At 49.9% G+C, this 57,671-nt stretch carries 54 protein-coding genes (2 of these 54 cut by a window edge); 17 read left to right on the top strand and 37 right to left on the bottom strand.

Features of this window, described 5'->3' with window-relative positions; genetic code table 11:
* On the top strand, positions 1–2,506 hold the 3' portion of the coding sequence (gene porW, locus DRJ53_RS16935; RefSeq protein WP_114236854.1) for a type IX secretion system periplasmic lipoprotein PorW/SprE. 629 nt of this gene lie to the left of the window's left edge; 2,506 of the gene's 3,135 nt are visible here — the last part of the coding sequence; its start codon lies beyond the left edge, outside the window; its stop codon occupies positions 2,504–2,506.
* A gap of 177 nt (positions 2,507–2,683) precedes the next feature.
* Entirely contained in the window at positions 2,684–5,176 is a 2,493-nt protein-coding gene (locus DRJ53_RS16940) for a penicillin-binding protein 1A (RefSeq protein ID WP_114236855.1), read from the top strand.
* An 83-nt stretch (positions 5,177–5,259) separates the two neighbouring features.
* On the opposite strand, the gene DRJ53_RS16945 is transcribed toward DRJ53_RS16940, so the two are convergent.
* From DRJ53_RS16945 to ribD, 3 genes are all read right to left on the bottom strand, one after another.
* Positions 5,260–5,862, bottom strand: a complete 603-nt coding sequence (locus tag DRJ53_RS16945) for a YigZ family protein (RefSeq protein WP_114236856.1) — start codon at positions 5,860–5,862, stop codon at positions 5,260–5,262.
* A 116-nt stretch (positions 5,863–5,978) separates the two neighbouring features.
* A complete protein-coding gene (locus tag DRJ53_RS16950) occupies positions 5,979–6,863 on the bottom strand; it encodes an EamA/RhaT family transporter (RefSeq protein WP_114236857.1) in 885 nt (294 codons plus the stop codon).
* Positions 6,864–6,930: 67 nt separating this feature from the next.
* Positions 6,931–8,013: a bifunctional diaminohydroxyphosphoribosylaminopyrimidine deaminase/5-amino-6-(5-phosphoribosylamino)uracil reductase RibD gene (gene ribD, locus DRJ53_RS16955; RefSeq protein ID WP_241558590.1), complete on the bottom strand. Its 1,083-nt coding sequence runs from the start codon at positions 8,011–8,013 to the stop codon at positions 6,931–6,933.
* A gap of 106 nt (positions 8,014–8,119) precedes the next feature.
* On the opposite strand from ribD, the gene prmC reads away from it, so the two are divergent.
* From prmC to DRJ53_RS16970, 3 genes are all read left to right on the top strand, one after another.
* Positions 8,120–9,019: a peptide chain release factor N(5)-glutamine methyltransferase gene (prmC, locus tag DRJ53_RS16960; protein ID WP_162303907.1), complete on the top strand. Its 900-nt coding sequence runs from the start codon at positions 8,120–8,122 to the stop codon at positions 9,017–9,019.
* A gap of 209 nt (positions 9,020–9,228) precedes the next feature.
* The gene (locus DRJ53_RS16965; RefSeq protein ID WP_114236860.1) at positions 9,229–9,795 is read left to right on the top strand and encodes a PepSY-associated TM helix domain-containing protein; all 567 of its coding nucleotides are present in this window, start codon (positions 9,229–9,231) and stop codon (positions 9,793–9,795) included.
* Positions 9,796–9,844: 49 nt separating this feature from the next.
* Positions 9,845–10,210, top strand: coding sequence for a VOC family protein (locus tag DRJ53_RS16970; protein WP_114236861.1), 366 nt, complete (start codon positions 9,845–9,847; stop codon positions 10,208–10,210).
* Between the two features lie 226 nt (positions 10,211–10,436).
* Here DRJ53_RS16970 and DRJ53_RS16975 read toward each other — a convergent pair whose 3' ends face one another.
* The 5 genes from DRJ53_RS16975 to DRJ53_RS16995 all read right to left on the bottom strand — a co-directional run bounded on the left by DRJ53_RS16975 (position 10,437) and on the right by DRJ53_RS16995 (position 15,531).
* Complete coding sequence (locus DRJ53_RS16975) at positions 10,437–10,844, bottom strand: ExbD/TolR family protein (protein ID WP_114236924.1); 408 nt, start codon at positions 10,842–10,844, stop codon at positions 10,437–10,439.
* A 145-nt stretch (positions 10,845–10,989) separates the two neighbouring features.
* Positions 10,990–11,688, bottom strand: a complete 699-nt coding sequence (locus DRJ53_RS16980) for a MotA/TolQ/ExbB proton channel family protein (RefSeq protein WP_114236862.1) — start codon at positions 11,686–11,688, stop codon at positions 10,990–10,992.
* Between the two features lie 220 nt (positions 11,689–11,908).
* A complete protein-coding gene (locus DRJ53_RS16985; RefSeq protein WP_114236863.1) occupies positions 11,909–12,844 on the bottom strand; it encodes an SPFH domain-containing protein in 936 nt (311 codons plus the stop codon).
* Positions 12,845–13,030: 186 nt separating this feature from the next.
* Complete coding sequence (gene pepT, locus DRJ53_RS16990) at positions 13,031–14,281, bottom strand: peptidase T (RefSeq protein ID WP_114236864.1); 1,251 nt, start codon at positions 14,279–14,281, stop codon at positions 13,031–13,033.
* 128 nt (positions 14,282–14,409) lie between these two features.
* The gene (locus DRJ53_RS16995; RefSeq protein WP_114236865.1) at positions 14,410–15,531 is read right to left on the bottom strand and encodes an acyltransferase family protein; all 1,122 of its coding nucleotides are present in this window, start codon (positions 15,529–15,531) and stop codon (positions 14,410–14,412) included.
* Between the two features lie 282 nt (positions 15,532–15,813).
* On the opposite strand from DRJ53_RS16995, the gene DRJ53_RS17000 reads away from it, so the two are divergent.
* A complete protein-coding gene (locus DRJ53_RS17000; protein WP_114236866.1) occupies positions 15,814–16,416 on the top strand; it encodes a hypothetical protein in 603 nt (200 codons plus the stop codon).
* Positions 16,417–16,503: 87 nt separating this feature from the next.
* Here DRJ53_RS17000 and DRJ53_RS17005 read toward each other — a convergent pair whose 3' ends face one another.
* Positions 16,504–16,956: an FKBP-type peptidyl-prolyl cis-trans isomerase gene (locus tag DRJ53_RS17005; RefSeq protein WP_114236867.1), complete on the bottom strand. Its 453-nt coding sequence runs from the start codon at positions 16,954–16,956 to the stop codon at positions 16,504–16,506.
* 243 nt (positions 16,957–17,199) lie between these two features.
* On the opposite strand from DRJ53_RS17005, the gene DRJ53_RS17010 reads away from it, so the two are divergent.
* Both DRJ53_RS17010 and fmt read left to right on the top strand, forming a co-directional pair.
* A complete protein-coding gene (locus tag DRJ53_RS17010) occupies positions 17,200–18,522 on the top strand; it encodes an exo-beta-N-acetylmuramidase NamZ family protein (RefSeq protein WP_114236868.1) in 1,323 nt (440 codons plus the stop codon).
* Between the two features lie 63 nt (positions 18,523–18,585).
* A complete protein-coding gene (fmt, locus tag DRJ53_RS17015) occupies positions 18,586–19,581 on the top strand; it encodes a methionyl-tRNA formyltransferase (RefSeq protein ID WP_241558591.1) in 996 nt (331 codons plus the stop codon).
* A gap of 107 nt (positions 19,582–19,688) precedes the next feature.
* Here the strand turns inward: fmt and DRJ53_RS17020 are convergent, their stop codons facing one another.
* From DRJ53_RS17020 to DRJ53_RS17060, 9 genes are all read right to left on the bottom strand, one after another.
* Positions 19,689–20,675: a LysM peptidoglycan-binding domain-containing protein gene (locus tag DRJ53_RS17020; RefSeq protein ID WP_162303908.1), complete on the bottom strand. Its 987-nt coding sequence runs from the start codon at positions 20,673–20,675 to the stop codon at positions 19,689–19,691.
* A gap of 162 nt (positions 20,676–20,837) precedes the next feature.
* The gene (locus tag DRJ53_RS17025; RefSeq protein WP_241558592.1) at positions 20,838–22,214 is read right to left on the bottom strand and encodes a methyltransferase RsmF C-terminal domain-like protein; all 1,377 of its coding nucleotides are present in this window, start codon (positions 22,212–22,214) and stop codon (positions 20,838–20,840) included.
* Positions 22,215–22,450: 236 nt separating this feature from the next.
* Positions 22,451–24,001, bottom strand: a complete 1,551-nt coding sequence (locus tag DRJ53_RS17030) for an NAD(P)(+) transhydrogenase (Re/Si-specific) subunit beta (protein WP_114236870.1) — start codon at positions 23,999–24,001, stop codon at positions 22,451–22,453.
* 60 nt (positions 24,002–24,061) lie between these two features.
* Entirely contained in the window at positions 24,062–24,379 is a 318-nt protein-coding gene (locus DRJ53_RS17035) for an NAD(P) transhydrogenase subunit alpha part 2 (RefSeq protein ID WP_114236871.1), read from the bottom strand.
* Between the two features lie 12 nt (positions 24,380–24,391).
* Positions 24,392–25,513, bottom strand: a complete 1,122-nt coding sequence (locus DRJ53_RS17040; protein ID WP_114236872.1) for an NAD(P) transhydrogenase subunit alpha — start codon at positions 25,511–25,513, stop codon at positions 24,392–24,394.
* A gap of 50 nt (positions 25,514–25,563) precedes the next feature.
* Positions 25,564–26,361, bottom strand: coding sequence for an O-methyltransferase (locus DRJ53_RS17045; protein ID WP_206609814.1), 798 nt, complete (start codon positions 26,359–26,361; stop codon positions 25,564–25,566).
* Positions 26,362–26,460: 99 nt separating this feature from the next.
* A complete protein-coding gene (locus DRJ53_RS17050) occupies positions 26,461–26,970 on the bottom strand; it encodes a dihydrofolate reductase (RefSeq protein WP_114236873.1) in 510 nt (169 codons plus the stop codon).
* Positions 26,971–27,089: 119 nt separating this feature from the next.
* Positions 27,090–27,899, bottom strand: a complete 810-nt coding sequence (locus DRJ53_RS17055; protein WP_114236874.1) for a thymidylate synthase — start codon at positions 27,897–27,899, stop codon at positions 27,090–27,092.
* Between the two features lie 799 nt (positions 27,900–28,698).
* Positions 28,699–29,934 carry a proline dehydrogenase family protein gene (locus DRJ53_RS17060; protein ID WP_114236875.1) on the bottom strand — a complete coding sequence of 412 codons (1,236 nt, stop codon included), beginning with the start codon at positions 29,932–29,934 and terminating at the stop codon, positions 28,699–28,701.
* 185 nt (positions 29,935–30,119) lie between these two features.
* Here DRJ53_RS17060 and DRJ53_RS17065 point away from each other — a divergent pair, with 185 nt between their 5' ends.
* Entirely contained in the window at positions 30,120–30,659 is a 540-nt protein-coding gene (locus tag DRJ53_RS17065; protein ID WP_241558594.1) for an acyl-CoA thioesterase, read from the top strand.
* A 74-nt stretch (positions 30,660–30,733) separates the two neighbouring features.
* Complete coding sequence (locus DRJ53_RS17070; protein WP_114236876.1) at positions 30,734–31,021, top strand: DUF1330 domain-containing protein; 288 nt, start codon at positions 30,734–30,736, stop codon at positions 31,019–31,021.
* A 525-nt stretch (positions 31,022–31,546) separates the two neighbouring features.
* On the opposite strand, the gene DRJ53_RS17075 is transcribed toward DRJ53_RS17070, so the two are convergent.
* The 3 genes from DRJ53_RS17075 to DRJ53_RS17085 form a co-directional block, all read right to left on the bottom strand.
* Positions 31,547–32,332 carry a lysophospholipid acyltransferase family protein gene (locus DRJ53_RS17075; protein WP_114236877.1) on the bottom strand — a complete coding sequence of 262 codons (786 nt, stop codon included), beginning with the start codon at positions 32,330–32,332 and terminating at the stop codon, positions 31,547–31,549.
* A 216-nt stretch (positions 32,333–32,548) separates the two neighbouring features.
* Complete coding sequence (gene rpsA, locus DRJ53_RS17080) at positions 32,549–34,519, bottom strand: 30S ribosomal protein S1 (protein ID WP_114236878.1); 1,971 nt, start codon at positions 34,517–34,519, stop codon at positions 32,549–32,551.
* A gap of 710 nt (positions 34,520–35,229) precedes the next feature.
* A complete protein-coding gene (locus DRJ53_RS17085; protein ID WP_123893667.1) occupies positions 35,230–35,958 on the bottom strand; it encodes a toxin-antitoxin system YwqK family antitoxin in 729 nt (242 codons plus the stop codon).
* Positions 35,959–36,073: 115 nt separating this feature from the next.
* On the opposite strand from DRJ53_RS17085, the gene DRJ53_RS17090 reads away from it, so the two are divergent.
* Both DRJ53_RS17090 and DRJ53_RS17095 read left to right on the top strand, forming a co-directional pair.
* Positions 36,074–38,581 carry a WD40/YVTN/BNR-like repeat-containing protein gene (locus DRJ53_RS17090; protein WP_114236880.1) on the top strand — a complete coding sequence of 836 codons (2,508 nt, stop codon included), beginning with the start codon at positions 36,074–36,076 and terminating at the stop codon, positions 38,579–38,581.
* Positions 38,582–38,905: 324 nt separating this feature from the next.
* Positions 38,906–41,083, top strand: coding sequence for an FUSC family membrane protein (locus tag DRJ53_RS17095; protein ID WP_162303909.1), 2,178 nt, complete (start codon positions 38,906–38,908; stop codon positions 41,081–41,083).
* Between the two features lie 81 nt (positions 41,084–41,164).
* Here the strand turns inward: DRJ53_RS17095 and aroQ are convergent, their stop codons facing one another.
* Together aroQ and DRJ53_RS17105 are read right to left on the bottom strand one after the other, a co-directional pair.
* Positions 41,165–41,587 carry a type II 3-dehydroquinate dehydratase gene (gene aroQ, locus DRJ53_RS17100; RefSeq protein ID WP_114236929.1) on the bottom strand — a complete coding sequence of 141 codons (423 nt, stop codon included), beginning with the start codon at positions 41,585–41,587 and terminating at the stop codon, positions 41,165–41,167.
* A gap of 95 nt (positions 41,588–41,682) precedes the next feature.
* Positions 41,683–42,216, bottom strand: a complete 534-nt coding sequence (locus tag DRJ53_RS17105; protein WP_114236882.1) for a GNAT family N-acetyltransferase — start codon at positions 42,214–42,216, stop codon at positions 41,683–41,685.
* A gap of 151 nt (positions 42,217–42,367) precedes the next feature.
* On the opposite strand from DRJ53_RS17105, the gene DRJ53_RS17110 reads away from it, so the two are divergent.
* Positions 42,368–43,312 carry an alpha/beta hydrolase gene (locus DRJ53_RS17110; protein WP_114236883.1) on the top strand — a complete coding sequence of 315 codons (945 nt, stop codon included), beginning with the start codon at positions 42,368–42,370 and terminating at the stop codon, positions 43,310–43,312.
* 169 nt (positions 43,313–43,481) lie between these two features.
* On the opposite strand, the gene carA is transcribed toward DRJ53_RS17110, so the two are convergent.
* The 12 genes from carA to DRJ53_RS17170 form a co-directional block, all read right to left on the bottom strand.
* Complete coding sequence (gene carA / locus DRJ53_RS17115; protein WP_114236884.1) at positions 43,482–44,591, bottom strand: glutamine-hydrolyzing carbamoyl-phosphate synthase small subunit; 1,110 nt, start codon at positions 44,589–44,591, stop codon at positions 43,482–43,484.
* A 75-nt stretch (positions 44,592–44,666) separates the two neighbouring features.
* Positions 44,667–45,599 carry a DUF2167 domain-containing protein gene (locus DRJ53_RS17120; protein WP_162303910.1) on the bottom strand — a complete coding sequence of 311 codons (933 nt, stop codon included), beginning with the start codon at positions 45,597–45,599 and terminating at the stop codon, positions 44,667–44,669.
* Positions 45,600–45,715: 116 nt separating this feature from the next.
* Positions 45,716–46,249, bottom strand: coding sequence for a 50S ribosomal protein L17 (rplQ, locus tag DRJ53_RS17125; RefSeq protein WP_114236886.1), 534 nt, complete (start codon positions 46,247–46,249; stop codon positions 45,716–45,718).
* 147 nt (positions 46,250–46,396) lie between these two features.
* On the bottom strand, positions 46,397–47,398 hold the full coding sequence (locus DRJ53_RS17130; RefSeq protein ID WP_114236887.1) for a DNA-directed RNA polymerase subunit alpha: 1,002 nt from the start codon (positions 47,396–47,398) through the stop codon (positions 46,397–46,399).
* A 134-nt stretch (positions 47,399–47,532) separates the two neighbouring features.
* Entirely contained in the window at positions 47,533–48,138 is a 606-nt protein-coding gene (gene rpsD / locus DRJ53_RS17135) for a 30S ribosomal protein S4 (protein ID WP_114236888.1), read from the bottom strand.
* Positions 48,139–48,318: 180 nt separating this feature from the next.
* A complete protein-coding gene (rpsK, locus tag DRJ53_RS17140) occupies positions 48,319–48,729 on the bottom strand; it encodes a 30S ribosomal protein S11 (RefSeq protein WP_114236889.1) in 411 nt (136 codons plus the stop codon).
* Between the two features lie 203 nt (positions 48,730–48,932).
* A complete protein-coding gene (gene rpsM, locus DRJ53_RS17145) occupies positions 48,933–49,313 on the bottom strand; it encodes a 30S ribosomal protein S13 (RefSeq protein ID WP_114236890.1) in 381 nt (126 codons plus the stop codon).
* A 113-nt stretch (positions 49,314–49,426) separates the two neighbouring features.
* Positions 49,427–49,543 (bottom strand): type B 50S ribosomal protein L36, encoded by a 117-nt coding sequence (gene ykgO, locus DRJ53_RS17150; protein WP_114236891.1) that lies wholly within the window; start codon positions 49,541–49,543, stop codon positions 49,427–49,429.
* 90 nt (positions 49,544–49,633) lie between these two features.
* Positions 49,634–49,852 (bottom strand): translation initiation factor IF-1, encoded by a 219-nt coding sequence (infA, locus tag DRJ53_RS17155; RefSeq protein WP_026752042.1) that lies wholly within the window; start codon positions 49,850–49,852, stop codon positions 49,634–49,636.
* A gap of 208 nt (positions 49,853–50,060) precedes the next feature.
* Positions 50,061–50,465 carry a hypothetical protein gene (locus DRJ53_RS17160; protein ID WP_114236892.1) on the bottom strand — a complete coding sequence of 135 codons (405 nt, stop codon included), beginning with the start codon at positions 50,463–50,465 and terminating at the stop codon, positions 50,061–50,063.
* Between the two features lie 128 nt (positions 50,466–50,593).
* Positions 50,594–51,751, bottom strand: a complete 1,158-nt coding sequence (locus tag DRJ53_RS17165; RefSeq protein ID WP_114236893.1) for a homogentisate 1,2-dioxygenase — start codon at positions 51,749–51,751, stop codon at positions 50,594–50,596.
* Between the two features lie 232 nt (positions 51,752–51,983).
* Positions 51,984–52,163, bottom strand: coding sequence for a hypothetical protein (locus DRJ53_RS17170; protein WP_114236894.1), 180 nt, complete (start codon positions 52,161–52,163; stop codon positions 51,984–51,986).
* Between the two features lie 203 nt (positions 52,164–52,366).
* On the opposite strand from DRJ53_RS17170, the gene DRJ53_RS17175 reads away from it, so the two are divergent.
* Entirely contained in the window at positions 52,367–52,867 is a 501-nt protein-coding gene (locus DRJ53_RS17175; RefSeq protein ID WP_114236895.1) for a metallophosphoesterase family protein, read from the top strand.
* A gap of 285 nt (positions 52,868–53,152) precedes the next feature.
* On the opposite strand, the gene DRJ53_RS17180 is transcribed toward DRJ53_RS17175, so the two are convergent.
* On the bottom strand, positions 53,153–53,614 hold the full coding sequence (locus DRJ53_RS17180; protein WP_114236896.1) for a hypothetical protein: 462 nt from the start codon (positions 53,612–53,614) through the stop codon (positions 53,153–53,155).
* Between the two features lie 263 nt (positions 53,615–53,877).
* Entirely contained in the window at positions 53,878–54,966 is a 1,089-nt protein-coding gene (locus DRJ53_RS17185) for a TolB family protein (protein ID WP_114236897.1), read from the bottom strand.
* A gap of 98 nt (positions 54,967–55,064) precedes the next feature.
* On the opposite strand from DRJ53_RS17185, the gene DRJ53_RS17190 reads away from it, so the two are divergent.
* The 3 genes from DRJ53_RS17190 to DRJ53_RS17200 form a co-directional block, all read left to right on the top strand.
* Positions 55,065–56,039: a tetratricopeptide repeat protein gene (locus DRJ53_RS17190; protein ID WP_114236898.1), complete on the top strand. Its 975-nt coding sequence runs from the start codon at positions 55,065–55,067 to the stop codon at positions 56,037–56,039.
* 187 nt (positions 56,040–56,226) lie between these two features.
* A complete protein-coding gene (rpe, locus tag DRJ53_RS17195) occupies positions 56,227–56,874 on the top strand; it encodes a ribulose-phosphate 3-epimerase (RefSeq protein WP_114236899.1) in 648 nt (215 codons plus the stop codon).
* A 199-nt stretch (positions 56,875–57,073) separates the two neighbouring features.
* A protein-coding gene (locus DRJ53_RS17200) for a TonB-dependent receptor (protein WP_114236900.1) crosses the window boundary here: on the top strand, positions 57,074–57,671 show its beginning. It continues 1,889 nt past the right edge of the window; the window shows 598 of its 2,487 coding nt (coding positions 1–598); its start codon is at positions 57,074–57,076; its stop codon lies off the right edge, out of view.

Consider the following 57,671-nt stretch of genomic DNA (forward strand, 5'->3'; position numbering starts at 1 on the left):
CTGGCAGGTGCGTACCCTCACGGAGCAGGGCGCTTTTTCCGAAGCCGGAAGTTTGCTGGCCGCGTTGCGGCAAGACCCTGCTTTTCCCGAGCGGCTGCTACCCCACCTGGCCGAAGTGCAGGGATATTGGTTTTATAAACAGGCCATTTGGGACAGTGCCGCACACCATCTTTCGGCCGCACTGCCCAATGCGCAGAACAACGCAGAACGGGCTCGGTGGGAGTACCTGATCGGCCAGTTGTACGACCTGTCGGGGCGAAGCGAAATGGCCCGCGAATTTTACGACAAAGCCATCGGCCACACCCCTGACCCGGTGCTCGACATCTGGGCAAGACTGGCACTGGTGCGCAGCAACAAAGAAGGCGGTGAAGATTATATCGCCAAAAACATTGCGGAACTGGAAAAAATGGTGCGCCGCGAAAAATTCCAGGAGCAGCGCGATGTGATTTATGCTATGATGGCCCGCATGGAACTGGAGCGCAACGATCCGGCCGCGGCACGGGCTTATATGCTGAAGGCTACAAAAGCGGCACAGAACAATCCAGCCACCCGCAACGCCAACTTTTTAACCCTTGCTGATCTTTCGTACCAGCAAAAACAATACGTTGATGCCGCTTCTTTTTACGACAGCCTCGACCTGTCGCAAATAAGCTCGGAGGATGCGGCCCGGGCCACCGAACGCAAAGGCTATTTGGGCAAACTGCTGCCGCAATTATCGACTGTGCAGCGGCAGGACAGCCTGCAACGCATTGCAAATTTGCCCGAAGACGAACGCACCGATTACCTGAAAAAACTGGCCCGCCAGCTGCGCCGCCAGCGTGGTTTAGCCGAAGACGAAAATGCGCCGGTAGCCTCTACCGGTGGTGCCATGCGTGATGCCGATGCAATGACCGATGCGTTCCGCACCCAGACGAAAGGCGAATGGTATTTTTATAACCAAAGCACCCGCACTTCCGGTGCAGCCACCTTTAAGCAAGTATGGGGCAACCGGCCCAACGTGGACAACTGGCGCAGGGCTTCGAATGCGGTGGCCCAGTTGGGCAATAACCTGCCGGGAAACACCCGGACCAACCCGGTTGCATCGGCCGATGCTGTGGGTGGCGGCGCCATTACCACAGAAACGTTGCTGAATTCCTTACCACTTACACCAGACCAGTTATCCGCATCGAATGACTCTATCCGCGGTGCCCTGATGGGTTCTGCGCTTGTATACATTAATGATATTGAGGACTATCCTTCGGCTATTGCAGCACTTGAAGAGTTGCGCCGCCGTTTCCCGGACAGCCCGATGATGCCCGATGCGCTATACCAGTTGCATTTCGCGCAGCTGCAAACCGGCAACAGTTCGGCTGCCGCCGACGCAAAACAGCAATTGCTGCAAAAACATCCGCAAAGCAAGCCGGCACAAACGCTGCAAACCGGCATTAACCCCGATGCAAAACGTCCCACGGCGGAAAGCACCAAAGATTATGAAGCGGTGTACGACATGTTTTTGGAAGGCCGTTTTAGCGAAGCAAAAAGGGCGAAGCAGATTGCCGACAGCACTTACCAAACCAATTACTGGAACCCGCAATTGCTGTATATCGAAGCGGTGTACCACATCAAACAAGTAGAAGACAGCACCGCTACTGATATTTTGAACAGGCTGGTGCAACAGGACCCGGAAGCGCCGATTGCCAAAAAAGCAGCCAACCTGATGGAAGTGTTGGCCCGCCGCAAACAAATTGAAGACGAGCTGCGCAACATGAACGTGGAGCGCCTGAAAGAAGAGGAACAAGCTATTGCCGTGCGGCAGACGCCCAAACCCGTGGTGGAGCAGCCTGCACCGGCGCCAGTGAAAGATACCGTTCAGGCCGTGGCGCCGCCGGTGGCAAAAGTTGCCGAACCGAAACCACAACCCAAAGTGGAAGAGCCCAAAAAAGCGGAGCAAAAACCAGTGGCGCAGCCGCCGGTAGCACAGGTGGTGGTGCCAACGCCGCCACCCGCCGAGCCTGAGCCGCAGTTGCCCTCAGTACGCCGCGATACAGCAAGAGCCCAAACTGCCGCAAACACGGCAGCCAAAGCCAATAGTTTGGGCACAACAGCTTCGGGCCAAAAAGTAGCACTGCCTAAACAGGAAAGTTATGGCTACCTGTACGAAGCCGATAAACCGCATTACGCCGTGGTGATCCTGAATAAAGTGGATAATATTTTCAGCAATGAGGCCCGCACGGCATTCGACCGGTTTAACCGCGGCCAAAGCTCGGGCACCGCGCCTGCCGTGCAATTGCTGCCGCTGGATGGCGAAAATAAGCTGCTCCTGATCGGCGCGTTCCCCGATGTGCTGGGCGCCATTAATTATGTGCAGGAAACAAAGCCGGTTGCAGCGGGCCAGATTGTGCCCTGGCTAAAATCCGATAAGTTTTCGTTTACCGTTATCTCCGAAGGCAACCTCGAACGGCTGAAAGCCACCCCCGACCTGAAAGGCTACCAGCAATTTTTGGAAACCACGCCGGTGAAGTTTTAGAGAAGTCCGAAGACGGCAGACGGAAGTCCGAAGAAATAAATCAATTGGCTTATTGCCTTTTGTCTTCCGACTTCGGACATCGGTCTTCCGACTTTTCCCACTTTCTTTAGACTATTATTTAGCTTTGGGGCGTTGTGCAGTAGCGGAACGATTTTTTAAAGCATTCACCTACTTTATATGAATACGAAACCTAAGGCCAAGGCCAAAGCAAAGGCAAAACCAAAATCCAGTACTGCCGTGCTGGTTTTCTGGCGCATCCTGTTTGGCGTTCTTGGCGTATTTGCCCTTATTGTGATCCTGGCCATGGCGGGTGTGTTTGGCAAATTGCCCTCGCTGAAAGAGCTGGAAAACCCGAGCATCCTCCAATCTTCCGAAGTGTATGCCGCCGACGGCACACTCATGGGAAAATACTACCGCGAACGGGGCAACCGCAGCAATGTAGCTTACCGTGATATTTCGAAACACGTGATCAATGCGCTGATTGCTACCGAAGACGAACGCTTCTACGACCATGCCGGTATCGATGTAAAATCAACCATGCGGGCCGTGGTGTTGTTGGGTAAAGAAGGCGGTGGTTCCACCATTTCGCAGCAGCTGGCCAAAACCCTGCTGGACCAAGGCAGCAAGAACCTCACGGAGCGCATCATGGAAAAGCTGAAGGAATACATTGTGGCCCTTCGGCTGGAGCGCAATTTTACCAAGGAAGAAATCATTTCGCTATACCTCAATGCCGTGCCTTATGGCGATAACGTGTATGGCATCCGCAACGCGGCGCGTACCTTTTTTCAAAAAGAACCCGACCGCCTTAACCCTGAGGAAGCCGCCGTTTTGATTGGGATGCTAAAAGGAAATTACCTCTACAACCCAAGGGTATTTCCGGTGCGGGCAAAGGAGCGGCGCGATGTGGTGCTGAACCAGATGGTAAAGAGCAAGTACATCACACCGGCCGAATTTGACAAACTGAGTGCTACGCCGATTGTATTGAACTACCGCAAGCTGGATGAAAACACCGGTTATGCGCCCTACTTCCGCGAAGTGCTGAAAGATGAAGTGCGGGCTGCGCTAAAAGGCATGACCAACACCGATGGCGACGAGTACGATATTTACGATGATGGCCTGAAGATCTATACGACCATCAACCCGAAGATGCAGGACTATGCCGAAGAAGCAGTGGCGCAGCAAATGCCGCAACTGCAAAAGGCGCTGAACCGGCAGGGCAATATCCGCAGCGGCAAAGTGTGGAACGGCCACCAGAATGTGCTGGACGCGGCCATGCAAAAAAGCGACCGCTGGAAAAACATGAAAGAAGATGGCGCATCGGATGAAGAGATCCGCAAAGCTTTTAATGTAAAAACGCCGATGCGCATTTTTGCATGGAATGCCAAACGCGAAGCCGACACGGTGATGACGCCGATGGACTCGATCAAATACCACCGCCAGATGCTGCAAACTTCCTTTATGGTGATGGACCCCGTTACCGGCGAGGTCAAAGCATGGGTGGGCGGTATTGATTTTAAAACCTACAAATTCGACCACGCCAATATTAAAACCAAGCGCCAGGTGGGTTCTACCATCAAGCCGCTCCTGTATTGCCAGGCAATGGAAGAACGCGGTATGGATATGGAAACACCGGTGCAGGATGTGCAGCAATCGTTCGGTTCGCTGGGGCTGGTGCCCGCAACGGGCAAAACCTGCACAGGCCGTACTGTTACGATGGCATCGGCACTGGCATGGAGCCGCAACTGTGCCACCGCCTACATCATGAAGCAGGTGGGCCCGGCACAGTTTGCCAACTTTTTGGAGCGCCTAAATATTCCCACCAAGGTTGATCCCTACCCTTCCATTGCGTTGGGTTCCTGCGATCTTTCACTGTTCGAGATGATGTGGGGTTACACCATTTTCCCAGGTCGTGGTTTCAGCACCAAGCCTACCATTATTTCCCGCATTGAAGACCGCAACGGCAACGTGCTGAAGCGTTTTGATTATAGCCAAAACCGCAAGGAAGTGGTGAGCGAAGTAACCGCGTATAAAATGGCGAAAATGATGGAAGGCCCGGTAACGAAAGGAACCGCAGCAGGCCTAATGTACCGGTTAGGCGCAGCCGAAATGGGCGGCAAAACAGGTACTACGAATGAGAACTCCGATGCCTGGTATATGGGTTACACGCCTCAACTGCTGGCCGGTTCGTGGATTGGTTGCGACGACCGTTTTATCCGCATCGAAAGCGGGCTGGGTTATGGCGGCCAGGCAGCACGGCCCATTTGGGAAGCGTTCTTCAAAAAAGTATATGCAGACAAATCGTTGGGCATTGATCAAAAGGCAACTTTTGTAAAACCTGCCGACCTGGAAAACGAGATTTCCACGGCCGACATCATGGAAGTGATCCCGAACGCACCGCCTCCCGGAGCTGAAGGTGAAGACATGGGTGCCGGTGGCGCCGATGATTTTGGACTGGATACTTCGTATGATTTTATGCGCCCAGAATCGCGGCCGGTGCAGGACGAAGACAACCGCCAGCGCCCTGCAAACAACACCCCGAAAAAAGACACAGCCAAGAAAGGCGCACCTAGAATTGGCGAAGCTAAACCAGAAGAAAAAAAAGAAAAGAAAGGCATTTTCCGCAGGGTGTTTGGCAACAAAAACGATAAGGAAAAGAACAATGATTATTGATGATCGCGAAGTCAATAGTGCATCATAAAACGAAACAAAAAACCGGCACTGTTGCCGGTTTTTTTGTGCTGGTCATGTTCGATTTATTGACTGCCTTTCTTTACTTCAACATTGTGGTGGTCCTGCATTTTTTCTAAAAATCGCTCCTCCTCTGCCTTGGGCACACCAATTACCAGGTGGCAAAACAGCTGCATTTCATTTTGCAACACCACGCAATTAAAGCGTTTCACCACGGTCATTACTTCGTTCATGCCATCGTAGGAAAAGTGCAGGCTGTAGGTTTCCAGCACCGGCTTTTGCACAATTGGTGTGAGTTGCAGCGCCAGTGATGTGGTGGTTTTATAGGCATTGATCAAGCCGGGCACACCCAGCAGCGTACCGCCAAAATAACGCACCACCACAACTGCGGTATTGGTAAGGGTTTTACTATCCAGCACATTCAAAATAGGCTTGCCCGCTGAGCCTGCAGGTTCGCCATCATCGCCAGCGCGAAAGTTGTTGCCATCGGTGCCGATGCGGTAAGCAAAACAGTGATGCACGGCTTTCGGATGTTCTTCTTTTATTTCCCGTATGCGCTTTTTAAAATCATCCACCGTTTGTATGGGAAAGGCATACGCTAAAAAGCGGCTGCCACGGTCTTTATATTCTGCTACAGATGGTTTTTCTATGGTATAAAAATGCGTCATGTATGCGTTTAATGTTTAAAGTCTAAGGTTTAAGGATGGGTTTTATAAAGTCGAATGAGCGGCTCATTTGTACCGACTAACATTAAATTTAAACCTTAAACTTAACCCGCTGCAAGTTACCCAAAAGCAATAAGGGCAATAGAAACAACCGTCAGCGCAATGCCAACGCGGTTGATGGTTGAAAGCCGTTCGCGGAACAGGAAGAATGCCGCCAGCGTGCTCACGAGTATGATGCCCATGTTGTTGATGGGAATAATGGCAGATGAATTGCCGGGATACAACTGCAGCACTTTTACCAGGCCCCAGATGGAAAAATAATTGGGAATGCCGATGAGCACACCGGCAATAATACTAGATGGTACAAATTTTTGTTTGCCGCTCAGTACCAACCCGATTAACACAAGTGAACCGATAGCTGCTGCCGTAGCAAAAGAAGTAATCAGGTAGGCATCACTGTTAGTGCTATTCAAAAAATTTTGCTCCACGTATTTAATCAATGTATCGAGCAGGCCTGAGCCCGCAAACAATACCGCCGGCACCAATAACCTAAGGGCAGGCGAAAGCCGCGCTGTGGCGCGATCACCTTCTTTTGCCGAAGGCATGCAAGTGGCCACAACGGCAACCAGCGCAATGATCAACCCAATAATTTTTAGCGCCGATGCGGCTTCGCCATACAGGTAAATTGAAAACGCAAACGGGATGACCAAGGATAATTTGTTGGCTACCGATGCCACCGAAACCGAAATGCGCTGCGCGGTAAACCCAATTAAATTGAATAGTGAAATAAAAAGCGTGCCCATCAGCACCGCCCACCAAAACCAGGAGGATTCGGGTGGATTAGCAGTAATAGGGAAAGCCCCATTTACAATGGTTCCGGTAACCACGCAGGTGATGTAATTAAAGACGATGGCCTGCAACACAGGAATGCGAAAACGTTCCACTGCTTTTAGCGCGACGATGAGGTATGCATTAAAAAAAATAGCCAGGAACAGGTACAGCAAAAGGTAGGATGTTTAGTTGATCAGGAAAATGGGTACAAAATGAGTTGGTCTTGGCTTCAGTAAAATATCAGGTTTGTTGCGGTTGTTGGTGTGTAAAATAGTGGATAGTATCGCCGCCCAGTTGCTCCATTGTTGTAAATTGATGGTTTTTTAAAACAGATGCTGCTACTCCGTTGCCCGCCATCAAGGCTTCGTTGGTGATTATCCTTGCTTCATCCCACAAACCTGCGTCAATAAAAGATTGCAACATTTGCGCACCGCCTTCCACCAGCACACTTTGCACACCTAATTGATACAACGCATCACCCATTTGTTGCACCAACGAACCGCCATTTTCTATTTTAAAATAATAAACTCCTGCCGTTTTGCGCCAATCATCGGGGCTTTGTATGGTGTGTTGCAACCGGTTGAAAACGATCGTCGAAACGGCCCCATCAAAAATCTTTAGGGTTGCAGGCAATTTCCCATTCAAGTCTACTACAAGCCGCAGCGGGTTATGGCCCGGCCAGAGCCTGGTGGTCAGCTCCGGGTTATCGGTGCGGGCCGTGTTTGTGCCCACTAGTATTGCGGCTTCTTCAGAACGCCACTTATGCACCAGCCGATCGGAAAAAGCGTTGCTGATCTTTAGCCGTCGGCCTTCGCCAGCGCTGATTTTACCATCGCCGGTCTGTGCCCATTTTAAAACAATGTAGGGTCGCCGTTGTGTGTGAAATAAAAAAAAGCGAACGTTTAGGTCAATGCACTCTTGTTCCAACACACCGGTTATCACTTCCACTCCTGCCGCTCTTAATTTTTCAATGCCTTTGCCTGCCACCAGCGAAAACGGATCGCGGCAACCCACCACCACTTTTTTGATCTGCTCCCGCACAATCAGGTCGGCGCAGGGTGGCGTTTTGCCCCAATGGGCACAGGGTTCCAGCGATACATACATGGTGGCATCTTTCACCAGGTGCCGGTCTTCAGCCGCCACCGACGCCACGCAGGCTACCTCAGCATGTGGGCCGCCCCATTGCTGGTGCCAGCCCTCGCCAATGATGCGCCCACGGTATACCAGCACCGCGCCTACCATGGGGTTGGGCGCCACGCTGCCGCGGCCCAGTGCGGCCAGTTGCAAACAACGGTACATGTATTGATGGTGAACAGTTTCCATGTGCGGCGCCAAAAGTAACGAGAATGTAGTTGCTTTGGCCAAGAATAGCGGCACTAACAAAATTGCGGTGGACCATGCACCTCCTAAAACATTTTACAGCAAAACCATGACAATAGCAGCAGCAACAACATGGCTGGAAAACGAATTGCAACCAGCTTACGGCGAAGTGGAAGCGCCGAAAATGGCGGCCATGGTGATGGAACACCTCACCGGCTGGAACGAAGCAAACAGGCGGTTGCACCGAAACGAGGATCTGCCCGGACAACAAGCGCAACGCCTTGCTGAAATACACCAGCGGCTGCTGCAACACGAGCCCATACAGTATGTGCTGGAAGAAGCCTGGTTCTATGATTTTAAACTGTATGTAAATAGCGCTGTGCTGATACCAAGGCCCGAAACCGAAGAACTGGTGTACTGGATTGTGCAGGATGTAACAGCGTCTGGGGCAGCAGTGCTACAGCGTGGCGCTGCGCAAGCCGACCAGACCAACGTGCTGAAAATTATGGATGTGGGCACTGGCAGTGGCTGCATTGCACTGGCCCTTAAACGCAAACTGCCGTTGGCGGAAGTATGGGCTTGCGATGCAAGCGATGCAGCGCTGACAGTTGCCCGTCGCAATGGCGCGGAACTGGACATCTGTGTAGATTTTGTTGCGTTGGATTTTTTGGATGCAGCGCAGCGCCACCAGTTGCCAACTGTAGATATCATTGTGAGTAACCCGCCTTATATTCCGGAGGGAGAAAGCGCAGCCATGCCACGCAACGTGGTGGAGCATGAGCCGCACATGGCGCTTTTTGTTCCGAATGAAGACGCACTGCTTTTTTATAAAGCCATCCTGCAGTTTGCCTCTGAACGACTTTATAAACACGGCGCTATTTACCTGGAAATTCATGAAGATCTAGGCGCCGATGTGTGTGCCTTATTTGAAAACGCTGGATTTACTACAGAACTGCGCAAAGACATGCAGGGAAAGGCCCGGATGGTAAAAGCTTACCTGCGGTTATAAATTCAATGGGAAAATTATCATCGGCGAATTAGGCGCAAAAAAGTTGCAAACGTATTGGGTAACGAAGCATAATTGCGTGGCAAAAACTGCACGCAGCTTTTTAATGATTTTACAATCCAGCAATCGACACTAACAGTGCACATCTGCATGATCCGCATTTAGTTGTTACTTTGACCGAACAACACAACCTAAATCCAAGCATCGTTGTAATGACCCAATCGAACAAGCGCCAGCAGCAGGCAAAAGTGCTCCGGCTGTTTCGCCAGTTGCACCGGCAAACCGGTGTGCTTCTTTTTGTTTTCTTCGCCATTGTTTCCATCACCACCATTTTGTTGGGATGGAAAAAAAATAGTGGCGGAATGATCCAGGCAAAATCGTACAAAGGCACGTCCACCAACCTGAGAGATTGGTTGCCTATGGATAGCCTGCACACCATTGCCTGCCGAGTGCTGCACGATTCGGTTTCGAAAGACCTGTCGCTGGAACTGGACCGGATAGATGTGCGACACGATAAGGGCATGGTGAAATTTATTTTCGTCGACGATTTTCTTGGTGTGCAACTCGATGGTGCAACCGGCGAGCTGCTGCACATTGAAAAAAGATGGTCGGACCTGATTGAAAAGATCCACGATGGCTCCATCCTCGATCACTATTTTAACACCAGCAACGACGCGTTCAAATTAATATATACAACCATTATGGGCGTTGCGCTGATGATATTTACCGTCACCGGTTTTTGGTTGTGGTACGGGCCTAAGCGCATGCGCAAACAGTAGTTTTATAAAAAATTATTCCGACATCAAACTGCATAAAAACAACAAGCAAATGAAACATGATGCCCGCTCCATAAGGCCGTTTATTGGCGCAAAAGACTTTGAAGTGTCCCGTAGTTTTTACCGCGACATTGGTTTTGAAGAACGGGTGATTTCACCCAATATGTCTTTGTTTGTAACCGGCGCGCTGGGCTTCTACCTGCAGGATTATTATATGCAGGAATGGATCGACAACACCATGATCTTTCTGGAAGTGGATGATGCGGAGCGGTATTATGATGAATTGAATTCCTTAAATCTTGCCAATAAATATCCTGGTGTACAGCTGGTGCCCGTTCGCAAGGAAAGCTGGGGACAGGAATGCTTTTTACATGACCCGTCGGGTGTGTTGTGGCATTTTGGGCAGTTCAATAAATGAGTAGCATAAACTAAGAAGCCTGCAACAGTAATCAGTTGCAGGCTTCTTAGTTTATGTACTTAGTTACAAAAAAGGAAATTTATAATTATCAGTGTCGTCATGCCGAACTTGTTTCGGCATCTCCTGCTCTAATTTTAACCCACGCTTTTGAAGGAGTTGCCAAAACAAGTTCGGCATGACATTGTACTAGTTTATGAGCTAACTTTTTGATCAAAGATCACTTCTTTTACTGCGCATTGCGGTCAACAGCGAGCACGGTGCGGGCATTGAGTTCGCGGCCCAGGCGCATCACACCAACAACATATTCCAGCGGCACTGTTTTATCGGCGTTGATCACAATGGTGGGTTCCTGCAAGGTATCGCGGTGGAGCAGCGGCATCAGTGCGGCTTTCATGGCACTGTCGCCTTCCACGCGGTTGGTGCCCACATAATATACTTTATTGGCATCAATCGAAACCACCACGGTTTGCTTGGCCTTGGTATCGCTTTTAGCCTTGGGCTGCGATAGCTTGATGACGTTGGGATTGGCCAGCGTTGCTGCAATCAAAAAGAACAGCAGCAGGATGAACAAGATATCGTTGAGCGGGCCGGTGTGCACCTCGGCATGCGACCTTAATTTTCTTCTGATATTCATGTAACCAGTGATTTGCAGGATTAAAAAAGGATGTTTCAGGATAGCTGCACAGTGTGCCTGCAGTACAAGTGTGCGACGCAACCGAGGCTAAATAGTACCACTAAAGCTGGCCTCAAAAAAACAACTCCGAACTACATACTCCAGATTATCGGGTTGGCTCCTGCAGGATGTCGATAAACTCCGAGCTGGACGCCTCCATTTTATTGGCGTTCTTGTCGACCTGCGTATTGAGGTAGCTGTGCGCAATGTAGGCCAGCAAACCAATGATCAGACCCACCGCCGACGTTATCATTTTGGTATAAATACCGTTGGCCATGCTTTGGATGGTAAACTCGCCGGTAGATGCCAGGCGGTAAAACAACTGGAACATACCAATGATGGTACCCAAGAAACCAAACATCGGCGCAATGCCTGCAATGAGCGACAGGATGGACAAGTTTTTTTCCAGGCGGTAGAGTTCCAGCTTGCCCACGTTTTCCATGCTTTTTTCAATAGAGTCGATGGGTTTTCCGATGCGCTGGATGCCTTTATCGATAATGCGGGCAACAGGGTTGGCGGTGTTTTTTGCAAACGAACGGGCAGCGGTAACGTTGCCGTTGTAAATATGATCGCGTATGATGTTCATGAAATTGGGATCAATGCGGCCCGCCTTCTGAATGGCGAGATAGCGCTCCACAAAAACATAAATGGTGATGACAAAAAGAAGCAGGAGCGGCAGCATGATCCAGCCACCCATGGTCAGCAATTCAATCATGCTTAGCTGGCCATCGCCATTGGTGTCGCTTTGGGCTACGGTTTGTGCGGCTTGTACCGCTGTGTCTGCCATTTGCAGCAAGTCCATCATACTGGTGGTTATTATTGGTGAAAAACTAATCTTCAACGCCCCGGCGCCTGCTTTATTTTGGGCCGCTGCCGGGCGGGTGGCAAAAATAACCGCAGCGATGGCAGATTTACACGATTTAAGAAGAATTTCTGTATTGCCGCTCTAAATAAATATTGCGGCCGGAAATAGGGCGCAGTTAAAAGGGGCCGAAGCCCCTTTTATTGTTTGCGATATATTGCTATTAATTCGTCATGGTGGTGCCGGCCTGCTTTACCATCAGCGCCTGTATCTGCTTCATGGTTTTTTCCATACCGTCGGCCGATCCATCGAGGAAGATGACGTTGCCTTTGCCGTATTCGGCAAAGTTTTTCACCGCTTCGGTCCACATGCTGAATAAGATCACGTTGGTATCCAAATTAGCTTGTTTCATTTGCTCGGCGGCTTCGGTCATGCCATGCGCCACTTCCTGGCGGAAGAGGGCCACACCCTGGCCACGGAGCCGTGCTGCTTCGCGTTCTGCTTCGGCGGCAATTTTAATGGAGTTACCATCGGCTTCGGCGGCTTTTGTTTTGGTGATCAACAGTGCCTGGCCTTCGTTTTCGGCAGCGGCTTTCAGGTTGTTCGATGCCACCACTTTGCTCATCGAATCCAGGATTACTTTATCAAACGAAATATCAGTGATCTGCAAATCGAGCAGGTGATAACCCCAGTCTTCCAGCGAAAGGTCAACCTGTTCTTTTACATACTCCACAATTTCTTTGCGCAAACCCAGGATTTCTGCCTGCCGCTTTGATGCTACATAAGTACGGATGGTGCCTTCAACCGTACGGATGAGGGCCGACATCATATCTTTTTCGGAAATGAATTTGAACGCTACTTTTTTAATGGTGTTTTCGTCGGCGTTTTGCACCGCGTACAACAACATTGATTTAAAATAAACGTTGGCTTGGTCGGCAGTGATGGCCTGGAACTCCAACTCCACCGAACGGTTTTGAATGGAAACTCTTTTATAAACCTGCTCGAGGATTGGAATTTTGATGTTGAGGCCCGGACGCACAATGCGCTGGTACTTGCCAAACATGGTGATAACACCAATGTATCCCTGGTTGATGGTGAATAAACCGGTGAAGACAATGATCAATAGTAAAATCAGCCACCAGTAGTCGAGTATAAACATAGCAGTTACAATTTGTTTCGCTTAAAAATAACCAATTAGCGGTTAGCATTTTGGTAATTCGGCTTTGCACTGCTGCTGTTGCAAAACATAACCATGCATTAAACGAAACAAATTTCTACCCTTTGTATTTGTTTAAATCTATTTGACTGTTCAATTTTCAAATCTTCAAATCATCAAATTTTCAAATTACTCCCCTGCTTCTTCCCACACCTGCACCAAGTGTACAATGGTTTCGACGGCTTTGTTCATATCCTGCACCGAAATGAATTCGCGTTTGGAATGAATGGCCTGCATGCCGGTAAAAAGGTTGGGACAAGGCAACCCCATAAACGAAAGCCTGCTGCCATCGGTGCCGCCGCGGATGCTTTCCGTTTTTACAGGCAAACCAGCCCGTTCGATGGCTTGCCGCGCAAACGCTACTACCTGAGGGTGCTGGTCCAGCACTTCCTTCATGTTGCGGTATTGTTCCGTTACAGTAAATGTGTATGATGCTTTTGGATGTTGCTGCAATACTTGCCGCACAACGCTTTCCAACAAATCTTCTTTTTCTTTCAGGCCCGCGGTTACAAAATCGCGGATAATAAATTCGAGGGTGCATTGTTCCGCACCGCCCGAAATACGCACCGGGTGAATAAAACCTTCGCGGCCTTCGGTTGTTTCCGGCGACAGGCTATCAGCAGGCAAAGCGGCCATGATGGCGCCACCAATTTTCAGCGCATTCACCATTTTATTTTTGGCATCGCCGGGGTGGGTAATAATGCCGTTGACCGTAACCGTTACCCCATCAGCGCTAAACGTTTCATCTTCCAACGATCCGCGGTCGCCGCCGTCGAGTGTGTAGCCAAACTCGGCGCCCAACTTTTGCAGGTCCACTTTTGCAGTGCCGCGGCCCACTTCCTCGTCGGGTGTAAACAGCACTTTAATGGTGCCGTGTTGTACCTGTGGATGCGCCACCAAAAACGCGATGGCATCCATAATCTCGGCCACGCCGGCTTTATCATCGCCACCCAGCAGCGTGGTACCACTCGCGGTAATAATGTCGTGACCGATGCATTCTTTCAAATAAGGCAGATCATCGGGGTTGAGTACAATGGCCGCATCATCGGGGAGTTGAATGGGGCCACCGTTGTATTGCTTGTGGAGCAAGGGTTGTATGCCAGTGCCGCTGGCATCGGGTGCCGTATCTACATGCGAACAAAAACAAATCACCGGCACTTTTTTATCGGTATTGGCCGGCAGCGTTGCGTACACATAACCCCATTCGTCCATATGCGCATCTGCCAAACCTAGTTCCAAAAGTTCGTCAGCGAGCAAACGTGCCAGGTCTTTTTGTTTTTCGGTGGTAGGCTGCGCGTCAGATTGCGGGTCGCTCTGTGTATCGATCTGCACATAGCGCATCAGGCGTTCGGCCGCGGTAAATTGGCAGTTGGAAAACATAGACCAAATGTACAGCAAGCAATTTCACTTTCTCCTTTTTGGCTTTGCCCAACTTAGTGATGCATGAGGCAACAAGCTTAAAGCTTTTTGCTGATTCATTTTGCAAAAATTTACCTCCTTCGCAATCCCTACACGGATTCCTTTAAACTAACACCAGCAGGCGTTGCCACCTTTTTCTGAAACACCTTTTTATAAAATTGTGTTCCAAATTTGATGGAAGGAAGCTCAATGATTTTATACGTAGCGTAGGAAAGGCAATAGAAAAACAAGAATGCCAACACCGCCGCTACAGCAGTGTACGCCGGATGCGCACCAAAGGTTAAGCGTTCGATGATCCACCCCAGATGCGGCTGGTGAAAAAGGTAAATGCTGTAGCTAAATAAGCCGATGGAGATAACAAACTTGTAGGCTTTTCCGCTCAGCAACTTTTTATGTTCGGTGTGCAAAATCCAATCGAGCAGCAGCACAAAAAATATGCTGAAAAACAAGAAACTGAAATGCAGATATACCGCTGTAAACCGCAATCCGATAACACACGCCAACACCAACAAAAGCTGGTTGAACGTTAGTGGAACCAACCGCTTGCCGTGGAAAAAACATTCAGCCAGGTAGGCACCCATTACCCATACAATCCAGTAATTGAGTACAAACGACTGGTAGCGGGCACTGGTAATTTGCAACAGTGCACCAGTAGTGGTCAGCGCCATTTGCAATAAGAAAATACCGAGCACTGTTTTTTTAACGCCGAACTTTTTTCTAAACAACAGGAAAAGCGGATAGATTGCATACAACTGCATTTCCAGCGCCAGCGACCAGAACGAAGGATTGATGGAAAAGAAATCGCTTTCGTTCAGGTTGTGCACCAAAAATGCATGCGACAGAAATTCACGGATATTGTTTGCCGGAACCGTTAGGGCAAAAAACACTAACGCAATCATGTAAGGCGGCCAGATGCGCCAAAAGCGCTTATTGAAAAACAGCGCAGGCACGAACTTGCCTTTTTGCAAATAATTTAAATGAATCAGAAACCCGCTGATCACTAAAAACAACTCCACCCCTGCCCATCCGAATGCACTGGGCAGAAAATTTTTGACCAGTTGATCGGTGCTGAAATCGGAAGGGTTGAGGAAAAAGCCGCCTACATATTTGATCTCGTACGGTACGCCAAAGATTTCTACACTCAGGTGGTAGGCAAAAACCATCATGATAGCAATGCCCCGCAAAAAATCGATCCGATCTAAATGCATCATGGAATTACAGCGAGTTTTGGTTTCGTATGATAAAAATCAGAGAAGTATAAAAAAGGTGTTTATGCCGGCAATATACATTACCAATCTTACTTAATAACGCAAATCGCTATGCGTATTTAAGAAATTTTTCCTATCGCTTGGTACCGAATGCACCTTAATGCATTCCTCATTTTACCGCCATCGAATGCTTGCATTGTAGCAACCGGTTGATTGAGTTTGGCGACTATTGTTTGGCAGCAAAACCTGAACTACCTTAATCCTAACCAACAACCACCTTGTGATATGAAAAAAACAATCATTGCCGCCCTTGTCGGGGGCATCATTATGTTCCTGTGGCAATTTATTTCCTGGAATGTTTCGGGCCTGCACGAACCGGCGCAACAGTACACGCCGCAGCAAGACCAGATCATGGGATTCCTCAATGGCCTGCAACTGAAAGAAGGCGGCTATATTTTACCAATGCCGCCGCCTACAGCCAGTATGGACGAATGGAACAAAGCCATGGAAGCCGCTGCAGGCAAGCCCTGGGCTCGGGTGGAGTACCACGCATCGCTGCAGGAAAATATGACGATGAACATGACCCGCGGACTGGTCACCAACTTTATTACCATGCTCCTGCTTTGCTGGGTAATAACGCGGTTGCGCCAGCGCAGTTTTGCAGCAATCCTCACTGCCTGCCTCGCCACCGGGTTCATTATTTTTCTCAATGTGCCCTACACCAACTATATCTGGTACCACAGCTTCGATGTGTGGGGCCATTTGGCTGATGCAGTTGTTAGCTGGGGCCTGGTTGGCTTGTGGCTGGGCTGGTATTTAAAAACAAAAGGCACCGCTGCAACCACTGTAACCAACAACCGCAGATCGGCAGTGATCAATATTGATTGAAGCAACAAACAATAGATAATAAAAATGCCATCCAGCTGGATGGCATTTTTATTATGGTAAAAGCATGATTGCTTTTGCTATTCAATCTTAAGGCATAATGATGCGCGACGTAGGCACGATCTCAACCAGCTCGATATCGAAAATGAGGTCTTGGCCAGCCAGCGGGTGGTTGGCATCCAGCACTACCGATTCTTCTTTTATTTCGGCAACGGTAACCGGGAATTGTTGGCCCTGGCCGTTGTTCATCATCAGTTGCTGGCCTACTTCAGGGTTCATTTCGGGCGGGAACTGCGATTTTGGAAATTCAATGATCATTTCCTGGCTTTTATCGCCGTAGGCATTGGCCACATCAATTTCCACGGTGCGCTTGTCGCCCACCTGCATGCCCATCACACCCTGGTCAAAGCCGGGAATAACCTGTCCACCGCCAACGGTAAACTCAAGCGGGTCGCGGCCTTCAGAGGAATCAAAAGTTTCGCCGCTGCGCAGCTTTCCGTGGTAGTGTACTTTTACCTTATCACCGTTCTGAACTTGTTGCATGGTTTCAAATAATTTTAAAGGTCAACAAAAAAGTATGCATCGTTTCCTTTTGCCCCGGGCAAAAACAGAACTGCAGCTACCAGGTGGGGCAAAAGCAGGCCGGTGGAAAGATAACAGGGCGCCAAGGTACGCACTTCCCTGAAATGTCGTTCAAAACGCTGTTAAATCGCCGCTACCAAACGCCGCAAACCGGGGGCCTGCTGTTTTCTCCCTATTTTAGCAGCCGATCAAATACCCTTATTCATGGCGCAAATTTCCTGCCTTAAAGCGGCAAGCCTTACCTTTTCATTGTTCCTGCTGTGCAGCTGTACGGCCCAGCAACAACCGGGCAACAACGGCAACGCTGCCGCGAAACCTAAAGCCACGAACACAATTCAAAATAAAGGCATCAAACCCGCGGCCGAGCGGCTGGATGCGTACCTGCCCCAGCTCAAAGGCAAGACTGTAGCCGTTTTTGCCAACCAAACTTCGATGATTGGCAACCGCCACCTCGTTGATGTGTTGAAAGAATCAGGCGTAAAGATCAAAGTAATTTTTGGACCCGAACATGGCTTCCGCGGCACTGCAGAAGCGGGTGCTTCCGTCAACAGCAACATCGATAAACAAACCGGCATCCCGGTGGTTTCGTTGTATGGCAAAAAACGCAAGCCTTCGAAAGAGGATGTAGCGGGTGTGGATGTGTTGTTGTTCGACATACAAGATGTAGGCGTTCGTTTTTACACATACATTTCCTCGCTGCAGGATTATATGGAAGCGGCCATTGCCTACAACCTTCCCTTGATGGTGCTGGACCGGCCCAACCCCAATGGCTTTTATGTGGATGGCCCGGTGCTGGAACCCAAATACAAATCGTTTGTGGGCATGCAACCGGTGCCTGTTGTATATGGTATGACCATTGGCGAATACGCCAAAATGCTCCTGGGTGAAGGTTGGCTGAGCAAGGAAGCAATGGAGCAGTACACGCAAAATGTACTGGCGGCCATGTACCCACCCGGTGCCAAATATTTTGGCCTCACCGTTGTTCCCTGCGAAGGTTACACCCACAACAGCAAATACGATCTGCCCGTGGCACCATCGCCCAACCTGCCCGAAATACAAAGCATTTACTGGTACCCCAGCACCTGCTTTTTTGAAGGCACCGTGTTGAGCGAAGGCCGCGGCACGCCGAAGCCCTTTCAAATTTTTGGACACCCATCGCTGCCTAAAACGATGTATGCGTTTGTGCCCGAGTACCGCAGCTATGCGCCGGAATCGAAACCGTACAACAAACAATGTTATGGTTGGAACCTGCACGGCACACCCGATGAAGTGTTGAAACAAGTGGATGGCAAACTGCAGATAAAATACCTGTTGGAAGCCTACCGGTTGTTCCCCGATAAAAGCAAGTTTTTTATCCTGCCCAAAAGCGGCAACGACGTGGATGCTTTTTTCAACAACCTGTCGGGCAATTATACGCTGATGCAGCAAATTAAAGCGGGCAAATCGGAAGCGGAGATCAGGAAAAGCTGGGAGCCCGGATTGACCATGTTCAAAGAGATCAGGAAAAAATACCTGATTTATCAGTAGTGCTCCGCCAATGTTCGGCTCATTTTAAAAGGACAATTAGACAGGCTTATAAAATAATTCTCATTGGAACCATCTCAGAAAGATACAGCAGTAACGCAAAGTACCAGCGCAGATGCATCGGGCAAATCCTTCCAGCAATTGCGCATCGTGTTTATGGGCACACCCGAATTTGCCGTGGCATCGCTTGATGCGCTGGTGGCAGCAGGCTGCAATATTGTGGGTGTGGTTACTGCCCCCGACAAGCCCGCCGGGCGGGGCATGCAACTGCAGCAAAGTGCAGTAAAAAAATACGCGGTGGATAAAGGATTGAACGTGCTGCAACCGGAAAAACTGAAGAATCCTGAGTTTTTGGAAGCACTTGCAGCGCTGAAGGCCGACCTGCAGATTGTCGTGGCATTCCGCATGTTGCCCGAAATCGTTTGGAACATGCCACCGATGGGCACCATCAATGTGCACGGTTCGCTCCTGCCCCATTACCGCGGGGCTGCACCTATTAACTGGGCCATCATCAATGGTGAGGCGGAGACCGGCGTAACTACGTTTAAACTGCAGCACGAAATTGACACCGGGAACATTTTACTACAGGAGCGCATACCCATCACCGATAGTGACACCGCCGGCACATTGCACGACAAAATGAAAGTGGTAGGCGCAGGATTATTGGTAAAAACAGTGCAGGCGCTTGCCGGTGGCACACTGCAAGAAACGCCGCAAACTTTTGCCGAAGGCGAAATCCTAAAACATGCACCAAAGATTTTTACCGATACCTGTCGCATTGACCCGCAACAACCGGTAACTGCGGTGTATAACCTTGTTCGGGGCCTGTCGCCCTACCCCGGCGCATTTACCCAGCTGGATGGCAAAACGCTAAAGGTTTATGCTGCGGATAAAGTAAAAACAACACCCAGCCACCAACCGGGGCAATGGCACACCGATCAGAAAACTTTTTTGCAACTGGCCTGCACCGATGGCTATCTCGCCATTAAAGAGCTGCAGCTCGAAGGAAAAAAACGCATGCAGGTGGGCGATTTTCTGCGCGGTTATCGCTTTGCAGCATAAGCAACATGTCTTTTAAAAAAAATAAAAAGCGGAGCACCTTTTCAAGTGCTCCGCTTTTTATTTTGGCCTTCTGACTTTACCAGCCAAAAGCCGTTCCCTTAACGATTTTAGTAATTCACTTTCACCACAAACTTATCCTGCTCGCCAATTTCCAGTGCCGTTGCTGCAGCGTTGGAAATGCGCACATCGAGGCCTGAGTTTTGGCGAATGCCGCTCATCTCACCCAGCACCTTTGCAAACACCACTTTGCTGTTGGTGGGATTTACCACGCGGATGATGGTGCCCGGCTCTACACCGTCCATCAGTGCGTAAAATTTACCATCCTGCCAGCCGCTGGTGGTTTTGAAAATGCTGCCGTTTGCAGTCACTTCTTTACCCGCATTGCTGCTACGGCTTTGCTGTTCAAATTGGTTTTTAAAATACCCCGAACCGCTGGTGCTCAATTGCCTGGGTGCAGCTGGCTTAGGCGCAGCAGTTACTGAAGGCGCTGCGGTTTGCGTTTGGGTATTTTGTGTCTGGGTTGGTGGCGGTACCGTATTGTTGGCTGCAACGGAATTATTATTGTTTGCAGCAGCATTGTTGTTTGCCGAAACAGGCTGCTCCTGTGGCCGCGGCGCTGGTGTGGCCGCAACTGCATTGGTGCTGGTGGCAGGTACACCAGTGGATTGTATATAACCTACAATCAGCTTTTGCCCTGTGGAAATATTGTCGGAAGACAGCTTGTTCCATTGCCGCAAACTCGCCATCGACACCTTGTTGTTTTTTACACTAACACGGTACAGCCCTTCCTTTTCGCCCACCACGTAATATACAGGCGTGCCGCTCTGGGCAGTCTGCGAGAAATTGGTATTGTTCAGCGGTATGTTGATGGTTTGGCCCACGCTCAGGCCATTGGCCATATCCACGCCGTTAAAAGAGGCAATGTCTTTTGGCGAAATGGCATACAGGCGACCTATGGAATAAAAGTTTTCTTTGGCGGCAACGGTATGCGGCACATACAGTCCTTTATCGTTGCTGTGCACCAACACCTCGTTCTGTGCAAAGCCCGTCAGGGCCACCAATCCAAATGCCAACAAGAGCAACAATTTTTTCATGCGGATAATGTTCATTTTTAATGTTCCAGCAACCGGGTGTGCAATTTAGCAAATGCAGCACAAAGCAAAGGCGCCGTTAACAATTTAAGGCTAAGTTTAACCCCGGCTGTAATAGTTGCGTTATCATTCTACACATTATTTTACTTTCAATAAAATCAAGCATCAAGCCTGTTTCAAAATACGAAACTCTTTGGGGTAATAGTTATTGATCCGGTTCCCTAACGCATTCATCCAGCCCAAATTGTGCCCGCCGAACCGGGCCAGTTGCCAGCCCCGCTGTTCTGGCTGCACGGAAAGGTCGAGGCGCTGCAGGTATTTGATGGCCTCCGAAAGGTCAAGGTCCGTGGCTGTTAAGTGCGGCGTGATGATTTCGCTAAGGGCCAGCGCATGGTCGGGCACTAATTTACCCTTCATTACCTCGCCCAGCCTGACGCCCGCTTGCTGCACATACAGGTTAGCTTTGATGATGCTGAATGCTTCCAACAGCGGGGCAGGCAACGCGTATAAAAAACCTTCTTTTAAAATCGAAAAATCTCCTGCGGCTATCCAGGGTGCCACAGCCGCTTTTTCGGCGGATGACGCCGCCTCGGGTTTTGTAGTTTTGTACCGGCTAGCACCGCCGCTGCCTTTCCGGAAACAGGCCAGATAAAAGCCTTCGCCTTTTACTTGATCTGGGAAAAAGCGGTAACCGACCGAGCCCGTATTGGGCGACTGCGAAGTAACGATGCCCCAACTTTGCGCAACCTCCAGCGACAGGTTTTCCAAACCCCACTCCTCCACCAGCCAGTCGGCGATGGCCTCATCTTCTTCGGCCGAATAGGAACAGGTAGAATAAACAAGCAGGCCGCCCGCTGCCAGGCAAGGCAACGCATCGGAAAGAATGCGGCGCTGGCGGCCGCAGCAGAGCTGCACGGCATCGGGGCTCCATTCGTTGATGGCTTCCGGGTCGCGGCGAAACAAGCCGCTGCCGCTGCAGGGCGCATCCACTACCAGCACATCAAAAAAGCCTTCGAGGCGGGCAAAATGTTGCGGATCGTTGGCCGTAACCACCACGTTGGCGCCACCCCATTTGGTCATATTTTGCCGTAAAATACCCGCCCGCTGCCGGATCACTTCATTGCTCACCAACAGGCTTTCTTTCGAAATCAGGGATTGAAGGTGGGTGCTTTTGCCACCAGGTGCGGCGCACAGGTCCAGCACTTTTAGCGGCTGGTCCAGGATCGCCAGTTGGGTAATGGCCTGTTCCAGGAACATGCTGCTGGCCTCTTGCACATAATAGCAACCGGCGTGAAAAAGTGGATCAAACGTAAACGAAGGCCGCTCGGGCAGGTAATGGCCCCACCGTGACCAGGGCACTGCCTCACTGGTGTTGGCAATGCCGCCGCCTATGCTTGTTAGATCGTCGTTGGTAAACTTAAGCGGGTTGACCCGGATGGAGGTGATCTTTTCTTCCTGTGCATGCACATCGATGAATGCCTGCGCATCGAAGCCGGGCAGGTGTTGAAGGGATTGGAGCAATGCAGGCGGAACTATGGCCACAATAAAATTTTGGATAAAGGTACAGCCGGGCGGCAAGGGAGAAATGCGATGTCGTGATGAGGGATTTTGTGAACCACGAAGACACGAAGCAACGAAGGGCACAAAGGAAAAAAAGAGCGGCAATGAAAGGTTGAAGGTTTAACCCTGATTGAGCGCCTTGCGTATAAAAAAAGTCAAAAGACCTTGCCGAACGGCGCAGCTCTTTTGACTTTTGCATAAAGAATTTTTCTTCCCGCTTAAATACTTTTGATCTCAGCGATCAGATCCTGCAATACTTTTTTGGCGTCACCAAACAGCATGGAAGTTTTGGGCCGGAAAAACAGGTCGTTTTCAATACCGGCGTAACCGGGCTTCATACTGCGTTTATTGACGATTACATTTTTGGCCAACTCCACATCCAGTATCGGCATGCCGTAAATAGGCGAAGCCGGATCGGATTTAGCTGCGGGGTTTACCACGTCGTTCGCGCCGAGAATAAGCACCACATCGGTGGTAGGAAATTCTTCGTTGGCCTGTTCCATTTCCTGAAGCTTATCGTACGGCACGTCGGATTCGGCGAGCAGTACGTTCATATGCCCCGGCATGCGGCCCGCCACCGGGTGAATGGCATATTTTACTTCCACACCACGTTCTTCCAGCAATTTTTCCAGCTCGTGGCAGGCATGCTGCGCCTGCGCCACAGCCAGGCCATAACCGGGCACGATCATCACTTTGTTGGCATAGCCCAGCACAACACCTGCATCTGACAGTGAAATTTCTTTAAATGCGCCCTGCTCCTTGGTGCCGCCGCCAGCCGCCACTGCCGTGCTACCGCCAAAGGCACCAATCAATACATTTTTCAGCGACCGGTTCATGGCTTTACACATCAGGATGGTGAGCAAGGTGCCCGCTGCACCCACCAGGATACCGCCGGTAAGCATGGCGTTGTTTTGGTACAAAAAGCCGCCGCAGGCCGCCGCCACACCGGTAAAGGAGTTGAGCAGCGAAATAACCACCGGCATATCGGCGCCGCCAATGGGCAGCACGAACAAAACACCGTAGGCTAAGGAAAGCAGCAGGATGATATAAAACTGCACGAACACCGAAACGGGCAGCTTGATGTGGATTTTATTAAAAATAGTGAGCGGCCCCAGCATGCCGATATCGCTTTGCGATACCACAAACTGCGAATAAATATTGTACAACAACAAGGCACCGAGGAACAGGATCATGCCCAGGAGCGAAAGGTTTACAATATGCTGCCCTTTAAACATTTTGTCCTTGATGCGGCCATTAAGTTTGCCCCACGCAACGACAGAACCTGCAAACGAAACCGAGCCGATGATGAGCCCAAGCAGCACCGTTACCATGATTCCGATCTGCACCGGCAGCACCAAAAATGCTTCGTCGATGGAATCGGCATTTTGATAAGCCTCGTGTATTTGAAATGTAAAATCGGTGGACGCAAAATGGTTGAATTCGGCAATGGAAATAAGGGCCGCACAAGCGCCACCCATGCCATTGAACAGGGAAACCATTTCGGGCATGGCTGTCATCTGCACTTTTTTTGCCGACATCCAGCCAATAACACCACCCACTGCAAGCCCCGCAAGGATCCATCCACGGTTTTGCAGTAAAATGCCGTCTTCATTTTGATACATGAACATGGTACCGATGATGGCCAGGCCCATACCGGCGGCAGAAACAAGGTTGCCTTTCCGCGCCGTTTCGGGGTGCGACAGCATTTTTAAGCCGATGATAAAGGATACGGAACTGAGGATGTATATGATGATTAAAACACTGTCCATGGAAAAGTCTTAATGATTCTGAACGGAAAATTTTGACCTGATGACTTGTAATTGGCTCTCCTACTTTTTCGGTCCTTTCTTTTTAAACATTTCCAGCATTCTATCAGTCACCACAAAGCCACCCACCACGTTGATGGTGCCGAGCACCACAGCCAGGAAGCCAAGAATCAATGCAGCGATGTTGTCTTTTGGGGCCTGCCCCATTACAATAATGGCACCCACGATCACCACGCCATGAATGGCGTTGGCGCCACTCATCAGCGGTGTGTGCAGCACACTGGGCACCCGGCCGATCACTTCAATGCCTACAAAAATCATCAGGATCACTATGTAGATGACCTGCTGGTTTGCCGCCAGCCAGTTGATTGTACTGTTCATATCTAAATGTGGTTATGCAGTTGTTTGAATAAGCGATTGAACGCGTTCGTGCACAATGGCGCCATCATGAGTAATGCACGATCCGTTCACCAGGTCATCGTCCCATGCAAGGTTGAGCGCACCTTCTTTTGACGTAACAAGGGCCAAAAAGTTCTGGATATTTTTACCATACAGCTTCGATGCATCGGATGGCGCGGTTCCTGGCAGGTTGCTGTTGCCCACAATAGCCACACCATTATACGAAACCGTTTCGCCGTTTTTGGTAGCGGCTGTATTGCCACCCGAAGATGCTGCGAGGTCAATGATCACAGAACCTGCACGCATCCGTTGCAGCATATCATCGGTAACGAGCAAGGGTGCCCGCTTTCCGGGTATTTGTGCTGTTGTAATCACCACGTCGGCCTTGGCAATAGAATCGGATATGCGTTGCTGTTGGCGCTGCTTGTAATCATCTGTTTGCTCCACGGCATAGCCACCCGCTTTCGATGCATCGGCGGCGCCGTCTACTTCAATAAACTTGGCGCCCAGGCTTTGCACTTCTTCTTTTACCGCGGGGCGGGTATCAAACACTTCCACCACTGCACCCAAGCGGCGTGCCGTGGCAATGGCCTGCAGGCCCGCCACACCGGCACCCAGTATTAGCACCTTGGCCGGCGCAATGGAGCCGGCAGCTGTCATGAACATGGGAAAATACCGCGGGTACAATTGTGCAGCCAGCAGCACCGCTTTGTAACCGGCCAGGTTGGCTTGCGACGATAACACGTCCATACTCTGTGCCCTGGTAGTGCGGGGCAGCATATCGAGGCTAAACACCGTGGCACCCTGCTGGGCCCACTGCGCTATTTTTTCCGGGAAAAAAAGAGGCTGAAAAACGCCGATGAGCACGGCACCGGGTTTAGGCAAAACCGATGGCGCATTGATGGAAAGCAACACATCGGCCGAAGCAGCTATTTCGTTTGCGGTTGCCATTTTTGCACCGGCTTTTTCATAATCAGCATCGGCGGCAAACGACCGGGCTCCTGCGCCGGGCTCTATTAATATCTGGTGGCCTTTTTTTACCAAAGCGGCAACGGCCTCGGGCAGCAGCGATACCCTTGTTTCTTCTGCAGGCTCTTGCAACACGCCAATGATCATAGGCTGAAAATTATAGGTCGAAAGGTAAAGTAAATTTGCATGGTGGGTTTTTAAAAACGAACGGTAAAATGCTGTTTTTCGTGGAAGCTCGTTTTGAAAAACACAAAGCCCATAAAGAACAGGTCAACGGTGCAGCGTACCCACGGATGTTGCTGTATTTCAGCCCAAGCCCGTTCCATTTCGGCACTCCAATGTATGTCATCAAAAACAAATATGGAATCGGTTGTTGCGTGGGGCAAAATCAGGTGGAAATATTCCATCGTTGGTGCGTACCGGTGATTGCCGTCAAAGTAGGCAAGATCTACCGACTTTAAAGTTGACAACAGTTTGGGCAACTCCTGATTAAAATTTCCTACCGACGACTGAATGTTTGCAATGCCCGCATCCTGCCAACCTTCATTAGCCACTTGTTGTACTGCACCACTGCCTTCAATGGTATAAACTGTTCCCTTTGTATTGGCAGTAGCCAGGTATGCAGCGGTCAATCCAAGCGACGTGCCCAGTTCCACAATAGTGTTGGGCTGGTAATACCGCACCAGCCGATGCAGCATCTGGCTGTATTTACGCGGCTTTACGGCTGTGGCTGCCAGTTGGGCCACAGTGCGGTGTTTGGTGGCCGCTGTTCTTGATCCGGCGCCAAAATCTTCAATGTGCAGCATGCGCTTGTCGCGCTGCAGCTTTTTGCGCTGCTGTTCTAAAAACGGCGGCGGCGCATATCCCTGCCCGTTATGCAGTACGTTTAATATAAATTGAAAAACAAAAGGCGAATGCATGCCATGCCCTTTGCCATTCATGGCGGTGCAGTAATAATGGATGTATTTGCGGGCTAGTTCAAAATGCGAGTACAAGGAATTGGGTCTATGTTAAGCGTAAAATTTTCCAGTAAAATTCGATAAAACAAAAGTTCAGAACAGCAAGCGCTACCACCATCCAACATCTTCCATCCATCATCTCTCGATGCGTTCCCACACTTGGAAGGTATGCGCATAAGCGTTCTTTTCGTCAGCGCTGCAATGCTGCTCCCGCACCATGTTCCACTCATTTTCGTTGATCGGCGGCAAAAACACATCGCCGTCGAAATGATGGTGTACCCGGGTAAGGTAAAGACGCTGTGCCTGCGGCATTGCTGATGCAAAAATTTCCGCGCCGCCAATTACAAATATCTCTTTCACTCCAGCTGTTTTTGCAGCTTCCACCGCCCCGTCCACCGAGTGCACCACCAGCACACCAGGATATTGCCAATCACCATTGCGGGTAATTACAATGCTTTGCCGACCGGGCAGCGGTTTGCCAATCGATTCGAATGTTTTGCGCCCCATCAAAATGGGCATGGCCCACGTCAGGTTCTTAAAATATTTAAGGTCGTTGGGCAGGTGCCAGGGCAATTGATTGGCCTTACCAATCACGCCGCCTTCATCGGCCGCCACTACAAAACTTATGATGGGTTGAAAGGACATGAATCGGTGATTATTAAAAGCAAACAAGATGGGAAGTCAAAAAGCAAAATTCAAAAGTAAAAAACGGTGTACATGTTTGTATGGTTCCCGTTTTTGACTTTTGCCTTTTGACTTTTTACTTAAACTGCTACCGGCGCTTTAATGGCCGGGTGGCTTTGGTAATTGGTGAGGGTAAAATCCTCGTATTGAAACGAAAAAATGTCTGTTACCTCTTTATTTAATTGCATGGTGGGCAGCGGAAAAGGTTCCCGCGAAAGCTGCAATGCTACCTGCTCCATGTGGTTACTATAAATATGCACATCGCCAAAGGTGTGTATAAACTCGCCGGGCTCCATGTCGCACACTTGTGCAATCATCATCGTCAGCAAAGCGTATGATGCAATATTAAAAGGCACGCCCAAAAACACATCGGCCGACCGCTGATATAACTGGCACGAAAGAGTGCGTTTTCCGGCGCTGTTTACCGCAGTGTAAAACTGGAACAGTGCATGGCAGGGCATCAACGCCATCTGCGGCAACTCGGCCACGTTCCATGCCGATACGATCAGCCGGCGGCTGTCGGGGTTGGTCTTTAGCTGATGTATAAGTTCGGTAATCTGGTCCACCACTTTACCATCCGCGCCGGCCCAGCTACGCCATTGCTTGCCGTATACAGGTCCCAACTCGCCTGCTTCGTCAGCCCACTCGTCCCAAATGCTCACCTTGTGTTCTTTCAAATAAGCAATATTGGTAGCGCCTTTCAGGAACCAAAGCAACTCGTAAATGATGCTTTTCAGGTGCACCTTTTTGGTGGTTACCAGCGGAAAGCCCTTTTGCAGATCGAACCGCATCTGGTAGCCAAAAACACTCTGCGTGCCGGTACCGGTCCGGTCGCTTTTATGAACGCCGTTTGCCAGAATATGCCGCAGCAGATCGTGGTATTGTTGCATGCCTGCAAGTTAAGGCGCGGGGGTTATAAGCATTGCGTTGGGGAAAAAATGAAGGCAACTTAGCTTGGGCGCTATCGCGTTCCACTAAACCATAGATTTTGGCGTTGGGAAAATATTGACCGGTCGATACGGCGCATTCACATTGTAAAATGGGTCAAAACGAGGAATAAAATCGTTACAATCGCCACATTTCTCCCCAGTTTCAGGCAGCTCATGCAATGAAATCCGCCAATTTTTACCGGATTTTCAAAAAAATGAAAAAAATTTAGTCAAATCAGCACCGGGAAAAATAGCTTGGAAATAATGGCTTTAAGGCGCTGAACCCCTTTGTGGTGGCCCACTTTAACAAAACGCCTTTCCCTTAGGCATAAAAATTAAACCCATTTATTGATCTTAAACTAAGAAATAAGGGATTTAATTTTGTTTTAGACAAAAGGGAAAGGCGGAAAGAAAAGCAATCATGAGTAAATATGGCAAGAATCGTTAGCCGCCCTGGTCGAAAAAGCTGTAAAGGCAGCAAGTAAAAAAGATTATTCGAACTCTTTCATATGGCAAGCAATCGTTAGTCGCCCGCTGTTTCTACAGGGGGCTTTTTCTTTTTCAGGGGTTGAAGATAAAGGCCGTGCTTGAAACTTTGCAAACATTTTTTTAACAAATAAAATATTTTGCAAAACTCAGCCCTAACATATTGATTTTTAATACCGTTGCTGCCCTAATATTTTATCCACCGCCTCTTGATATCTACAAAAAGGCCCCGCTGCTTCAAACAGCAAAGCCTTTTTTACCTACTGAAATATGATCAGGCTTTTCCGCGCCGGCGCAGTTCTTTTTGAATCAACGCCAGCTCGCGGCCGGTTTGGCCTTTAACAGAAGTATTTTCCTGGGCACGCCGCATCAGGTAAGGCACCACGTCTTTAATGGGGCCAAACGGCAAGTATTTGCTGACGCTGCAACCGGCCTTGGCCAGGTTGTATGTAATATTATCGCTCATTCCATACAGCTGGCTGAAATGAACATGCGGGTGATTGAGTGGCAAGCCTTTTTCTTCCAACAGCCGCACGGCCAGCAAGTTGCTGCCTTCGTTGTGTGATGCCACGATGACGCCGGTTTGATCAAGGTGCTCCATGCACAGGCGCACCGCCGCATCATAGTCGCGGTCAGAGGCGGCTTTATCAGGCTGAATGGGTGAAGGATAGCCTTTTTCGGCAGCGCGGGCCCGCTCCTTTTCCATGTAAGCGCCCCGCACAAGCTTTACGGCCAGCAAAAAATTACGTTCGGTGGCGGCGTCAATGCATTGTTGTAGAAAATGCAGGCGGTCGTGGCGATACAGCTGTACCGTATTATACACCACCAACGCTTCCTTATTGTATTCCGCCATCATCAGCATCGTTAGCGCATCAACAGGATCCTGGATCCAGGTTTCTTCAGCATCTACCAAAAAGCCGACCCCGGCGGTTTTGGCTGCTTCGCAAATGGACCAGAAACGGTCGGCAACGCGGCTCCACTCCTGCTGTTCGCTGGCGGTTAGTGCCTGCAAGCCGGCATGGTAACGCTTCACCAGCGATTCGGCGCCGGAAGCATGCATGGCATCGTCCAGTTTTTCCAACAATCCAAACCGCCCCATGCCGGTAACCTTCACACTCATGAAGGGGATGTTGGGTTGCGATGCCGCAAATTGAATCACGCGAATAAATTCGTCACGGGCATGATCGTAGCTGGCTTCGCCTTCTTTTCCTTCCACGCCATAATCAAGAATCACCTGCACATTGTACTGGCCCATATGCTGCACCGCCGGGATGGTTTCTTCCAATGTTTCGCCACCCACAAACTGCTTGAACAAAGTTTTGCGGATAAGGCCTTTTACCGGCAAACCGGCGTTAATGGCCCACGGCGCCACCTGGGTACCCAGCTTTACCAGCCAGGGATAGTTCATCACAGAAAACAGAAACTGCGCATCCTTCAGGTCTTTGTCCTGCTTGTGGGCAAACGCAATCTCGGTGTTGTCAAAGGATAAAACGGGCAGCGAAGTGATCATTTCAAAACGTTAATGGCGCAAAAGTAGGGCAAAATGGGCCACCGCTTTATGACTAAAGGCCTACTTTATGATCGATTTTGACGCAATAGTTGCCCAGATAAATAAATGTTGACGCAGCAGCCGCATTTTTTTAAAATGTGGAGCCAAAAACAAAATAAGCTACCGGACGAATACCTTTGCGCCAAATGAGCAATTCCAGAAACATGATCTCTAAAAAGCCTGCGGATAGTTATACGGTGATGACCGAAATTGTTTTACCCAACGATACCAATGTATTTGGCAACCTGATGGGCGGCCGCCTGATGTATTGGATGGATATTGCCGCAGCCATTGCTGCCATGAAGCATTGCAATGCGCCGGTGGTAACCGCATCGGTAGATAATATTTCATTCGAAAACCCTATTAAACTGGGCAACACGGTGCATATTGAAGCCAATGTTACCCGTGCTTTTACCACTTCAATGGAAGTGCACCTGAAAGTTTGGGGCGAAGATTATACGCAGCAATACCGCTATAAAAGCAACGAGGCTTACTACACTTTTGTAGCCCTCGACCCCAACCGCAAGCCGCGCCTGGTGCCTACGTTGGAGCCGGTTACTCCCGAAGACCAACACCTGTTTGACGGTGCATTGCGCCGCCGCCAGCTGCGCCTGATTTTGGGCGGCAAAATGAAACCCGATGATGCGGTGGAATTGAAAGCGCTGTTTTTTAAAGAGCAATTGTAAAAACGATTTACACCGCTTATCAATGGTCAAATCGAAAAGAACCAGATTCTTATTTTAAAACCCACCCGCCATTTATGCCAGCATTTGTTATTGTAGAAATTACCATCCACAACCTAGAGTTGTATGAAGCGTACAAAAAGCTAACGCCGGCTGCGGTGGCCGCATATGATGGGCGCTTTGTGGTGCGGGGTGCCGCCACCGAAAGCCTCGAAGGCGACTGGAATCCGCAACGGATGGTGGTTTTAGAATTTCCTTCTGTGGAGCGTGCAAAGGAATGGTGGGCATCGCCGGAATATACCGAAGCAAAGATTATTCGCCAGCAAGCGGCAACTACGAAGATGTTGGTGGTGGAAGGCGTGTGAGCATATCGAACAAGAATTACGCGAAATTTTGAACTGCCGAAACCAACAGCCAGTAGTTGAATGATTATTGATTATTTAATTATTGGATTATTGGTTGCTGGCAATATGCAAAAATAGAGTCAGTGCAAGTATTGATGATTGGGCGTAGCCCAAATCTGTTGGTTGCACCGGGGAAACGCAAATAAATTTCCTGCTGTTGATCGAAGATCAATCCTGTGGATTGAAACGGATGTTGCAAAAATGTAATGCTGTTTTTAGGGTTGGGCTTCGCCCAACACGGCGCAATTGACTGATTGTTGACTACCAACAGGCTTGGGCTATGCCCAATTTTATGTTGGTTGTTGATCCATTTTTTTTAATAATAACGCAACTGCCTTTCCCCGCCGTTACTTCTTCCCCACCGAACACCATAATCAATTCTCCATTAAACGAATCACCGCCTACGTCTTTCATCATTCAAAATTCCTTGTACCTTGTTTCTTGTTCGATATTCTCCCTCAACTTCGACATTCGTCTGTTCCTTGTTCATCTGTTCGACATTCCCTCGGCTGCGTCTTCTTTTTTCCAATGGTGGGCGCCCTGCATCATATGGCTTTTGCTTTGTTCAATGGCATCCATCACCTGCGCCAGGATCGCTTCTGCAGTATCGTCGTAATTAATGTTAAGTGGCGCTTTAAATGTTACCGAAAGTTGGGTGCCCTTTTTCTTAAACTTCAATCCTTTTTTATCAAAAGCACGCCAAAAACCCTGGATGACGATTGGCACCACGGTGGGCTTGCAATGCTTGATGATATAGGCCGTGCCTTTGCGGCCGGGGGCATAGGGTTTGGTGGTGCCTTGCGGAAAAGTAATGACCCAGTTGTTGCTCAAAGCCCGTTCAATTTTGCGGGTGTCGGATGGGTCGAGGCCGCGGCGCACTTCAGAGCCGTCTTTTCTCCATGTGCGCTTTACCGTTAGGGCGCCGGCAAGCGTAAACAGCTTGCTGATCCACGAGCTCTTCATGGTTTCCTCGGCAGCTACATAATATACATTGGTAAACGGGTTTAGCAGGTAATAGGGCACACCTAGGCGGTTGCGTTTACGCCATTTTACCGCACAAAATATTTGCAGGAACGTAATGACATCTGCAAAATAGGTTTGGTGGTTAGAAACAAAAAGTACGTTGCGGCGCGGCAGGTTTTCGATGTGCTCGGTGCCGGAGATGTTTAATTTATTTACCCAAACAAGGCCGGGATAACTGAAAATGCCCACGATGGCATAAACCAGTTTGCGAATGATCTTGAATTGCGCCAGCCTTTTCCAAACTTCCATGTTCGAACGCTTAAAACGTTAAAGATAAAGGGCCGCACGGTACAGCGTTGCTGCGGTGCCGAATAATTTATCCACTCCCTGATACTTGGGGGAATAAATATTGTGCCTTAACTAAATAACATCCAACAAATTAGAAAGGCGACCTTATAGTGGTCATAAAAAAGCACCCCGCCGTAGCGAGGTGCTGTATTGTTTGCTGCAATAAAGCGGCAGAAATTATTTCTGTTCGCCACCCTTTTGCTCCTGCTGCTGCAGGCGCTCTTTGATTTGCGCCAGCGCACCGAGGTCGCCAAGGGTCGGTTTTTCAACCTTGCCCTGCAGGTTTTTAACGGCTTTCTTGGTTTGGTCGGCTTGTGCACGTGCTTCCTTACGGGCAGCATCGCGTTCGCCGGCCTGAGCTTGTTCCCAAATGCGAGCATGGGAAACCACAATACGTTTTTCGTTGCGGTCAAACTCAATTACCATGAATTCTGCAGTTTCATCGGCACCAACTGCTTTGCCATCTTCTTTGGCAAGGTGACGGTTGGGAGCAAAACCTTCCAGACCGTAAGGCAGTTGTACGATTGCGCCTTTGTCGTCCTTGCGGGAAACAGTGGCTTCGTGGATGGTACCAACGGCAAAGGTATCCTGCAGGCTGTTCCAGGGATCTTCTTCCAGTTGTTTGTGTCCCAGTTGCAGTTTGCGGTTGTCTTTGTCAATACCCAGGATCACCACCTCGATGTTTTGTGCCACCTTGGTGTACTCGCTTGGGTGATTGAAACGCTTCAGCCAGCTCAGGTCGGAGATGTGGATCATACCGCCGATACCGGGTTCCAGCTCAACAAACACGCCATAAGGAGTGATGTTTTTCACCACGCCGTTGTGACGGCTGCCTTCGGGGAATTTGGTTTCGATGGTGCTCCAGGGATCTTCAGACAGTTGCTTTATCGAGAGGCTCATTTTGCGGCTGTCCTTATCCAAGGTAACCACTTTAGCTTCGTGCTCATCGTTCAGCTTGAAGAACTCTTTAGCATTGATTGGGGTGTTGGCCCAGGTAATTTCAGACACGTGTACCAGACCTTCTACGCCTGGCATGATTTCCAGGAACGCACCGTAGTCTTCAATGTTCACTACACGGCCTTTAACAACGGAGCCTTCCGAAATGGTCTCAGGCAGCACATCCCATGGGTGTGGGGTCAGTTGCTTCAAACCAAGCGAAATGCGGCGTTTTTCGTCGTCGAAATCCAGAACCACCACGTTTACTTTCTGGTCCAGCTTCAACACCTCTGAAGGGTGGTTGATGCGGCCCCATGAAATATCGGTGATGTACAGCAAACCGTCGAGACCACCCAGGTCCATGAACGCACCGAAGTCGGTGATGTTCTTTACAGTACCTTCCAGTACCTGGCCTTTTTCAAGTTGTCCGATGATCTGTGCACGTTGTGCCTCGATATCGCTTTCGATCAGTGCTTTGTGCGATACTACGGCATTCTTGATGGCTTCGTTGATCTTCACCACCTTGAATTCCATTGTTTTACCTACAAACTGGTCGTAGTCGGTTACAGGCTTCACGTCGATTTGTGAGCCCGGCAGGAAGGTTTCCATACCAAATACGTCTACGATCAGGCCACCCTTAGTTTTGCTGGTAACGGTACCGGTAACGATCTCACCAGATTTGTGGATCTCAACGATGCGTTCCCAAGCACGGGTAATGCGGGCCTGTTTGCGGCTCAGGTTCAGGTTACCCTGGCGGTCTTCTTTTTCGATCACCATTACTTCAACCTCGTCGCCAACAGACAGGTTCTGCAGGTCGCGGAATTCGTTCAGGGAGATCAGACCGTCGGACTTGAAGCCGATGTTCAGTACCACGTCGGTTTTAGTGATACCAACAACGGTACCGGTGATCAGCTCACCGTCGTTCAGTTGTACGAAGGTGTTTTCGTACACCTTGTCGTACTTTTCTTTTTCGTCTTTGCTGTAGCTGGCAACGTTGCGTTTGTCGATGCTCCAGTCAAAGTCGTCATGAGCAGTTTCTACGCGGGGAGCTGGCGCTTCAGCTACGGGAGCTGGTGCTGCTTCCTGTGCGGGAGCTGCTTCTGCGGCAGGTGCATTTGTTGTCGCTGTAGCAGTTTCAGCAGCGGCAGTTTCCTGCGCTACCGGAGCCTGCTCCTGGCCTTCAGCGTTTGGGTTAACAATATTTTCTTCCATAAAAATTCCGGAGGGTTTATTCCGGGGCGGCAAATATAAGCAATCCTGTGGAGAAGAAAACCGCAGCAGCAGGGAGTTTCGTTAAAAAATCATCTGAGAAAGTGATTAAGAACGGCGTGGTGAAAGGCCTGTGTGACAAGTGCATTTAACGTCCTGCCGATGGAGCCTTTTGTATTGCATTTGGATTTCCGGCTTTGTCATGCTGAGTGCGGCGAAGCATCTGTGTGCCGAATCTGCAAGCATTATCAAAGAAATGGTAGCGTATTTTATCATTCAAAGCTGGCATTGGTGTAGGTTCGGATCCTTCACTGCGCTCAGGATGACAAGGGCAAAAAGCGTGACGAATGAGCAGAAATGATTAGAAGAAAAGATCCTTGTGTCAGCGATGGTGTAGGTCGGATACTGCACTTAGACTCTGTCATGCCGAACTTGTTTCGGCATCCCCTTCTATTATCGGAGTTTACCAAAACACAAGGAGATGCCGAAACAAGTTCGGCATGACAGCTAATGAAGGACAACGGTTTACTAACGGTGCAACGGAAAGCACAATAGCGTTACAGGACGCCGCAGTGTGCGACGCAACAGCAGCCCAATAGCAATTCAAAAGCTGGCTCCAACAAAAAAACACCAAACAAAACAGCCACTTCGGGTGAAGTGGCTGCAAACAAATATCTATTGGAAACGAAAAGTTCTCCGAAAAGAAGCATCAATTAAAAAGTACTGCCATCCCGCACCCGCACTTTCTTTTTACCGGCGTTCTTTTTTTCGAAATCTATCACTGCCTGGGGTTTGGGCATTTTCTTTTTCTCTTCTTCGGTTTTTGGTTTGTAAGCGGGCTTTTTGCCGGCGCCGGTTACGTCAATCGGCGCCAGGTCGTCCTCGGCGGCAAGGCCATCAATACCTGCTTCCCCCTCAGTCTTTATTTTATCAAAAATGTATTCTTCCTTTTTTTCCAGCTTGCCGCTGAAAGTATCGTAGTAGCGCCAGGTGCCGTGGCGCAGCGCAGTGCCTTCCAGTTTGATCACCCGCTTTTCAATGATGCGGCCCGGGTTGTCGGGGTCGATCACATCAACCGTATCGTATGGATTCTCCGGGTTTACGGCCTTCCAGCTTTCTTCCCGCACGGGGTCGCCCATCGGGGTCATGTACACGCTTTTGCCGTTTTTGTAACCCCATTTATAATTTTCAATGGCCAGCAAATCGCCTTCCAGTGAAAAGCGCTGCCACTGCCCTTCTTTCATACCATTGTGGTAAAACCCCTGCTCCTCGTAACCCCGTTCGCCTTTGGCATTTTCGATGCGCTCTACCCAGCGCCCCTGCCGCTTGCCGGCCACATCCACGCAATTGAGGGTATCGCCTTTTACACCAATGATGAACGATTTGCACTGGGCAAAGCTTTCAAAGGAAAGGAGCAGTAAAAAAAAGGGAAGGATGCGCATGATTTTATTTTTTAATAACGGTACCGCCGGGCACCGCATTGAGGGTCAACAAATTCTTTACCTCTTGGTTGTTCTATGGCTAAGCTTACCTTAGAAACGAAAATTTCAACTTTTTATGTTTTCAAAATTACACAAAGCCTCCCTCCTGGCCGTTTTGTTGTTTGTTACCCTTTTGCCAAAAGCTGGGGCGCAGGTAAAGCCCACACCTGCCGCCGAACGGATGAAGGGGCTGGAACAAAGAAAAATTCTGGCGCAGCGTTCCACCTACAACAGCACGGCTTTCCGAAACATTGGGCCCACGGTTATGAGCGGCCGGGTGGTTGACCTGGAAGTAAACGCCGCCGACCCTACGGAATTTTATGTAGCCTATGCCACCGGCGGGCTTTGGTACAGCAACAACAACGGGCAAAGTTTTACGCCCCTGTTCGACAGCTTGGACGTGATGACCATTGGCGATATTGCCGTGGACTGGAAAACCGGCGCCATTTGGGTGGGCACCGGGGAGGTGAACAGCAGCCGCTCCACGTATGCGGGGCTGGGTGTTTATAAAAGCAACGATAAGGGCAAAACCTGGCAATACCTTGGCCTGCCCGAATCGCACCATATTGGTAAAATCCAGTTGCACCCTACCAATCCCGACATTGCCTGGGTGGCGGTGATGGGACACCTGTATTCACCCAATAAAGAGCGGGGCATTTACCATACCACGGACGGTGGTAAAACCTGGAAGCATACGCTGGCCATCGATGAAAATACAGGCGTGGTAGAACTGGAAATAAATCCGCAAAACCCGTCCGAGCTGTATGCCGCAGCCTGGTACCGTACCCGCAGCGCCTGGAACTTTGAAGAAGGCGGCGCTACCAGCGGCATTTATAAAACTGTGGATGGCGGCGCTACCTGGACGCTGCTCACAAAGCCCGGCTCGGGTTTTCCGGCAGGCGCACATGTGGGCCGTATTGGCCTGGCCGTTTACCCAAAAAATGGGCAGATTGTGTATGCCATTGTAGACAACCAGCAGGCACGCCCCGACACGGCGAAAAAGGACACCGCCAAATATGTGCTCAACGATTTTAAAAACCTGACCGCAGCGCAGTTTGCAGCCTTGAATACTGCGAAGATTGATACGTTTTTAAAACAAGTGGGACTGCTCAACCGCTACAACGGCGCTACCATTAAAGCTGGTGTGGCCACCGGCCGTTGGAAACCCACCGTGTTGTACGATCACCTCAACGTGAACGACGGATTCCAGGGAACGCCCATTGGCGCCGAAGTGTACCGCAGCGAAGACGGCGGTAAAAGCTGGCGCAAAACCAACACCAAAGCACTGAACCTGTACAGCACGTTTGGGTATTATTTCGGTAAAATTTATGTGTCGCCGGCCAACGACCAGAAAGTGGTCATAACCGGCATCAGCATCGAATACTCAACCGACGGCGGTAAAACATTTACCGAAATGGCCGACGACAATGTGCATGCCGACCACCACGCAGTGTGGATCAACCCGGCCCGCGACAGCCATATTTTTAGCGGCAATGATGGCGGCCTCAACATCAGCTACGATGACGGCAAGAACTGGTTTAAAGCCAACACGCCGCCGCTGGGACAGTTTTACACCGTAACCGTTGACAATGCCCGCCCTTATAATGTGTATGGCGGTTTGCAGGACAATGGCGTTTGGTGGGGACCATCTACTTACCGGTTTGGCACGGCCTGGCACCAAAGCGGCAACTACCCGTACAAAAGCATTGCAGGCGGCGACGGCATGCAAGTGCAGGTAGATACTACCGATAACCAGACCGTGTACACCGGCTCGCAGTTTGGTGCTTATGCACGCATCAACAAAATGGAATCGCGCAGCCGCAAATCGGTGCGGCCGGTGCACCAGTTGGGCGAAGCGCCGCTGCGTTTTAACTGGCAAACGCCGATCCTGCTGAGCAAGCACAACCCGCAGGTATTTTATATTGGCGCCAACCGCCTATACCGCTCCTTTAACCGCGGCGATAGTCTATCGCCATTGAGTGCCGACCTCACCGGCGGTAAACGCGAAGGCGATGTGCCCTTTGGTACGCTTACCACCATTGCCGAATCGCCGCTGCGTTTTGGACTGCTGTACACTGGCTCCGACGATGGCCGCATCCAGGTATCGAAAGATGCAGGCTTTAGCTGGACGCAGGTGGGCAATGCCATGGCTGGTAAAAAAGCCGCATCAGCACAACTGCCCCAAGGCCTTTGGGTGAGCCGCGTGGTAGCATCCCGTTTCAGCGAGCCACGGGTGTATGCATCGCTTAACGGCTACCGCAACGATGACTTTAAACCTTACCTTTTTGTAAGCGAAGACCACGGTGCCACCTGGCAGCAACTGGGCACCGACCTGCCCACTGAGTCAATCAACGTGGTGCGTGAAGACCCCTGGAACGAAAACGTCCTTTATGTAGGTACCGATGGCGGATTGTATGTCTCCACCGACCGCGGTAAAACCTTTATGATGTGGAACGCCGGTTTGCCCCGGTCCATCCCGGTGCACGACATTGCCATCCAGGAACGGGAACGCGAAATTGTGCTGGGCACGCATGGACGCAGTTTGTATGTAGCAAAACTGCCGGCTGCTGCTGGTGCGAAATAGACAACTGCAAATGTTGCGCAAAGCGGCAATTCCTAGATTTCAACCATTTTGTACTCACAATAGCCCTATCATGGATAGGGCTATTGTTTTTATGAAAGCACTTCCACTTAGCGGTATTCATTGATACCTTTTTTTATGCCTTGCATCCCACCAATATTACGTTCAGCCTTCACTATTTATGAATTCTAACATTGCATTTATCGGATACAATGCACCGCATTTTAATAGATAGCCAATTCTCTTCCATTTCTGTTTTCCATTGTTGCTTTATAAATAAAATGTCGCATTCCTGTAACTGTTTCATGTGCGGCAAAAAGACCAACTTTGCAGCGGCACTATTTTTTGAACAGCATAGCGGAAGGATTCATGAAAGAAGCGGACAGAGTCATTCGGCGTTTTTTTTGGGGGCAAAACTTTGCCGACGGCTTTCGGACCACCGTTGCCGTGTTGGTGCCTACTTTGCTGGGCGCTTTTTTGGGCGCTACCGAAACCGGCATTTTGTTTTCGCTGGGTGCGCTGGCCGTTAGCATCACCGATACACCGGGGGCCATCCGCAACCGCACCAACACGATGCTGTTCAGCCTTTTTTTTACTTTTTTAACCGCGCTGGCCACCATTTCCATGCGCCCCTACCTCGTCGGCATGGGGGTGCTAATTTTTGTACTGAGCTTTTTCTTTTCCATGCTGCTGGTATATGGCAACCGTGGTGGTGCCGTAGGCAGTGCCGCATTGCTGGTGATGGTGCTTACGATGGAGCATGATCAAACACCGGCGCCGCACAACACTTTTGTCACAGCGCTTTTTATTTTGTTGGGCGGTGGCTGGTACACGGTCATCAGCCTGCTCTCTTACCACATCAGGCCCTTTCGCATGGCGCAGCGTACGTTGGGTGAATGTGTGCAGGAAGTGGCCCGATACCTGCGCATCAAAGCCGATTTTTACGACTGCAACATTGACCTGGAGGGCAGCTATCGCAGGCTGGTAACCCAACACATGGAGGTGAGCCAGAAACAAGATGATGTGCGCCAGATCTTGTTTAAAACGAGGCAGATTGTAAAAGACTCGTCCACGCCGGGCCGCCGCCTGCTGCTGGCTTTTACCGACACGGTTGATCTTTTTGAAGAAACCACCGCTTCGTTTTACGACTACCGGATGCTGCGCAAGAACTTTGCGGAAACCGGCATGCTCCAGCATATCGCCACCATCGCCCGGTCGATGGCTAACGAACTGGAAAGCATTGGGCTGGCCATTCAATCGAATACTAATTATGTAGCCCGGATGGATTTTAGTGCCGCCATCCAAGACTTGAAAAAAGAAATAGATGCCTTGCAATCCAACGGCGACCAAAGTAACCTGATCCTGAAAAGACTGTTGGTAAACATTCGCCGCATGATGCAGCGCATGGAGGACCTGCGGTTGTATTTTGGCCGCGGCAGCGGGCGACAAAAAGAATCGGTGCACCTCGACCGGTTTGTATCGCACCAAAGCCTGGAGGCCAATGTGCTGTGGAGCAACATGAATTTTAATTCATCAGTGTTCCGCTTTTCATTGCGGGTAGCCATTGCGGCACTGGTGGGATTTGCGGTGTCAAAATTCATTGCGGTAAGCCACCACAGCTACTGGATCCTGATGACCACCATTTACATGCTCAAGCCCTCGTTTAGCCTTACCCGCCAGCGCAATATTGAACGCATTGTGGGCACGCTTGCCGGTGGTGCCATCGGCATCGGGCTGCTGCTTTTGGTGCACGATAAAAATGTATTGTTTGGCCTGCTGGTACTCCTGATGTTGGGCACTTACAGTTTGATCCGCACCCAGTACCTGGCGGCCGTTGCGCTGATGACGCCGTTCCTGCTGATCTTTTTTCACTTCATGGGCATGAGCCTTGGCAAGGTGGTGGAAGAGCGGGTGGTAGATACGTTGCTGGGGTGCATCATTGCGCTGCTGGCGGGTTACCTGCTGTTTCCCACCTGGGAACGTGATGAAATGGAGAAACACCTGAAGGATATGCTGAAAGCCAACAGCAACTACCTGTTTCGTGTAGCCGAAATGTTCCAGGGAAAAGTAGTGGCGCTGCACGATTATAAGCTGGCCCGGAAGGAAGTATATGTGTCATCGGCCAACCTGGCGGCAGCTTTCCAGCGCATGCTTTCCGAACCGAAAAAGACGAGAAGGGACAGTTCGCATATTCAGCAGTTCGTGGTGCTCAATCATATCCTTTTTTCCAACATCGCCACACTCGCATCCACGCTGCGCAGCCAGCCCGAAAAAGTGTATCCGGCCGAACTGAACCGCGCCATGCGGAAATTGATCAATACGCTGTGCACCAGCCTTGAACAAATGAATACGCCCTGTTCGGCGAAAGCGCTGGAATCGCTGGCGGTGACAGAGGAAACCGGGGTGCCGTTAAATACGGATGAAGTGTTGCTGAAAAGGCAGATCGAATTCATGCAGCGGCTGGGAGAAGATATTGCAAAAGCCGGTGCTGCAGTGGCGGCATAACCGATCGAGAAAGCGTCATTGTTTTTATCGCAGCAAAAAAATCTAGCGGTAAATCTCTATTTTTTCGAAATTAAAAGCACATTAGCCTTTGCGCAGCAGCCATTCCACTGCCAGTTCATACCCTTTTAAACCCAAACCAATAATGCTGCCGGCAGCTTTTGCCGATACATGCGACAATTTGCGAAAATCCTCACGAGCATGCACATTCGAAATATGCACTTCCACCACCGGCGTGGTGATTGCGGCAATGGCATCGCCAATTGCTACTGAAGTATGTGTGTAGCCGCCGGGATTCATAATAATGCCGTCATGGTCAAAACCCACCCGTTGCAACTCGTTGATCAATTCCCCTTCAACATTGCTCTGAAAATAGTGGAATCGCACTTGCGGATATTGCGCCACCAGTTTTTGAAAGTAGGCATCAAATGTTTCACTGCCATACACACCCGGTTCGCGTTTTCCAAGCAGATTCAGATTGGGTCCGTTGATGATGGCAATGGTCATAGTTGATGTATTGCTGTGTTGCGCAATTTCGGTATTTCCGGCCTTATATTTTACAGTAAAAAGCGCCGCTAACAATTACAGCATTTCTACAGTTTTTATTGAATCAACATCCGCCACTCCGATTCCAAAAGGCTGTACCATTTCAGCGAAATAAACCCACCGTTTTTAAACTCGCAGTCGCGCTGCACCCCTTCAAGACGGAAACCGGCACGCTCCAAAACCTTGCTGCTGGCGTCGTTGCCCACTTCAACGGATGCGGCTACGCGGTGCATGTTCCTCGCCGTAAAAAGATGTTGCAGCACCAGCGGCAGCACTTCGCTAATGATGCCCTTTTTCCAAAAGGGTGGCAACAGCCAGTAACCAATTTCCGTGCAGCGGTGTTGGGGCTGGTAGTTGTTCATACCAATGGCTCCTACCCGGTCGCCATTTTGCAGGCTCACTATTTTCCACCAGTGCCCGCTATTTTCTTTGATGATGTGCTCAAACCATTCCATCTGCACCCGCGTAGCTTCGTAGCTATGAAACTGCACGCCATAATAGCGGATCACATCCGGGTGGCTGAGGCCTTCAAAAACAAAAGCCTGGTCGGCGGGTTGAAATGCTTCCAACTTAAAACGCTGCGAAAACATAGTTTGAATTTAGCCCATCCAAAAGGTTATGTCAAATGTAGCCCGGCAGCCGCTTTGCCAGGATATTTTTATCAAATGTGTTGTTGATTGATATAAGCAACTCCTTGCGGCATTTTGGCTAAATTGTTAGCTGCCGGAAAATTGAACATTTATGAATACAATGATATTGCTGCTTGCCGCTTTGGTGTGGACACTGAGCGCTGCCTGCCAGGTGGACGGGACCATCGAGAAAGAGGTATTTGTGCAACCTGATTCGATGAAAATCTATGGCAGTGTATTAAGGCCGCAAAAGGCCTTCACCGGCGATGCGGTTTTGATCATTGCAGGTTCCGGCCCTACCGACCGCGATGGCAACCAGCCAACAATGCGCACCAATGCTTACAAACAAGTTGCCGACAGCCTGGCGCTGCATGGCATTGCCTCCCTGCGCTACGATAAACGCTTTATTGGCAAAAGCACCGGCGCTGTTCGGGAAGAAAAACTGCGGTTTGAAGACAACGTGTTGGTAGCACAGGCTTTTTTTGAACTGCTGCAAAAAGAGAGCGGTATTAAACGTGTTTTTATTGCGGGTCATAGCGAGGGCTCCACTGTGGGCATGCTGCTGGCCGAACGGGTAAAGGCAGCAGGATATATTTCCATTGCTGGTCCTGGGTTTGCCGCCGATTCGTTGCTGCGGAAACAATTGAGTGCTGTTCCGGAAGCACTAAAAACGGAAGCGTACCAGGCAATGGACAGTTTAAAAGCAGGCCATACGGTGCACAAAATAAACCCAGCGCTCATGGGTTTGCTCCGCCCCAGCATTCAGCCCTATATGACTTCATGGTTCAAACAAGAGCCACAGCAAATTGTGGCGCGGTTAAAAATGCCGGTGCTGGTTGTACAGGGCACAACAGACATACAGGTGGGCGTAGAAAACAGCACTGCCTTATCGATGGCGTGTAAGAATTGCACCGTTGCCATTATCGAAGGCATGAACCACGTGCTGAAAACGGCACCGGCAGACCGGGGCTCTAACATTGCTACTTACTCAAAACCCGAGCTGCCTTTAGCGCCGGGTCTGGTGGGTGCACTGGTAAAATTTATCAGAAAAAAATAAACTCCGCCCTCCGTCGTTGCGAGGCGCCGGATGCATCATCAACTGTTAAAAACAAAAGCGCCGAAGCACTCTCTTAAAGACCCAACGGTCAAAGGAGCTTGCTTCGGCGCAAAAATTATTAGAACAGTAAACATCAGCTACACCTCGCAATGAAGTGCGGCGGAGGTTTTTACACTACTCCTTCCTGCTGGCGAATCATGTTTACGAACTCATCAAACAGGTAGCGGCTGTCGTGTGGACCAGGCGTCGATTCGGGGTGGTATTGTACCGAAAAATGCGGCTTGCCTTTTACCCGGATACCTTCAATCGATTCATCGTTCAGGTTCACATGCGTGATCTCGATGTGCTCCGCTTTGCGTACCGCTTCGGGGTCTACACCAAACCCGTGATTCTGCGTAGTGATCTCGCATCTGCCGGTCAGCAGGTTTTTCACCGGGTGGTTCATACCGCGATGGCCGTGGTGCATTTTAAAGGTTGGAATATCATTGGCCAGCGCCAGCAACTGGTGGCCCAGGCAAATACCAAAGGTAGGCTTGTCTTCGGCCAACACTTCCTTAATGGTTTCCACGGCATAAGGCATTGCAGCCGGGTCGCCGGGACCATTGGATATAAAATAACCCGCAGGGCTAAACGCTTTTAATTCGGACAGCGGCGTTTTTGCAGGGAATACTTTTACATATGCGCCACGGTCAACCATGCAATTAAGGATGTTGCGCTTGGTGCCAAAATCCAACACGGCAATGCGGATCGGCGAAGTGGGATCGCCCAGTTCGTAAGGCACTTTGGTGCTAACGACCGAAGCCAATTCGAGGCCGTCCATGTTGGGCACTTCCGCCAGTTTAGCTTTAAGCACTTCGGCGTCAAGTATCTCGGTGGAGATCAAACAATTCATGGCGCCGCGTTCCCGAACCTTTGTTACCAGTGCACGGGTGTCCACACCTTCGATGGCCACGAGGTTGTGTTTCTTCAGGTACTCGTCCAATGAGCCTGCAGCCTGCTTGCGGGAAAACAACTCTTCGAGGTTGCGGGCAATCAACCCTTTAATTTTAATACTGTCCGACTCAACATCCTCTTCTTTTACGCCATAGTTGCCGATATGAACATTGTTCATGATCAGCACCTGGCCGTAGTACGAGGGGTCGGTAAATACTTCCTGGTAACCGGTCATGCCGGTATTGAAGCAAAGTTCGCCACCGGTGGTGCCAGATGCGCCAAAGGCTTTGCCTTCGTAAACGGTGCCGTCTTCCAGAACTAAAAGTGCTTTGGGTTGTTCGCTCATTTTAAAAACAAATTGCGCAAAAGTAAAGAAGCCAGCCCATAATGGCCAGCTTCTTTTTAAACTTCACGAAACTTTTTATACCGGGGTTTGCTCCGGATCGGCCTGCTGGTAAACAGGAGCCGGTTCCACAGCTGTTTTCCGGTTGCGAAACCTTTTTACAATAGCACCGCCTAAAGCGATAAAACCCACGACGATGATTTTGAAAAACTTGGCAATAAATGCGAAGAAGCCGCCTTTCACCAACATCTTGCCGGCCACTAACCCGCCAATTGTCCATGCAGCAACGTTGTCGGTCGTTTCGTTGAAATCGGCATATCGATTTCCTTCGGTAAAGGCAACCGCACTCAGCAGCGGGTTGATGCTTTGCTTTACGCTGTCCAGTTGATTAACGTTACTCACCGCCTGCAGTATCAACACGCCGTGGCGGCCCAGCACCCTAACGTCGTAATTGAGGGTATGGCTTTCCTCGCCTGGACTTGAAAACTCTTTGGCCCAATGCAACACGTTGCGGCTCTGATCGTAGTAGGGTTTGGCAGCCCATCCCACTAAAAACATCGAACTAATACCGGCAGCCTGCCGCTCTTTGTTGTCTTCAATAGCTTCATCCTGAAGCTCTTTCAAGAGCTCGTCGTAATTAATTTCCTGGGCATCATCATCTTTTACATAGCCCATGTCGCTGTATTCCACAACAAAAGCATAACTGGCGATTGCGGCCATTTCGTTTTTCGGCACCAGCATGCCAAGCGCAGTTTGGCCCTTCAGGTTACCCCAAAGTTCTTCCAGCACATAACGGGCTTCTTTTGCTTCTAAAAACTTGAAGTTTTCCGGCACATTGATCGTGACCTTGGTGTCGGCAAGCAATATTTTGCCGGTTTTATAGTGCAATGCATTTTCGATGGAGTCGAGCTGGCGGAGTTGATCCTCAAATATCTTGAGTGAATCGGTGGGGTCATTGGCAAATGAAGTGCCGACCAGGAAAAAGCTCAGGATGAGCAACACAGTTTTCATGTACTGAAGTTTGTTTTGGTTCGGCGTAAAAATAACGGAAAAATCAAATAAGCTCATCAATAAAAAAAGCGGAATGCATGTGCATTCCGCTTTTCAATAAGAGTAAACCGTATTGCTTACGAAGGTTGCTGTTCTGCACTTTCGGGTGCAGCATCAGCAGCCGGGCCAGCGCCTTGAGTCTGCTCAGGCGTTGCTGCTTCAGCAGCAGTATCAGCCTTTTTGCGGCTACCACCAGCACGGCGGGTACGCTTAGCGGGCTCAGCTTTGGCTTCTGCAGCTTTACCGTAAATTTCGTTGAAATCAACCAGCTCAATCAGGGCCTGCTCGGCGTTATCGCCAGGACGAATTCCCAGTTTGAGGATGCGGGTGTAACCACCGGGACGACCGGCAATTTTTTCGCTGATCACATCAAACAGTTCCTTGATCGCTTCTTTGTTTTGCAGGTAGCTAAACACCACACGACGCTGGTGCGTTGTGTTTTGCTTGCTCTTGGTGATCAGGGGCTCCACGTAAGTACGCAGCGCTTTGGCCTTGGCCAAAGTGGTAACAATACGTTTGTGGGCGATCAACTGAATGGCGAGGTTGCTCAACAGGGCCTCGCGGTGGGCTTTCTTCCGGCCCAGGTTGTTTACTTTGTCTCCGTGACGCATGACGTTGTTATGTTTGTGAACTGCACCGTGTCAAGGAATGCAGCCCTTGTTTAGAATAAGTCAAAAGGCAAAATTAAAAATTCAAAAAAGGTAACCTTCTCCGCTTTTTACTTTTCCCTTTTGACTTTTGACTTATCAAGAACTTATTTAAATATCATCTTTATCTACACCCAGCTTGCTCAGGTCCATACCGAAGTGGAGGCCACGTTCGTTCAATACCTGCTCAATTTCTGAAAGTGACTTCTGGCCGAAGTTGCGGAACTTCATCAGGTCTTCCTGCTCGTATTGAACCAGCTCGCTCAGCGAGTTGATCTTAGCGGCTTTCAGACAGTTGAAGGCACGAACCGACAGGTCGAGGTCTTCCAGCGGGGTTTTCAGCACCTTGCGCAGTTGCAGGGTTTGCTCGTCTACGATGTCTTCTTTTTTCTCTTCTTTGTTGTCGAAGGTGATGTTTTCATCGGTGATGATCATCAGGTGCTGGATCAGGATCCGGCTGGCTTGCTTCACGGCCTCTTCGGGGTGAATGGTGCCATCGGTGGTCACTTCCATTACCAGTTTCTCGTAGTCGGTGCGCTGTTCTACGCGGGTATTTTCGATGCTGTATTTCACGTTTTTGATGGGCGTGTAAATAGCATCAACAGGGATGTAACCCAGGGGTGCATCCTTTGGTTTGTTTTCTTCGGCGGGTACATAACCGCGGCCTTTGCCGATGGTCAGTTCCACATCCAGTTTCACCGAATTGTCCAGGGTGCAGATCAGCAGCTCAGGGTTCATTACCTGGAAGCTTTGTGTGCCCTCGCCAATCATAGCGGCGGTGAACTCGGTTTTGTTTTTGATGCTCAGCATGATGCGCTCATTCTGAACATCGTGGTCAACCACTTTCTTCAGGCGCACCTGCTTGATGTTGAGCAGGATTTCTACCACATCTTCAGAAACGCCATGAATGGTGGCAAACTCATGCTCCACACCTTCGATCTTCACACCAGTGATGGCGTAACCTTCCAAAGAGCTGAGCAGCACACGGCGCAGGGCATTGCCTACGGTTACGCCATAGCCAGGCTCCAGCGGACGAAACTCAAACTGAGCCTCGAAGTCGGTTACTTTTTGGAGAACGATCTTGTCGGGCTTCTGAAAATTCAAAATAGCCATAATAGACTTTCCTTTTCTTTTTTAGAATTTGGGGTTAGTTACCGATTATCGTCAAACGTGAAACGTCAATGGTGAATGGTCAATGAAAATCGGCAACCGTAAGATATTCACGATTGCCGATTCACCATTCACGATTATTTCGAGTACAATTCGACGATCAGTTGTTCCTTGATGTTTTCAGGAACGGCCTCACGCTCAGGGTAGGTAATGAACGTACCGGTAAGGGTGGTTTCATTCCAGTCTACCCAGCTAAACTTCTGGTTTTTGCCACGCACCTGGCTGGTGATGGAGCTATTGTCTTTCGACTTGTCCTTTAGCGCCACAATGTCGCCCGGCTTCAGTTGGAACGAAGGAACGTTCACTACTTCACCGTTTACGGTAACGTGCTTATGGCTAACCAGCTGGCGGGCAGCAGGACGGCTGGGTGCAATACCCATGCGGAATACCGCATTGTCCAAACGTGCTTCCAGGAGCTTGATGAGGTTTTCACCGGTAACGCCTTTACGACGGGAGGCTTCTTCAAAAGTTTTGCGGAACTGCTTTTCCAGCACACCGTAAGTGTACTTGGCTTTTTGCTTTTCACGAAGCTGCAGGGCGTACTCACCCAAGGTTTTGCGCTTGCGCTGTGCGCCGTGCATACCTGGAGGGTTAGAGTTTTTGCCCAGCCATTTGCCATTGCCCAGGATGGGCTCCCCGAAAATGCGGGAGATTTTGGTCTTAGGACCATTGTAACGTGCCATATCAGTTTATTTCATTTCCGCTTTTTAGAAACCGGTGCGTTCATCGTTGAAAGCGGTAAAAATTAATGAAGCACCCTTTAGTAAATGAGATAACTGAAAGCTATCTAAACAGTTGGAAGTCGGAAGTCCGCAGTCCGATGAAATGTCTTCCGACAACGGACTTCGGACTTCCGACTAAAATTATACGCGGCGTTTTTTAGGCGGACGGCAGCCGTTGTGGGGCAGCGGGGTCACGTCTTTGATCATGGCTACTTCAATGCCTGATTGTGCCAGGGCACGGATAGCGCCTTCACGGCCCGAGCCGGGTCCTTTTACATACACGTCAACGCGGCGTACACCAGCGTCGAGGGCCACTTTAGCGGCGTCAGATGAAGCCATCTGGGCAGCATAAGGAGTGTTTTTCTTTGAACCACGGAAGCCCATTTTACCGGCAGAGCTCCAGGAAATAACCTGGCCTTGCTTGTTGGTGAGGCTTACAATGATGTTGTTGAACGAAGCGGTGATGTGGGCGTCGCCGTAGGCGTCAACCTTCACAATACGCTTTTTAGCGGCGGCCTTAGCGCTTTGCTGGCCTTTTTGTGCTTTTGCCATTACAGGTAATCTGTTCTGTGTATTTTAAAATAAAACCATCAGGCGGCTGCCCGCTGGCCCCAAACCAATCCTCCCCGCCGAAGCCCGGATCCGGCATTGATGTGGTGATATGCTGCTTCGTTAATGTAGCCACAAGTAAATAGCTTCAAGCCGCAAGCAAATAACACTTGTAGCTTGAAGCTAGCAGCTCGTTGCTGACACAATTATTTCTTAGGCGCCTTCTTCTTACCGGCAACGGTTTTACGTTTGCCCTTACGAGTACGGCTGTTGGTTTTTGTGCGCTGACCACGAACCGGCAGGCCTTTGCGGTGGCGCAGGCCACGGTAGCAGGCAATATCCAGCAGGCGCTTGATGCTCATTTGCACTTCCGAACGGAGCGCACCTTCTACCTTGAACTCGTCGTTGATGGTAGTACGGATAGCATTCAGGTCTTCGTCATTCCACTCGTTTACTTTCTTGCTGCGATCAATGCTGTTCTTGTCAAGAATGTAACGGGCAGTGGCAGGTCCGATACCATAGATATAGGTCAGACCAATTTCGCCTCTTTTGTTTTTGGGTAAGTCAACGCCGGCAATACGAGCCATAGTTTATTTCTTGTTTTTTTTGTATTTAAATGCAGGCCTTTAGCAACTAGCTTTTAGCCTTTAGCTTTTTTTGGTTGGTGCTAATAGCCAACGGCTAGTGGCTAACAGCTTCATTATCCCTGACGCTGCTTGTAACGTGGGTTCTTTTTGTTAATCACGTACAGCTTGCCTTTGCGGCGTACGATCTTGCAATCTTCGCTGCGCTTTTTGATGGATGCTCTTACTTTCATTTTTTTAAGCTTTTAGCTATCGGCTTGCCGCCTTTAGCAATTGAAACATTGTTTTTATTTCGAGTTAGCTAACAGCTAGCAGCTAATAGCTTACTTATACCTAAAGATGATGCGTCCCCGGCTCAGGTCGTAAGGGCTCATCTCCACGCCTACTTTGTCGCCTGGCAAAATCCGGATGTAGTGCATCCTCATTTTACCAGAGATGGTTGCCAGTATTTCATGGCCGTTTTCCAGCTTCACCCGAAACATTGCGTTCGAAAGTGCTTCTAAGATGACGCCGTCCTGTTTAATTAAAGGTTGCTTTGACATATAGATTTTGGGAGCGCAAAAATAGCGTTATTCAGGCAAAAAATAAAAACCGGACTGTACTTTTTCCACAAATAAGCGGAGTACAACCCGGTTTTTTGACAAATTTATAGGAAAATACAGTGTTACAGCGCCTTTTGTCCCATCGATCAGGTTCCGTTATTTCGAAAAAATTGTTCCCTGCGTGGTGGTCCGGCTACTTTTTCACATCCTAAACTGCCGTTTTTTCCAGCGGCACCTTGGTCATATCGAGGTAATGATTTTGCAGTTCGTGCACATACAACGGGTGGTGAAATACCCGGTGATCCTCACGGTACCACACTTCCAAATCGGTATTATTACCCGGGTCTTTGATCAGCACCCGGAACGGCCCGCGCAGGTATTTTGCGCCCAGTTCGGTGTCTTCCCGCACAAAACCGAGGCGAAACAATTGCGCCTCGGTTAGTGGAATGGGCACCAGTTTGCTGGGCTCGTACCAAAATTCCTGGATGCCATTATCCATGCATACCAGTTGTTCGTCGCGGCTTACATCGGTTACCACTCCTTCTCTTTCCACACCGCCTTCATCCAGTACTTTCAGGAGATCTCCGGCTTTTAATTCATTGAGTTTAACCATGGTCAAAGGTTTTTTTATCGTTGAATATAAAAAAATTGCACCATGATGAACTAAGTGGCAATGGAAAAGTAGGAACCAAAAAATTACCGCATCGCCCCGATTACTTTTTACTTTCCACTTTTGAGCTATCACTCCGCCCAACTCATCGTGTAACCTTCGTTCTCAATTTCCAGTGCCTGTTTGGTGAGCATCAGCGGGTGAAAAGTATCCACCATCACGGCCAGTTCGCCGGTTTCTTCTTTGCCAATGCTTTTTTCCACAGCGCCGGGGTGCGGTCCGTGCGGTATGCCTGCCGGGTGCAGCGTGATCATGCCACGCGTTACATTTTTACGGCTCATGAAATCGCCATCCACGTAATACAGCACTTCGTCCGAATCGATATTGGAGTGATTGTACGGCGCCGGAATAGCCTGGGGGTGATAATCGTATTTGCGGGGCACAAAAGAGCACACCACAAAATTGTGCGCTTCAAAAGTTTGGTGCACGGGTGGCGGCTGGTGCACCCGGCCGGTAATGGGCTCAAAATCGTGGATGGAAAAAGCATACGGGTAACAACATCCATCCCACCCCACCACATCAAAGGGATGCGTGCCGTAATGCAGCGGGTACAACACACCGCGTTTTTTAGTCTGGATCAAAAACTCGCCTTTTGTATCGTGGGTTCCCAAGTCTTTCGGAGTGCGGATGTCCCGTTCGCAAAACGGCGCATGCTCCAGCAGTTGCCCGTATTTACTTAAGTACCTTTTTGGAAAACGAATGGGGCTAAACGATTCCACAATGAACAACCGGTTGTCGGCGCCATCAAATTGGATCTGGTAAATAGTGCCGCGTGGAATACAGAGGTAATCGCCAAAGGCAAATGGCAGTTTGCCATATTGTGTGTGCAGGGTGCCGCTGCCCTGGTGCACAAACAACAACTCGTCGGCATCTGCATTTTTATAAAAATAATCCGCCAGGCTTTGCTGCGGTGCGGCCAAGGAAATGTGCACATCATTGTTGACCAGCACGGGCACCCGGCTTGCCAGATAATCGGCCGCGGGTTGGATGTTAAACCCTTCAAAGCTGCGGTGGCGCAACATTTTTTCTTCGGCAATCTGCGGCTGTACCTCCACCGGAGTGCCGGTTTTAATGATTTGTGTAGGCGGATGCACATGGTACAGCAACGAGTAATCGTTGGAAAAACCCTCGGTGGAAAATAGCTGTTCGGAGTACAGGCCGCCATCGGGCTTGCGAAACTGGGTATGCCGTTTGTGCGGCACGGCGCCCAGTTGGTGGTATTGGGGCATAGCAATCTTTATTTACGATTTGGGATTTAGAAATGACGATTGCGGAACAACATAAAAGGTGCATAATATGCCCGTTGGAAACCCAATCGTACATCCGAAATCGCAAATCCGAAATCCTGTGGCAAGGTACAAAAAAAGCCAAAGCAGGTTGCTGCTCTGGCACATAGGGGCTGGCACTCCAGCTGATAGGTTAAAGGGTAGAAAATGTTATCAACGGGTACGAACCATTTATTTAATAGATATAATCATCGCAATTGGGACATTCCGATTTGTGTGGCCCTAAGGGGCGCTCCACCGCTCCGCACAAACCGCAAATCACTACATGTTCCCGCTGCACCATTTCGGCACTGCACGTAGCAGTTTGGCCACCATCAAATACACTGTTCATTTGGGTATCCATCATTTCATTCATATGACAACGCTTTCCAGTACCTGTTCATATTTCGGGCCACAAAGCGGGCCGCCACAGCGCAGCGAGTTTGCTTTTAAAATCAGCGAGTTGCCCATACATTAATTTTTTATGCAACATTTCCTTCTTTGCAGCAGCCCCAATTTTTGGGGAAATTTTTCTCAACCCGCCGTTGCACCTAGGCTTACTTCGCGGAACTTGCACCCATGACCCGGATTGGCTTGATCTCCGACACACATGGTTTTTTACACGATGCAGTTTTCAAACATTTTGAGCAATGCGACGAAATATGGCACGCCGGCGATTTTGGGCCCGGTGTTGCCGAGCAGTTGGCGCCATTCAAACCGCTGAAAGGTGTTTTTGGCAACATCGACGACAACGAAATTCGCCACCAATTTCCCGAAACACTGCGCTGGCAATGCGAGGATGTGCCAGTGTTAATGACGCATATTGGCGGGTACCCGGGTAAATATGCGCCGGCTGTACGCAAGGAATTGGCCACCACGCCAACAGGCTTATTCATCTGCGGCCATTCGCATATTTTAAAAGTAATGTATGATAAGAAATATGCCTGTCTGCACATGAACCCCGGCGCAGCCGGCAACCAGGGCTGGCACCAAATGCGAACGCTGCTGCGGTTTACGATAGATGGAAAAGAAATTAAAGATTGCGAAGTGATTGAACTGGGACGGCGTGGTGTGCGGTAGGTCCTGATTTTTTTTGAACCACGAAGACACGAAGGAATGAAGGGACCACAAAGATTAGAAGATAATTGTTGACACGTTCGGAAAAGACATCGTGCATGTGATGTCTTTTGAATTGAAGCATAAAACACGACATCAAAATAATGCTTGAAAAAATCTGATGGCGAAATGCAAATCCTTTTACCATCCCATAAATAACAAAAGCGCCCAGAAAGGACGCTTTTGTTATTTATGATACCACTCCAAACGGGAGTCATTAAAATCATTTCCAATCACACAAATCTGTGGTTAAAACCAACCACGGCCAGCGCCCACTTCGCGGAACGGCCAGGGAATGGAAATAAGAATCACCAGCAGTGCAATGATGTAAAAGATTGCAGTGCGGCGGTGCTTGGCGCTATCAGCCATTGATTTTTTACCCTGTGCCTTACCGATATGAATCAGGGCAATGGCCAGGATCATGCCCACCTGGTGTTCTACTGCAAAAAAGCGGTTTACGCGGTCGCCCATTACGCCACCCATGCCACCATTGTTCTGGATCAATTGCAGGCCCCATGGACCCGCCAGCCACAGGTAAATACCCACCAACAACATTACATCGGCCGAGATCATCAGGAACAAATTTAGTTTGGCATCGCCACGGTCGTAAGGGCGGTTGTTAGCCCCCAGGTGCTTAAAAATCGCGATCAGCAACAGGATCAAAACTACCCAGCGGCCAAAACTATGCAGGTGCAACATTCCGGTGTACATACAGTTGATTTAAAGGTTTGCCAGCAAAGATAGTGGAATAGGTAGTTGGGAGTTGAGAGTTGGGAGTTCTGAGTTGGGAGTTGGGAGTTCAGAGTTGAGAGTTATGAGTAGAGAGGTGCGGATGTTTTTGTGTGGCTTACTCTGGTTTGAAAAATTGATCGCTCATTTAGTTATCGTGCACAATAAATTACAGTCGACAACTTATACTTGCAACTCTGAACTCCCGACTGATAACTCACTACTCCCAACTCCCAACAGCCAACTCACTCCCCCGCCCAATCCGCCATGAACACATTCGTATCCCTTGTGCCACCGTTGTTGCGGTTGGAGGAAAACAGAATCTTTTTGCCGTCGGGGCTAAACATCGGGAACGCATCGAAGCCTTTGTCGCGACTTATTTTTTGCAAGCCGCTGCCGTCCACATTCATCAGGTACATATTAAACGGAAAGCCACGCGGGTATTCGTGGTTGGAGCAAAAAATAATGCGGCCGTCCGGCGTAAAATTTGGCGCCCAATTGGCCCCTCCCAAACCGGTTACCTGCCGCGCATTGGTGCCGTCGGCATTGGCCACCCACACTTCCATTTGCGTAGGCGCCACCAGGCCCTGTGCCAGCAGCTCTTTGTATTCTGCAATGGCTGCGGCACCTTTTGGCCGGCTGGCACGCCATACTATTTGCTTGCTGTCGGGGCTAAACCATGCACCTCCATCATAGCCCAAATCTTTAGTGATGCGTTTTGTTTTACCCGACTCCATCTCCATCACGTACAGGTCCAGGTCGCCGTCACGCATGGAGGTAAACACCATTTGCTTTCCGTCTGGCGAAATGGTGGCTTCCGCGTCGTAGCCCGGTGTATTGGTGAGGCGGCGGTGCATTTTACCCAAGGTATCGGTAATGAAAATATCATAGCTTGCATACACGGGCCAGATGTAGCGGTTGCCCCATTTAGCCCGGTCGGGCGGTGGTGGGCAGCTATCGGCGCCCAAGTGCGTTGATGCATAAACGATATGTGCGCCGTCGTGTGTAAAAAAGGCGCAGGTAGTGCGGCCCTTGCCGGTGCTCACCATGCGAAAGTTGAATGCTTCGCCTGCCGCCGGTGTTTGGCCATAAAAAATCTGGTCGCAGGGCACACCATCTTTTACCGAAGTGCGCTGAAACACAATGCCCTTGCCGTCGGGGCTCCAATAGGCTTCGGCGTTATCGCCACCAAAAGTGAGTTGTTGCACGTTGGCAAAATGCCGCTCATCGGGATACAGCAACGTATCGGCAACCGGCGCCCCTGCATGCGCAGAGAAAAATTGAAATGTGGTTAACGCAAAAACGACAAGCAGGGATTGGGCAGAATAAGGCATGGCTCCGTGTTAATGAAGCACAAAAGTATCCAGTGCGTCGCCCTTTGCTCATCACAAAACTGTCAAATAGTACCCGAAGGCTGTAGCTTTGCCGCCTGATGAAACCCATATTTTTCTGCTCCATGATCATGTTGCTGGCTGCCTGCTCCAACAGCGGCCAGCATTCTATTTTGCAACAACCGCCCTACGCAGCGTTTACCGATAGCATTGCATCCGAACCCAACCGTGCCGACCTCTACTACCGCCGCGGACAACTGCTGTTGCAGGACGAACAATCAGCTCTTGCCGAACAAGACTTCAGGCAGGCCTGGACCCTGCAGCCCAACGAGGACCATGCCATTGGCGTGGCCCGTTACCTGATCGCCCGCAACACCGATTCAGCCGTGCAGTTTTTGGAAAAAGCAGTGCAGCAGGTGCCGCAAAGCCTGGTGCTGCAGGTAAGCCTGGCCCGTGGCTATCAAAAACAACAGCAGCCGGATAAAGCGTTGGCCGTGTGCAACCGCATCATTGATGCATACCCCAACCAGTTGGATGCATTGCAGTTAAAAGCCGACATTCTAACGGCTCAGGAAAAGCCCGCCGAAGCACTGGCGACCCTTGAACAGGCGCACCATTACGCTCCTTTTGACCCCGAGCTGGCCCACAACTTGGCATTTGCGTACGCCGAAGCCAAAAACAGTAAAGTGCTGGCACTTACCGACTCACTTATCCGGGCCGATTCGGCGCAGCGCCATGCAGAACCCTACTATTTTAAAGGCGTTTATTTTTCCAACACCGGTAACAGCAGTGCGGCGTTACAGCAGTTTGACGAGGCCATCCGCCGCGATTACAATTACCTGGATGCACACATGGAAAAAGGCGTGTTGCTGTATAATGGTAAACAATATGGCGCTGCGCAAAAAGCCTTTGAGCTGGCACTGACCATTTCGCCATCGTATGCCGATGCACACCTCTGGCTGGGTAAAACAGCCGAAGCGCAGGGCCGCAAGGCGGAAGCAAAAAATCATTACACCAGTGCATACAGTCTGGATAAATCGCTGCGGGAAGCAAAGGAAGCCGCGGAGCGGTTGTAGTCGGGAGTTGACGGTCGATAGTTGACAGCGGGATGTTTTCAACGATAGGCTATCGCTCAATAAAAACTTGTCGCTAAGAAAGTAAACGTTGACCTTTGCGCCGTCAACTAATCCCGACTTCGGACTTCGGACTTCGGACTTCGGACTTCGGACTTCGGACTATAAACTATAAACTCAGACCTTCCCCATGCCCATCATTGCTCCTTCCCTGCTGGCCGCAGATTTTCTGAACTTGGAACAAGCCTGCAGGCTGGTAAACGAAAGTGCCGCCGAGTGGCTGCATATCGACATCATGGACGGCCGTTTTGTGCCCAACATTTCGTTTGGACAACCAGTGTTGGAAGCGGTGCAAAAAGTGGTTACTAAAACGCTGGATGTGCACCTGATGATTGAAGAGCCCGAGCGTTATGCAGAGGATTTTGCAAAACTGGGTGCCAATTGCCTCACCGTTCACTACGAAGCCTGCCGCCACTTGCACCGCAATGTGCAGCAGATAAAAGCTTTGGGTATGAAAGCCGGCGTGGCCCTGAACCCGCATACTCCCGTGCACCTGCTCGAAGACATTTTGCCCGACCTGGACATGGTGCTGGTGATGAGTGTAAACCCCGGATTTGGCGGGCAGAAATTCATACCGCATTCGCTGGAAAAAATTGCCGCCCTGCGTCAAATGATCAACGACAACGGCCTTTCCACGCTGATTGAAGTGGACGGCGGTGTAACCACCGACAACGCCGCACAACTTGTAGCTGCCGGTGTGGATGTGCTGGTAGCGGGCAGTTCCGTGTTCCGCGCCGCGGATCCAATGGCGGCGATTGATGCGCTGAAGAAAGCCTAAGGAATATCGAACAAGGAACAAGGAACAAGGAATAATGAATGATGAATTGTGAGTTATTGTTTTCGATTGCCCCCAATAATTAATGATTCATAATTAATTATTCATCATTCTTTCACAACTTCTTCTGTTCATCTGTTCCTTGTTCGTCTGTTCGATATTTCCTTGTGCCGCTTTTCACTATCTTGAGGCCACTATCGCTATGAAACCACTGCTGCGACATTCCATACTGCTGCTGTTACTCCTTTGTTCCGGCGTTCTTTTGGCCCAAAAAAATACGGCATTTGTACAGGGCAAAGTGGTCAACGAAGAGGGCCAGCCGCTGGCCGCTGTTTCAATTACCATTTTAGGACAACAAAAAGGCATCGCCACTTCCGACTCCGGCATTTTTCGCATCCGGGCCACGGCCGGCCGGGCATTTGCGCTGATTTTTTCCTACACCGGCTATAAAATAGTGCAGCAAAACTTTATGCTGCTCGAAGGCGAAGAAGAATCGGTGACCGTGCAGTTGGAACGCATGGGCACAACCCTCGGCGGCGTGGTGGTTCGGGGCCAGCAACCCCGCACCGAAACCGGCCTCATCCGGATAGATGGAGGGAACATATCCAACCTGCCTGCGCCGGTGTCCGGTGTGGAAAGCCTGATCAAAATATTTGTGGGTGCCAACAACGAGCTGACTTCGCAATACACGGTTCGTGGTGGATCCTACGATGAAAACCTGATTTACGTAAATGACTTTGAAATATTCCGGCCCTACCTGGTGCGCAACGGCCAGCAGGAAGGTTTGAGTTTCATTAACC

Source organism: Paracnuella aquatica (assembly GCF_003332885.2).
In the GTDB taxonomy this organism is placed as follows: Bacteria; Bacteroidota; Bacteroidia; order Chitinophagales; family Chitinophagaceae; genus Flavisolibacter; species Flavisolibacter aquaticus.

What these genes read in the sequence shown, in the direction of transcription:
- DRJ53_RS16940 (WP_114236855.1), top strand. Translation starts at nt 2,684, where the DNA reads ATGAATACGAAACCTAAGGCCAAGGCCAAAGCAAAGGCAAAACCAAAA.
- DRJ53_RS16945 (WP_114236856.1), bottom strand. Translation starts at nt 5,862, where the DNA reads ATGACGCATTTTTATACCATAGAAAAACCATCTGTAGCAGAATATAAA.
- ribD (WP_241558590.1), bottom strand. Translation starts at nt 8,013, where the DNA reads ATGGAAACTGTTCACCATCAATACATGTACCGTTGTTTGCAACTGGCC.
- prmC (WP_162303907.1), top strand. Translation starts at nt 8,120, where the DNA reads ATGACAATAGCAGCAGCAACAACATGGCTGGAAAACGAATTGCAACCA.
- DRJ53_RS16965 (WP_114236860.1), top strand. Translation starts at nt 9,229, where the DNA reads ATGACCCAATCGAACAAGCGCCAGCAGCAGGCAAAAGTGCTCCGGCTG.
- DRJ53_RS16970 (WP_114236861.1), top strand. Translation starts at nt 9,845, where the DNA reads ATGAAACATGATGCCCGCTCCATAAGGCCGTTTATTGGCGCAAAAGAC.
- DRJ53_RS16975 (WP_114236924.1), bottom strand. Translation starts at nt 10,844, where the DNA reads ATGAATATCAGAAGAAAATTAAGGTCGCATGCCGAGGTGCACACCGGC.
- DRJ53_RS16980 (WP_114236862.1), bottom strand. Translation starts at nt 11,688, where the DNA reads ATGATGGACTTGCTGCAAATGGCAGACACAGCGGTACAAGCCGCACAA.
- DRJ53_RS16985 (WP_114236863.1), bottom strand. Translation starts at nt 12,844, where the DNA reads ATGTTTATACTCGACTACTGGTGGCTGATTTTACTATTGATCATTGTC.
- pepT (WP_114236864.1), bottom strand. Translation starts at nt 14,281, where the DNA reads ATGTTTTCCAACTGCCAATTTACCGCGGCCGAACGCCTGATGCGCTAT.
- DRJ53_RS16995 (WP_114236865.1), bottom strand. Translation starts at nt 15,531, where the DNA reads ATGATGCATTTAGATCGGATCGATTTTTTGCGGGGCATTGCTATCATG.
- DRJ53_RS17000 (WP_114236866.1), top strand. Translation starts at nt 15,814, where the DNA reads ATGAAAAAAACAATCATTGCCGCCCTTGTCGGGGGCATCATTATGTTC.
- DRJ53_RS17005 (WP_114236867.1), bottom strand. Translation starts at nt 16,956, where the DNA reads ATGCAACAAGTTCAGAACGGTGATAAGGTAAAAGTACACTACCACGGA.
- DRJ53_RS17010 (WP_114236868.1), top strand. Translation starts at nt 17,200, where the DNA reads ATGGCGCAAATTTCCTGCCTTAAAGCGGCAAGCCTTACCTTTTCATTG.
- DRJ53_RS17020 (WP_162303908.1), bottom strand. Translation starts at nt 20,675, where the DNA reads ATGAAAAAATTGTTGCTCTTGTTGGCATTTGGATTGGTGGCCCTGACG.
- DRJ53_RS17030 (WP_114236870.1), bottom strand. Translation starts at nt 24,001, where the DNA reads ATGGACAGTGTTTTAATCATCATATACATCCTCAGTTCCGTATCCTTT.
- DRJ53_RS17035 (WP_114236871.1), bottom strand. Translation starts at nt 24,379, where the DNA reads ATGAACAGTACAATCAACTGGCTGGCGGCAAACCAGCAGGTCATCTAC.
- DRJ53_RS17040 (WP_114236872.1), bottom strand. Translation starts at nt 25,513, where the DNA reads ATGATCATTGGCGTGTTGCAAGAGCCTGCAGAAGAAACAAGGGTATCG.
- DRJ53_RS17050 (WP_114236873.1), bottom strand. Translation starts at nt 26,970, where the DNA reads ATGTCCTTTCAACCCATCATAAGTTTTGTAGTGGCGGCCGATGAAGGC.
- DRJ53_RS17055 (WP_114236874.1), bottom strand. Translation starts at nt 27,899, where the DNA reads ATGCAACAATACCACGATCTGCTGCGGCATATTCTGGCAAACGGCGTT.
- DRJ53_RS17060 (WP_114236875.1), bottom strand. Translation starts at nt 29,934, where the DNA reads ATGATCACTTCGCTGCCCGTTTTATCCTTTGACAACACCGAGATTGCG.
- DRJ53_RS17065 (WP_241558594.1), top strand. Translation starts at nt 30,120, where the DNA reads ATGAGCAATTCCAGAAACATGATCTCTAAAAAGCCTGCGGATAGTTAT.
- DRJ53_RS17070 (WP_114236876.1), top strand. Translation starts at nt 30,734, where the DNA reads ATGCCAGCATTTGTTATTGTAGAAATTACCATCCACAACCTAGAGTTG.
- DRJ53_RS17075 (WP_114236877.1), bottom strand. Translation starts at nt 32,332, where the DNA reads ATGGAAGTTTGGAAAAGGCTGGCGCAATTCAAGATCATTCGCAAACTG.
- rpsA (WP_114236878.1), bottom strand. Translation starts at nt 34,519, where the DNA reads ATGGAAGAAAATATTGTTAACCCAAACGCTGAAGGCCAGGAGCAGGCT.
- DRJ53_RS17085 (WP_123893667.1), bottom strand. Translation starts at nt 35,958, where the DNA reads ATGCGCATCCTTCCCTTTTTTTTACTGCTCCTTTCCTTTGAAAGCTTT.
- DRJ53_RS17090 (WP_114236880.1), top strand. Translation starts at nt 36,074, where the DNA reads ATGTTTTCAAAATTACACAAAGCCTCCCTCCTGGCCGTTTTGTTGTTT.
- aroQ (WP_114236929.1), bottom strand. Translation starts at nt 41,587, where the DNA reads ATGACCATTGCCATCATCAACGGACCCAATCTGAATCTGCTTGGAAAA.
- DRJ53_RS17105 (WP_114236882.1), bottom strand. Translation starts at nt 42,216, where the DNA reads ATGTTTTCGCAGCGTTTTAAGTTGGAAGCATTTCAACCCGCCGACCAG.
- DRJ53_RS17110 (WP_114236883.1), top strand. Translation starts at nt 42,368, where the DNA reads ATGAATACAATGATATTGCTGCTTGCCGCTTTGGTGTGGACACTGAGC.
- carA (WP_114236884.1), bottom strand. Translation starts at nt 44,591, where the DNA reads ATGAGCGAACAACCCAAAGCACTTTTAGTTCTGGAAGACGGCACCGTT.
- DRJ53_RS17120 (WP_162303910.1), bottom strand. Translation starts at nt 45,599, where the DNA reads ATGAAAACTGTGTTGCTCATCCTGAGCTTTTTCCTGGTCGGCACTTCA.
- rplQ (WP_114236886.1), bottom strand. Translation starts at nt 46,249, where the DNA reads ATGCGTCACGGAGACAAAGTAAACAACCTGGGCCGGAAGAAAGCCCAC.
- DRJ53_RS17130 (WP_114236887.1), bottom strand. Translation starts at nt 47,398, where the DNA reads ATGGCTATTTTGAATTTTCAGAAGCCCGACAAGATCGTTCTCCAAAAA.
- rpsD (WP_114236888.1), bottom strand. Translation starts at nt 48,138, where the DNA reads ATGGCACGTTACAATGGTCCTAAGACCAAAATCTCCCGCATTTTCGGG.
- rpsK (WP_114236889.1), bottom strand. Translation starts at nt 48,729, where the DNA reads ATGGCAAAAGCACAAAAAGGCCAGCAAAGCGCTAAGGCCGCCGCTAAA.
- rpsM (WP_114236890.1), bottom strand. Translation starts at nt 49,313, where the DNA reads ATGGCTCGTATTGCCGGCGTTGACTTACCCAAAAACAAAAGAGGCGAA.
- ykgO (WP_114236891.1), bottom strand. Translation starts at nt 49,543, where the DNA reads ATGAAAGTAAGAGCATCCATCAAAAAGCGCAGCGAAGATTGCAAGATC.
- infA (WP_026752042.1), bottom strand. Translation starts at nt 49,852, where the DNA reads ATGTCAAAGCAACCTTTAATTAAACAGGACGGCGTCATCTTAGAAGCA.
- DRJ53_RS17160 (WP_114236892.1), bottom strand. Translation starts at nt 50,465, where the DNA reads ATGGTTAAACTCAATGAATTAAAAGCCGGAGATCTCCTGAAAGTACTG.
- DRJ53_RS17165 (WP_114236893.1), bottom strand. Translation starts at nt 51,751, where the DNA reads ATGCCCCAATACCACCAACTGGGCGCCGTGCCGCACAAACGGCATACC.
- DRJ53_RS17170 (WP_114236894.1), bottom strand. Translation starts at nt 52,163, where the DNA reads ATGAATGAAATGATGGATACCCAAATGAACAGTGTATTTGATGGTGGC.
- DRJ53_RS17175 (WP_114236895.1), top strand. Translation starts at nt 52,367, where the DNA reads ATGACCCGGATTGGCTTGATCTCCGACACACATGGTTTTTTACACGAT.
- DRJ53_RS17180 (WP_114236896.1), bottom strand. Translation starts at nt 53,614, where the DNA reads ATGTACACCGGAATGTTGCACCTGCATAGTTTTGGCCGCTGGGTAGTT.
- DRJ53_RS17185 (WP_114236897.1), bottom strand. Translation starts at nt 54,966, where the DNA reads ATGCCTTATTCTGCCCAATCCCTGCTTGTCGTTTTTGCGTTAACCACA.
- DRJ53_RS17190 (WP_114236898.1), top strand. Translation starts at nt 55,065, where the DNA reads ATGAAACCCATATTTTTCTGCTCCATGATCATGTTGCTGGCTGCCTGC.
- rpe (WP_114236899.1), top strand. Translation starts at nt 56,227, where the DNA reads ATGCCCATCATTGCTCCTTCCCTGCTGGCCGCAGATTTTCTGAACTTG.